The organism is [Borrelia] tanukii (genome assembly GCF_030439725.2).
In the GTDB taxonomy this organism is placed as follows: Bacteria; Spirochaetota; Spirochaetia; order Borreliales; family Borreliaceae; genus Borreliella; species Borreliella tanukii.
The window spans coordinates 403,700-461,370 of sequence record NZ_CP124034.1 but is presented as its reverse complement, the minus strand read 5'-3'; the positions used below and the strand labels follow the sequence as shown (position 1 = coordinate 461,370).

The following is a 57,671-nucleotide window of genomic DNA, read 5'->3' as shown; positions in this document are numbered from 1 at the left end:
TATTGTCCTTAGGTCCAGCATAAATAAAAAACTCATCACTAATATTTTTTTTATTTCCAACATTATTGACAATAAACGACTTGAGGATTTCTTTTTCCTTCTTAAACTCAACTTCCATATTTTCTTTAAAAACTAACACTCCAAAATATTTAGTACTAGAACCAATCCATCTAGGATTGTTAATCATTAGACCATCTTTACCATACTTAAGCTTATTATCATAATAAATTATTTGAGATAAATAATTATTATATTGAAGCTTGGCTTTATCACTCAACCTTTCAATCTCAGAACTAAAAATAATCTTATAAGAATCAATATCAAATAAGTTATCATCCTCAAGACCATTTACAGTAACTTTAAATTTCATCAGGTATTCATTTTTTTTAGAGAATGTATACCTCTTTACATATTCATAAGTTTTACCGTTATTTTTAAAATAAGCTTTAAATTCATGATTAAAATCATCTATTTTCTTATACAAAAACAAATCCTCTACTAAATAGTCGAAACTAACATCAAAAAAAGTTTCATTTTTATAATCAACATTAATCAAATCTGTAGGATCTTTTTCCAAATTTAAATGATTTTTAAGCTTTAATGAAACCAAATTCCCTCTAAATGTCGAAAAAGTAGCAACATATATCCCTGTTTCTACAACAATATCTTGAGACTTATTAATCAAATTAAAGCTATTGCTTTTACTTAAAAACATTTCATTATCATCAAAACTTTTGTTTAAATCAAACTGCACTTCCTTATCAGAAGGCTTAAAACTTAACATTTTGGGGAAAAAAATATCATTAATAAGCATAAAAAGACCTATTAAAAATAAAGACAAATAAACCGTTCTTAAAATTCTTTTACTTTGATTCAATTATGCCCCTCACACCATTAAAACTAAACTTTTCATAAGAGATTCAATACCAAAATACGTAAAATTTAACCTGTTATAAGAAATTACAAAGATAATATCTACAGCTCTACCTTCTGACAATTCCAATCTTTTCCTAAAAGCTTCTTTAAAAAGTCTTCTAACGCGATTCCTTTTAACAGCCCCTCTAAAACCTTTAGAAAAGGTAACAAGAAGTCTAGAATAGATCAAATGATTCGATTTACAAAACATTTTAAGATTAAGATTGCTAAATCTGATCAGATTGCCTTCTTTGAAAATTTTTTGAATTTCTACTTTTGATTTTAGACTAATATTTCTTTTTCTCATCAGAAACAGTTAATTTTATTCTTCCTTTTGCCCTTCGTCTTGCAAGAATAAGTCTTCCACCTTTAGTCTTCATTCTAGCTCTAAACCCAAATTTTCTATTTCTTTTAACACGACTAGGCTGATAAGTTCTTTTCAAAACGCTCCTCCATTAAAAACAATTTCCCGCTAATAAGCTGCAAATTGAACACTACCATGGTATAGCATATAAATGCGATTGTCAATAATAATTACTTTACTAAAACCTTTATATCTATTATTTTAATCCCTGTTAATTCTTTTATTGAATTTATTATCTTTGACTTATTGATTGATATGCTATACAAAATACTTGAATTACTTACCTCAATAAAAAGAACCTGTTCATTTTTAAAATCTAAAAATTTAACATCAGCTGATAAAGCCTCAAAAATTTGATTCCATTTATCAGCAATCAATAATTTTGAACTTATTTTTTTATTAACAAGCAAATTAGATTCTAAATAATCTTTAAGAACATTATCTATTTTTTTAAAAGAAGAATCATTCATAGTAATTTTTTATACCGCAATGCAAAAAACAATATTGAATAAACTTTAGAAAAACTTATTCTAATACTCAAAATCACATTAATAGTTTACTTCAACCCAAAGACATCGGCATTATCAAGTGTGTAAAATCAAAATTTTCAGGTTCACTCAATTTTAATACATTCCCTGAATTAAATTGTATTTCTATCTTTGAAGTTTCAAAAACACTAATAGCTTCAACAAAATATGAAATATTAATAGCCATAACCTCATCTTCCCCATCATACAGATAATTCGGATTTTTAATAAAAAATTCACCTTTTCTTCCAGTAATTAAATCTTCTCCAAGAAGTTTTAATTGAAATTCAGAAAAAGTTAAAACTAACTTTTTTGACTTGTCAACATATAAATTGACTCTTGTAAGTCTATCTTTTAAAATGCCTAGAGAAACCAAAGATTTATTTTTTTGTTCTTTGGGTATAATGCTTTTATAATCAGGATAATTGCCGCTAATCAAACTGCAAGCTATTTTATAATTATCAAATTCAACATAAAATTTTTTATCCGAAGACTTTACTTTAACTATACCTTCTCCTGACATAAGATGTTTTAAAAAGTTAAATATTTTTACAGGAACTATGAAATTTACATTTTCTTCAACTATGACTTCTGTTTTGCAAATAGACATCCTGTGTCCATTAGTAGAAACAAGTAGTAATTTAGAATCTTCATCTTTTGTAAAATAAACACCATTTAATACATTCTTGGATTCATCAAAATGCGCTGAAAAAGCTATTCTGTTTATTATTTTTTTAAGAGATTTTTGTTTTACTTCGATTTCAAAAGTGTAATCTTCGTTAATCATATCATAATTGTAATTTTCTATTTCTTCGTGTGAAAAGGTAGGTTCTTTTAAATGATCTACATACTCTTCTTCTTTTTCATCTTTTAATTCTCCCATAATTTCCAATTTGCTGTTATTTTCATTAAAAACTATTTTAATTTTCTTGTAAAAACTGAATGCTTTTACTGCATCATAAAAATTTGAGGCATTAATTAATACCTTAAAATCTGTTTCTGAAATAATCGGAATTGTGCTTTCAAAAAATATATTTCTGTCTGTTGATTTAATTATGAGATTAGATCTTTTCACTTCAATTAACAATGCACTCCAAATGTCATTCATATTTCTGTTCAATATTATTCCCTTTGCTTTTTCTATCTCACTTGTAATTTGATTTGTTTCGCAAATAAAAAATGTGTTATTTAGCATGATGCCTCCTTATATATTTTATTACATTTTATCTCTGTAATTTTTCATAGATTTTGCATTTTTATTTTTCATAGATATTTATAATAGTAATAGTAGTAAGCCTCTGTTTAATTGTTTAATTGTATTTAATGTCATGCAGTATAAAGAATTATCTTGTTAAATTGTAGGTTATTTTTTGTTGGATTTTTGATAAATTACTTGTTTTAATTGTTTAAAAGAATTTTTGATTTTTCAAATAGGTTTAATTTTTTTTTATTTTGTTCATAAGTTCTGTGATTAAATTGTTAATTTCTTTGTCATTATTTCTGTCTTTATCTATTTTATTTATCGAATAAAGCACTGTTGAATGGGTTTTCCCTCCAATAATTTTTCCAATTTCAACTGTTGATAGCTCTGTAAAATTCCTCAAAAGGTATGCATAAATATGCCTAGCTTTTGTTATCTCTGGTTTTTTACTATGCCCCTCAATGTCTTTATGTGCAATTTTTAGTTCTCTTAAGAGTATTTTTTTTATATTTTCGATATTGATTTTATTGCTTGGTTCGTTAGTTGTTTCTTTTTCGTAAATTATTATTTCTTTGATTATTTTTTCAACAATGTCAATGTCAATTTCTATATTGTCCAAATCTATATATGCTTTTAGTTTTGTCACAGCAGCTTCAAGGTCTCTTACATTTGTTGTAACTTTTTGGGCAACCAAATTGAGTATATTTTTAGGGACCTTTATGCCATCCTCTTCTGCTTTTTTTTCAATAATAGCTACTCTGAGTTCAAAATTGGGTTTTGATATATCAACATTTAGTCCTCTTGTGAATCTGCTTTTTAATCGATCTGTAAAATTTGTAAGTTCAGAAGGAGGTCGGTCACATGTGAATACCAATTGTTTATTGTCTTCATAAAGAGCATTAAATGTGTGAAAAAGCTCTTCTTGTATGCCTTCTTTTTTTTGTAAGTCGTGAATGTCGTCTATAAGTAACATGTCTAAGTATCTATATTTTTTTTTAAATTTTTTTGTTTCATTTGTTTTTATGCTTTCTACAAATTCATTTAAAAAATTTTCAGCAGTAACGTATAATATCTTGAGGTTGTGATGCAATTCTTCTGTTTTATTCCCTATGCTTTGAAGCAAATGTGTTTTTCCAAGTCCAACTCCGCCGTAAATTAAACACGGATTATATTTTTTCCCTGGATTTTTTGAGATTGATAAGCTGGCGTTGTATGCAAGTTTATTATTTGGTCCTATAATAAAATTTTCAAATGTATATCTTTTTTTGAGAAATGGGTTTTTAAAATTTGTAGGTCCTTCTTCTTTTTTGATATACATTTTTATACGATCTTTAATGCTTTGAATTGGTTCTTTAGAGAGTGTGTTTCCTTTGAGCTTGTCTAACTTTGGAAAAGTTTCGTTAAAGGTTGTTTTTTCGTTTTCTTGTTTGCTAGAATAGGTTTTAGGTGGTTGATCTGTAAATACAATGACTGTGTTATTGTAGCCATTTTTTATAAGAATTTCTTTAATTTTTTTTGTAAATCTTTTTTCTATTTGATTTTTGTGAAATAAATTTGGAGTAGATATTTGAATATTGTCACCTATTGATTCTAAAAAGCACAAATTTTCAAACCAAACATAAAATTCTTCTTCCGAGAGTTCTTTTTTTATTTCTGTTAAAATCAAGCTCCATATATTTTTTGATTTTTCCATTTTTTGTCCTTGTTGGTTTTAGTACTATACTTTTAACATTATATAGTATAATGTTAAATTAGGATTCTATTTAAATTGTTTGTGAATTTTTAAAAATTTTTGGTACTTTGTATGTAGTAGATATTATTTTTTTAAATGTAGAATTTATCTATGTCTAGATTTTGATTAAATGAATGGAAGGTTTATGAATTATGTTGCTAGTAACATTCAGGTCTTAAAAGGACTTGAGGCTGTTAGGAAAAGGCCTGGCATGTATATAGGCTCTGTTTCTGTTAATGGGCTGCACCATTTGGTTTATGAGGTGGTTGATAATAGTATCGATGAGGCTTTGGCTGGGTTTTGTGATAAAATAGATGTTATTATCAATTTAGATAATACTATAACTGTAATTGATAATGGGAGGGGAATTCCTACTGATATTCATGAAGAAGAGGGAATTAGTGCTCTTGAGCTTGTTTTAACTAAACTACATTCTGGTGGTAAGTTTAACAAAGGCACTTATAAAGTTTCTGGAGGGTTGCATGGTGTTGGAATTTCAGTTGTAAATGCCTTGTCTTCGTTTTTAGAGGTTTCTATTAATAGAGATGGAAAAATTTTTAGGCAAACCTTTTCAAAAGGTATTCCAACTTCTAAAGTAGAAGTTGTGGGAGAATCTTCTATTACGGGAACTAAGGTTACTTTTTTAGCAGATTCTGAAATTTTTGAAACTTTAGATTATAACTTTGATGTTCTTGAAAAAAGGCTTAAAGAGCTTGCTTTTTTAAACGATAGAATATGCATTTCAATTGAAGATAAAAGATTTGGCAGAGAAAAATCTTCGAAATTTTGTTTTGAAGGTGGAATAAAATCTTTTGTAGATTATTTAACTAATGATAGTAAAGCTTTTCAATCAGAACCTTATTATATTGATGGTTTTATTAGTGATGTTATTGTTAATGTGGGTCTTAAGTGGACTGAAAGTTATTCTGACAATATTCTTTCTTTTGTTAATAATATTAATACAAGAGAAGGGGGAACCCATGTTATGGGCTTTAGAAGTGGCCTTACTAAGGCTATGAATGAAGCTTTTAAAAATTCAAAAATAAGTAAAAAAGATATCCCAAATCTTACAGGAGATGATTTTAAAGAGGGGCTTACAGCTGTTATTTCTGTCAAAGTTCCAGAACCTCAATTTGAAGGCCAAACAAAGAGTAAGCTTGGTAATTCAGAGATAAAAAAAATAGTTGAGATTATTGTATATGAGCATTTATTGGAAATTATTAATTTAAATCCTTTAGAGATAGACAATATTCTTGGAAAAGCAATAAAAGCTGCTCGTGCTCGTGAAGCTGCAAGAAAAGCAAGAGAATCAGAAAGAAAAAAAAATGCATTTGAAAGCTTGGCATTGCCTGGGAAATTGGCTGATTGTGCTTCTAAAAATCCCCTGGAAAGAGAGCTTTATATTGTAGAGGGTGATTCTGCCGGAGGAAGTGCTAAAATGGGTAGGAATAGATTTTTTCAGGCCATTTTGCCATTATGGGGGAAAATGCTTAATGTTGAAAAAACAAGAGAAGATAAGGTAATTACCAATGATAAGCTTATTCCTATAATTGCATCTCTTGGTGCGGGAGTTGGCAAAACTTTTGATATTACAAAACTTCGTTACCACAAGGTCATTATTATGGCAGATGCTGATGTTGATGGATCTCATATTAGAACTTTGCTTTTAGCTTTTTTCTTTAGATATATGAGAGATTTAATTGAAAATGGCTACATATATATAGCAATGCCCCCTCTTTATAAAATAAAGTATGACAATCGTATTTATTATTTTTATGACGAGAAAGAAAAAGAAAAATTCTTAGATTCTATTGAAACTAAGAATCGCAATAGTATTTTTCTTCAAAGATATAAAGGGCTTGGGGAGATGAATCCAACTCAGCTTTGGGAAACTACTATGGATCCTGCGAGAAGAAAAATGAGATTGATGAATATAGATGATGCTGTTGAGGCTGAAAAAATTTTTGTTACTCTTATGGGAGATTTAGTTGAGCCTAGAAAAGAATTTATTGAACAGAATGCACTTAATGTAATTAATCTTGATGTGTAATTGGAGTGTTGATGGCAGTTGGAGAAGATAAAGAACAAATATTAAATATTAAGATAGAAGATGAAATAAAAACTTCTTATTTGAATTATGCAATGTCAGTTATTGTTTCCAGAGCTCTTCCAGATGTAAGAGATGGTCTTAAGCCAGTTCATAGGAGAATACTTTATTCCATGTATGAAATGGGACTTAGATCTGATAAAGCTTTTAAAAAAGCTGGAAGAATAGTAGGTGATGTTCTTGGGAAATATCATCCTCATGGAGATCAATCAATTTATGATGCTCTTGTAAGGCTTGCTCAAGATTTTTCACTTAGATATCCTGTAATACGTGGACAGGGAAATTTTGGATCTATTGATGGAGATCCGCCTGCTGCTATGCGATATACTGAAGCTAAAATGGAAAGAATAACAGAATATATTGTTAAGGATATAGACAAAGAAACTGTTAATTTTAAGCCTAATTATGACGATTCTTTAACTGAGCCTGAGATTATGCCCTCATCATTTCCATTTCTTTTGGTAAATGGCTCTAGTGGAATTGCTGTTGGAATGGCTACTAATATGGCACCTCACAATTTAAGAGAAATTTGTGATGCTATTGTTTATATGTTGGATAATGAGAATGCTTCTATGTTTGATTTGCTTAAGATAGTTAAAGGTCCTGATTTTCCAACTTTTGGAGAGATTGTTTACAATGATAATTTAATTAAAGCATACAAAACTGGCAAGGGAAGTGTTGTTATTAGGGCAAAATATCATATTGAAGAAAGAACAGAAGATAGAAATGCTATAATTGTTACAGAAATACCTTATACAGTAAATAAATCTGCACTTCTTATGAAAGTTGCGTTTTTGGCAAAAGAAGAAAAGCTAGAAGGACTTTTAGATATAAGAGATGAGTCTGATCGAGAAGGCATTAGAATCGTTCTTGAAGTTAAAAGAGGGTTTGATCCCCATGTTATTATGAATTTGCTTTATGAATATACTGAATTTAAAAAGCATTTTAGTATAAATAATTTGGCCCTTGTTGATGGTATTCCCAAACAGTTGAATTTGGAAGAATTATTATTTGAATTTATTAAGCATAGAAAAAATATTATCGAAAGACGTATTGAATTTGACTTGAGGAAGGCAAAAGAGAAGGCACATGTTCTTGAGGGATTGAATATTGCTTTAAATAATATAGATGAGGTTATTAAGATTATTAAATCATCTAAATTGGCAAAAGATGCAAAGGAAAGACTTGTTGCAAATTTTGGCCTTTCAGAGATTCAGGCTAATTCAGTTCTTGATATGAAATTGCAAAAACTTACAGCTCTTGAGATTTTTAAGCTTGAAGAGGAGCTTAATGTGCTTTTAAGCTTAATAAAAGATTATGAAGATATTCTCTTGAATCCAGTAAGGATTATTAATATTATAAGAGAAGAAACTATAAATTTAGGTTTGAAATTTGGCGATGAACGTCGAACTAAAATAATTTATGATGAGGAGGTTTTAAAAACTAGTATGTCGGATTTAATTCAAAAAGAAAATATTGTTGTTATGCTTACAAAGAAAGGTTTCCTTAAAAGACTTTCACAAAATGAGTATAAATTGCAAGGCACGGGAGGAAAAGGTCTCAGTTCTTTTGATCTTAATGATGGAGATGAGATTGTTATTGCTTTGTGTGTTAATACTCATGATTATTTGTTTATGATTTCAAATGAAGGAAAGCTTTATTTAATCAATGCTTATGAAATAAAAGATTCTTCAAGAGCTTCAAAGGGGCAAAATATTAATGAGCTTATTAATTTGGGAGATCGGGAAGAAATCTTGACTATTAAGAATAGTAAAGATTTTACTGAGGATGCCTATTTATTGCTTACAACTGCAAGTGGAAAGATAGCTAGATTTGAATCTACGGATTTTAAAACAGTAAAGTCACGAGGTGTTATTGTTATTAAACTTAATGATAAAGATTTTGTTACAAGTGCAGAGATTGTTTTTAAAGATGAAAAAGTAATTTGTCTTTCTAAAAAGGGTAGTGCATTTATATTTAATTCAAGAGATGTTAGGCTTACTAATAGAGGTACCCAGGGTGTTTGTGGAATGAAATTAAAAGAAGGCGATTTGTTTGTTAAAGTTTTGGCAGTTAGAGAAAATCCTTATCTTTTGATTATTTCTGAGAATGGGTATGGAAAAAGATTAAGCATTTCTAAAATATCTGAGCTTAAAAGAGGAGCCACTGGTTATACTAGTTATAAAAAGTCTGATAAAAAAGCGGGTAGTGTTGTTGATGCTATAGCAGTTTCAGAGAATGATGAAATCTTGCTTGTAAGTAAACGTTCAAAAGCTTTAAGAACAGTAGCTGGAAAAGTATCTGAACAAGGCAAAGATGCTAGAGGAATTCAAGTATTATTTTTAGATAATGATAGCTTGATTTCTGTTTCAAAATTTATTAAATGAAGAATTGGTTTTTCTTATTTAAGAATGTTCCACGTGGAGCATTCTTTTTTTTTATTCTTAAATTGTAATTCAATATTATAACCTGGTAAAATTTTGTGTTGTAGGAGGTTCTGATAATATGGATGGAGTTTTTAAAATGATAGATATTCAACTTTTAGATATTGATAATGATCAGCCAAGGAAATCTGTTAGTCTTGTTGAATTAGAAGAGTTAAGTATTTCGATAAAAGAAAATGGAATTTTGCAACCCATAATTGTTTGTAAAACAAATGAGAGATATAAAATAATAGTAGGAGAAAGAAGGTTTAGGGCTGCTAAACTTATCCAAATGACAAATATTCCTGTTATAGAAGTTGATATTAAAGAATCTTGTAGAGATTTTATGCCTTTGGTTGAGAATATTCAAAGAGAAAATTTTACGCCTGTTGAGGAAGCCTATGCCTATAAAAATGTAATGAATAAATATTCTTTAACTCAAAAAGATTTGTCTGAAAAAATTGGTAAAAGTAGAGCCTATATCTCAAATTTGGTTAGGATCTTAGATCTTGAGCAAGAAATATTAAATGCAGTTCATAGAAAAGAAATTTCTTTTGGGCATGCGAAAGTTATTTTATCATTAAAAGATAAGCAAGATAGGTATAATCTTTATTTAATGATACTTAAAAAAAATTTTTCTGTAAGAGATGCAGAAAAATATGTTAAAAATTTTTATAAATCTATAGTAAAAAAAAGTAAATTGGAACAAGATCCTTTTTTGAGCAATATAAAAGAATTTTTATTTGATAAAATTCAAACAAAAATAGATATTAAAGGGAATCAAGATAAAGGTAAAATAGAAATAGAGTATTTTACAGCGGGTGATTTAAGAAGGATTGTTTCCTTTTTTGGCCATATTGGCTAAATTGTTTTTATAATTTAAAGATTGTAAAATAACTTTTCTTAATTTTATAAGAATTTTTGTTTTTAGGTATTTGTTACAATACGTAAATTTTTTAAGCTTGTTTTAAAATTATTTAGTTTTCATAAATAAATTTTAAGCTTTAAATGAAGGGTAAAGTTTATATTTTGTTATTTATAGTTAAATTTAAAAGTAAAAAAACAATCTAATATTTACAAAATGAACAATAAGAATATATGTAGTATTTATACTTATTAGTGTAGTTTTAAATTTAGATAGAATTATTTTTAATATATTTTATTTTTTTCTTTATTTCCAAAATAGAGCAAAAAAATAATTTTAAGTTTTCTTGGTTTAATTTATTAAATTCAATATTTTTAAATTCTTTTATATTTTTTAATATGAAATCCAATGTTTCTTTTATATCTTTTTCATATTTTTTATCTTTCTTAAGCAATGATTTGTCTGCGCCCTTTAAATCAAAACTTTTTTTATAAACAATTTTAAATTCTTTTAAAGAATTTATTTTGCCATTTAGAACTTCGGTTTTTAAAATAGAGGGGCAAGATTTTTTAGATATTTCATATGATAATGATAATGGCAATTTTTCTATAGTGAGTTGCTTGTCGGAATTTTCGATAAGCAGATTATATCTTGATATTAAAGCGTAAACCTTATCTTTTTTAAATCCCATGCTTTTGAACCATTGATAAAAAAGTCCGTTATATTGATTATTTCCTTTTAATTTATCTTGAGTTTCTTTAAGTATTTTCCCAATTTTTGTATAAGTATTATTAAAGATATTGAAAATTTCATACTGCTTTGTTTTTAAAAAATCAGCAAGATCTTTATCTAGCTTTGTGTAGTCAAAATTTTTTCTTTCAATTGAAATAATTTCTTTTTTTTCGACATTTTCTAAATTGTTTGAAGATGTTTCTAATTTTTTCCCCATTAGAAACATTAAAGTTTCTAGATTATCAGACATAGTTATTCCTTAATTTTGTTTATTATCTCTTTTGAGAGCTCTAAGAAGTCTTTTGCAGCATTACTTTCTTTGTCATATTCATATACAGGCATTTTTGCTTCTTGAGATTTTGAAATAGTTATATTTTTTCTTATTTTTGTATTTAAAAGCTTTTCTTTAAAAACTTTTTTTAACGAGCTTACATATTTTTCTTTGCTTTTGTTTCTTATATCGTATTTGTTTATGAAAACACCAGTAATTTCTAAATTTTTATTTATTTGCTTTACGGTATTTATTGTGTCTATTAGTTGATTTATACCCTCAAATGCAAAAAATTCTGTTTCGATTGGTATTAGCAAGTAATTGCTTGCAATAAGAGCATTTATAGTTAATATTGAAAGTGTGGGAGGGCAATCGATAATAATAAAATCGTACTTATCTTTTTCATACAGCGTTAATGCATTTTTTAAAAAATTTTCTCTTGAAAGTTCATTTATCAATTCCTTTTCAAGTAAAGCTAATTTAATACTAGATGGAATTATGTCTAATTTAAAATGATTTAAAGGCTTGACCTTTATTTTTTTATTAATAAGTTCGTAACTTGAGTTTTCAGCTGTATGTTCTGAGGTGTTTGTGCCGCTAGTAGAGTTTCCTTGTGAATCAATATCTATTAGAAGAATTTTTTTATCAAGCAGAGTCATTGAATAAGAAACATTAATGGCGCTTGTGGTTTTTCCTACGCCTCCTTTTTGATTGATTACAGATATTATTTTCATATAAATTTTCTCTTTTTATTTGGTTTTATTTTTATATTTTAAAACATAAATGGTAAAAACAATAATACTTAGAGTAGTTTTTAAATATTTGAGCATTTCATGTATGTTATTCTTTATGAAACTTGAAAATTTCTTGAATTAAATCGTTTTTTGCAAAAAATTCCGATATTTTTTGTTTATTTTTTGTTTTAAATTTAATTGAAGTGTTTATTTTGTTTGAAAAGTTGGAATCTGTTATTTCTATTTCAAGCTTATTTTTCATTTTTAATAGTGAATTGTATTGGTTGTAATTTAACTTTAAGTTTAAAGTTTCTAATTCCTCTTTTTCTATTATAGACGCATTATTAATAACTTTTTTGGCAGACTTGTAATATGCTTTGATTAATCCTCCTCTACCAAGCAAAGTGCCTCCAAAATATCGCAATGTGATTATTAATGTATCAGTTAAATTATTATGAATTATGGCATCTAATGTAGGTTTTCCGGCTGTTAAATTAGGCTCTCTGTCATCACTCATTCCATTTAGGAATGAATTTTTGTTGCCAATTCTAAATCCATAAACCACATGTGTAGCATTTTTAAATTTTATTTTGTATTTTTTAATAGTTTTATTTATATCTTCTTTTTTTTCAATATTAAAAATATATGAAACGAAGATAGATTTTTTTATTTCAATTTTAGAATTATTATTGTTTTTTGGCACGAATATCATATAGCATAAGTATACTATCTTTTTAGATATTGCAGTATTTATTGTTTATGTATATTATTAATATTGTTTATTTTTATTATTAGTTATTATAAAGCATGGTCAAGAAAAGGGGTTTTTAATGATATCAGGCTTGAATCCAACATTAAGGTTGTTTAAAGATCATAAAATACTTTATTCTAATATGGAAAGAGGATTGAAACCTCTTTTAGAAGTAGATAATTTTATCAATAAGTATATTCAGAATAAAGAAGGGCTTGAGATTTATGATAAAGTTGTGGGCAAGGCAGCTGCTATTATTATTTATAATATAGGGCTTCAAAATGTTCAAGCTGGGGTTGTTTCTCAACCCGCAAAGGATTTTTTAGAAAGTAGAGGAATAAAAGTAGCTTATAAAAAATTAGTGGAAAAAATAAATGATAGGGCAGAAAACTTGATTGAAAGCTTAGAAAATCCCGAAGAGGTTTATAAGTATATGATTAAAAGGGGTATTATAGTTAATAATTTGTAAATTATTGGAATAATTAAACTATGTTTTACTAGCTATGTGACTTTGAGTATACGGTGATAATTAGGGCTATATTATATATCAATATTATTAAATTTCCCCAATTTAGGTAAAAATTATTTTTATCGTAGTTAAAGATCCAAATTCCAGCATAAACACCTAAAAATCCTCCTATGGAAGATGTAAACATAATTAAATTAGGTTCAATTGTATGTTGATTAATTTTGTTTTGATTCTCTTTAATATCGGGCTGTTCGGTAAATTTGCTGTCAATGAAAATCATAGCAAAACCTGCAAGAGTAATGCATAGAAAATAAATTATAAATATTTTTCTAATTAATGCAAACATAAATTTTCCCTTTCTTTTAACTTTTTAATCACTAATACTTAATGATATAACTAAATGTAATACAAAAGCAAGTATTTTTATAGGCATATGAAATATGGTCTATAGCGTATTTTTGCGTTTGGCAAATAAAAGATTTTAGATTTTTATCATTAAGAAAGATGCTTTTAATATATTTATTTTTGGTTTTTGGAGGAATTAAAAGAAGTTATGTTGTATATTGTTGGTACGCCAATAGGCAATTTAGAAGATATTACTTATAGGGCAGTTGATGTTTTAAAATCGGTAAATGTTATCTTTGCAGAAGATACGAGAGTTACTAGCAAACTTTTGTCGCGATATAAAATTAATAAAAAAATGATTTCTTGTAATGCCGTAACAGAAAATAAGAAGATAAGTTTATTATTGGATTTTTTGTCAAAAGGAGATTCAGTTGCTTTTGTTAGTGATGCTGGCACTCCAGGTCTTAGTGATCCCGGTAGTCTGTTAGTTGCTGCTGCTTTTAGAGAAGGATACAAAGTTTGTCCAATTCCTGGAGCAAGCTCTTTTAATGCTATTGTAAGCGTTAATCCTTTTAGAGATAAGTCTGTGCTTTTTGAGGGATTTTTGCCCAACAAGGGCCTTAAAAGATTTAAAAGAATTGCCGAGTTGTATAAAAGAGGCGATGCATTTGTGTTGCTTGAATCTAGTCACAGACTTTTGAAATTGCTTGTTGAAATTTCTTCTGTTAGTTTAGATGCTAAGATTCTTGTTGGTCGAGAGATGACAAAAATTTACGAAGAATATCAAATTGGTAAGCCTTTGGAATTAAAAAATTATTTTGAATCGAGTAAGGAGAAGATTAAAGGAGAATTTACTATTTTAGTCAGCAGAAGTCGTTCATAATAAATTTTTTCTATTTAGATATCAAAACTTTATTTGTTGTTGATTTTATTCGATTGATTTATTATGTTATAATTGAATTTTAATAGGGGTTTTTATGAAAATTTATTTAGCTTCTCCATTTTTTAACGAAGAGCAAATTAAACTAAGGGATGAGGTTTTAAAATTTCTTGAAGAGTTTAATTTAGATGTATTTTCTCCAGAGCATCATGCTGTAAAAAAGATGGGGTTGCTTGAAAAGGTTGATTATAAGTTTGCAAATGGAGACATAAGAGAAAAAATAAGAGAAATAGATTTAAAAGAGTTAGTTAGCAGCGATATTGTTTTAGCTTTGGTTAATTATGTTGATGCAGGCACGGCTTATGAGAGAGGATTTGCCTTTGCTAAAAAAATACCAAGTATAGATTTTTTCAAAGATAAACAAGATTCTGATTTTTATAATTTAATGTATAGTGATTGTAATGCGTCTTTTTCTAATTACAAGGATCTTAAAGAAGGAATTTTAACCTTTAAAGAACTGTGGATTAAATTTAAAGGAGATAATGAAAATTTTAGGACTTTCTTTGATTATTTAAAAGCTAAATTAGGAAATAAATTGAAAAAAATTCTTACAACTTTACCTGTTAATGAAAAATGTGGTTGTTAATGCTTTTATCAGGGTTGATTAATAAAATTTATTTTTTTTATGTTTTGTGTTAATAAAATAATGAAAAAGTATTGACAATATGATTCTACTTTTGTTAAAGTATTAAAGGTTGAAATGATTATTGGAAGATGAGAGAAGGGAAGAGTTAAGTAAGGTTGAAAGCCAAGCAAAAGAATAAACAAAACTTGTTAATTTTTTAAATAAAAAATAAGAATAACGAAGAGTTTGATCCTGGCTTAGAACTAACGCTGGCAGTGCGTCTTAAGCATGCAAGTCAAACGGGATGTAGCAATACATCTAGTGGCGAACGGGTGAGTAACGCGTGGATGATCTACCTATGAGATGGGGATAACTACTAGAAATAGTAGCTAATACCGAATAAAGTCAATTAATTTGTTAATTGATGAAAGGAAGCCTTTAAAGCTTCGCTTGTAGATGAGTCTGCGTCTTATTAGCTAGTTGGTGGGGTAAATGCCTACCAAGGCAATGATAAGTAACCGGCCTGAGAGGGTGAACGGTCACACTGGAACTGAGATACGGTCCAGACTCCTACGGGAGGCAGCAGCTAAGAATCTTCCGCAATGGGCGAAAGCCTGACGGAGCGACACTGCGTGAATGAAGAAGGTCGAAAGATTGTAAAATTCTTTTATAAATGAGGAATAAGCTTTGTAGGAAATGACAAAGTGATGACGTTAATTTATGAATAAGCCCCGGCTAATTACGTGCCAGCAGCCGCGGTAATACGTAAGGGGCGAGCGTTGTTCGGGATTATTGGGCGTAAAGGGTGAGTAGGCGGATATATAAGTCTATGCATAAAATACCACAGCTCAACTGTGGAGCTATGTTGGAAACTATATGTCTAGAGTCTGATAGAGGAAGTTAGAATTCCTGGTGTAAGGGTGGAATCTGTTGATATCAGGAAGAATACCGGAGGCGAAGGCGAACTTCTGGGTCAAGACTGACGCTGAGTCACGAAAGCGTAGGGAGCAAACAGGATTAGATACCCTGGTAGTCTACGCTGTAAACGATGCACACTTGGTGTTAACTAAAAGTTAGTACCGAAGCTAACGTGTTAAGTGTGCCGCCTGGGGAGTATGCTCGCAAGAGTGAAACTCAAAGGAATTGACGGGGGCCCGCACAAGCGGTGGAGCATGTGGTTTAATTCGATGATACGCGAGGAACCTTACCAGGGCTTGACATATATAGGATATAGTTAGAGATAATTATTCCCCGTTTGGGGTCTATATACAGGTGCTGCATGGTTGTCGTCAGCTCGTGCTGTGAGGTGTTGGGTTAAGTCCCGCAACGAGCGCAACCCTTGTTATCTGTTACCAGCATGTAATGGTGGGGACTCAGATAAGACTGCCGGTGATAAGTCGGAGGAAGGTGAGGATGACGTCAAATCATCATGGCCCTTATGTCCTGGGCTACACACGTGCTACAATGGCCTGTACAAAGCGAAGCGAAACAGTGATGTGAAGCAAAACGCATAAAGCAGGTCTCAGTCCGGATTGAAGTCTGAAACTCGACTTCATGAAGTTGGAATCGCTAGTAATCGTATATCAGAATGATACGGTGAATACGTTCTCGGGCCTTGTACACACCGCCCGTCACACCACCCGAGTTGAGGATACCCGAAGCTATTATTCTAACCCGCAAGGGAGGAAGGTATTTAAGGTATGTTTAGTGAGGGGGGTGAAGTCGTAACAAGGTAGCCGTACTGGAAAGTGCGGCTGGATCACCTCCTTTCTAAGAGAAAGGTAAATTAAGGCTAATTCCATTAACTCTTCCCTACTCTTTTCTTTTTATAAAAGAGTTTTTGAAACCAGGTTTATATCTATAAACTTAAGGGGAGTTTTTTTATGTGGTTTTTATTGACAATGTTAAAAAACTTTATTAAGTTTAGATTTAGATTGATTGGGGGTTTAGCTCAGTTGGCTAGAGCATCGGCTTTGCAAGCCGAGGGTCAAGGGTTCGAGTCCCTTAACCTCCATCTATTAGTCATATTCTTGAGATTAAGCAGGTTATTAAAGTTAAAATAATTATTGAAAGATGAGATGGGAAAAACTTTATAAGTAAGGCTAAAAGCTAAGCAAAGCTTGTTAGGTTTTTAGATAAAATATAATTAACGATAAGGCACTCAAGTCAAACGAAATGTATCAATTTATTTAGATGCTAACCTGTTAGTATCCATCATATGGAAGTAGCTACTGTTTCTAGTAGCTAATATGAATAAGTACAATTAGATTTGTTAATTGATAAAAGAAGCTTGCGTTCTATTAGTTAGTTGGTGGAACAAATATCTTCCAAGATGATGATAAGTAGCCGGTTTAAGAAGGCGAACGGTTGTACTGGAGCTGAGATACGGTTCAGATTTCTACTAGAAGCAGCATCTAAAAATTTTCTGCAATGGGTAAAATTTTAACGGATCGACACTGCGTGAGTAAAGAAGGGCAGAAGATTGTAAAATTCTTTTATAAATTAGGAATAATCTTCGGCTAATTATATGTTAGCGGCCTTAGTAATAAGTAGGGATAAGTTCTGATCAGTGGAATGTAGGGCATGAATAGACAAATATATAAGTTTATGTAAAATATCACAGCTCAACTTTGGCGCTATGTTGGATATTATATATCTAGAGCCCGATAGAGTAAGTTAGCATTTATAGCGTAAGGTGTAATTCATTGATATCAGGAAGAATATCAGATGTGAAGGTGGAAGCTTCCGGTCAAGACTAGTACCGATGAATCATGAAAGTGTGGTGACAAAACGGTATGAGATATTTCGGTGTCTGTGTTGCAAACGATGCACACTTGGTGCTAATTAAAGGTTAATTTCGAAGTTATCGTGTTAAGTGTGTCGTCTGTGTGCTGGGTGTATGTGGATTAATTCGATTGTACACGAGGAATCTTGCCAGAGTTTTGACGTATATAGGATATAGCCGGAGAAAATTATTTCTCGTTTGATTCTGTATGAAGGTGCTAAATGGTTATCGTGAACTTTTATGGATTAAGCCTTGTAACGGTCACGACCTTTATTATTTGTTATCAACATATGATAAAGGTGAAAAATCAGATAAGATTGCTGTTGATAAGTTAGAGGAAGTTGGGGGAGAGTGTCAAATCATTGTGGCTTTTATATCCTGGGCTACAAGGGTGTTTTCGCGAAGCGAAACAGCGGTGTGAAGCAGAATGCCATAAAATAAGTTTTAGTGCGAATTGAAGTCGTTAGTAATTATGTATCAAAATGATACTGTGAGTATGTTATAGGCCTTTTATACGCCACTGCTAGTCCCATATCCGAGTTGAAGAGATGTACGGGGGCTATTATTCTAGTAGTCCGTAAGAAAAAGACACCCAAGACGTGTTTAGTGGGGCAGGTGAGGTCTTAGCAAGGCGATTTTTTACTAGAAGGTGTGACTAGACCACGCGCTCTCTAAGGGAAAGATGAATTAAGATTAATTTTATTGACTTTTTTGTATTTTTATTTTGATGAAAAAGTTTTGAAGCCAAAGTAAGTTTTTAGTTTAAACTTTAGGAAAAAATAGATCTTTAGCGAATGTTTGGTGTTATACAGCTTTATATTAAATTAAGATTTGTTAATAGTAACTTCAAATTTTTGAGGTGAAAGGTTTTTATATTATCAAATATGTATTTTAAAAATGAGAGCGCATTATAATACATTGGGACCAGGATGAGTTGAACATCCGACCTCAGGTTTATCAGACCTGCGCTCTAACCACCTGAGCTATGATCCCTTAAACATACCAATTCTTTACAAATTTTATTTAAATCTTTTGACTTTGTCAATATCTCTTATATCTTTTCAAGATGTAAGAGATATTGCATATAGTTTATATTTTTTATATATTATCAATGCTTACTATTTTATATAAGTGTTTTATAAGATTTGTTAATTTTATTTTTCCTTGTTTAAAAAATTATTGTAGTGGATGTCAATTTTTTGATATTAAAATTGCAGTATTTATTATGGACTTGTTGTGAGCAAGTCATAAAAATTTTTAAAATTATAGCATTATTTCTTTGCTTAATTTTCTCAAAAAAGTTAAATAAAGAAATAATGCTATTTTTGTTTTGTAGGCTTTTAGAATTATTTTAAGGATTTTTTAAAAAGGTAAAAATATTTTTTTTGAGGTGTAATAAGTTTTTTATAAAATACTTTTTATTTTTACCGTTTAGATATTTTAGATCCGTATTTTCATATAAACTTATTTAAGCCGACATATAGGCGGTTCTAAAATATATGATTTTGTGTAGTTTTAAATTTTTTTGATTAAAAAGCAAAAAAATTTATTAACTAGCCAAGAATTTTATTTAAATATGTATTTATTGGGTGATTGAACCATTTTGGTTTTTATTTTTATTGTGGGTAACATTTTCTTGTATTTTACATGTATGTTTTGGTAATAATTTTTTTATTACTTATCTTGTTTTAAAATTGATTTTATGGATCGATATTTTTTTATGCAAGATGCTACTACTGTTGCAAAGTTATTGCTTGGTAATTTATTGATCAGGAAGATTAATAAAAAGGAAATAGTTGTCAAAATTGTTGAAACGGAAGCTTATATGGGAATAACAGATAGTGCTTGTCATTCTTATAGTGGTAAGAGGACAAATCGCACAAGTGCTATGTATAGCATAGGAGGCTATTCTTATGTGTATATAATATATGGCATGCACTATATGTTTAACATTGTGACTGCGGATAAAAATAATCCCCAAGCCGTTTTAATTAGAAGCGTAGAACCTATTTCTCCATTGCTGGGAGAGAAAAGCATTCTTACTAATGGTCCTGGTAAACTTACAAAATTTTTAAACATTGATTTAACTTTTAATAAAGTTGATCTTATTGGGAATGATGAGCTTTTTTTACAAAGAGGTTTAAATTTAGATTTTAGTATAATTTGTTCAAAAAGAATAAATATTGATTATGCACAAGAGTGTGATATAAACAAGCCTTGGAGATTTTATATTAAAGATAATAAATTTGTTTCAAGACGTTGATTTTCGTTTAAATAAAGTTTAAAAAATCAAGAAATATATTATTAAATTCGATTTATTTTATGCTTTAACAACAATTTATTGAGAATAAATTATTTGTGATATTATATCTTACAAGAGAGATTGGTATATGAATTCTAATTATAAAAGATATAAAATGTTGGTTTTTGACCTTGATGGCACTTTGTTGAACAATAGTCATGAGATTAGTTTTTTAACTCTTAAGGTTCTTTTGACTTTGGAGAAAGATTTTAAAATAATTATTGCAACCGGTAGAAGGTTGAGTGAGGTTAGAAATATCAGGAATCAATTAAAAAAAAATAATATTAATGAGAATTATCTTGTAACGGCGAATGGAGCCGAAGTGTTTTTGCAAGAAAATTTAATTTTTAGACATGCAATGAATTATGGTTTAGTGAAAGAAATTCTCAAGATACATACAGGCAATGCTGATGTTAATCTTTATACTTTTGATACTTGGTATTCTAATTCAGATGTTAAGAGTCCTATTATGAAACATTTTATTAGGGATTTAGGTTTAAATGCTATCATTAAAGACTTGACTGAATTAGACGTTGATTCTGTTTCTAAGATTGTTTATTATTGTGACGATTTATCAACTCTTAATAAACTTAACAATGATATTAGGAGTAAAGATTTTCAAGACATAAGGGTATTTTTTTCTTCTAGGGATTTATTAGAGGTTACTAATATTAATGCTGATAAATATAATGCTATTAAAAATATTGCTTTTCTTGAAAGCGTTCCATTGTGTGATGTTATAGCTTTTGGAGACAATAATAATGATTATGAGATGCTCAAAAATCTTGGCAAAGGGGTTTTAATGAAAAATGCCAATGAATTTCTTAAAATTAATTTAACAAATAATGAAATAACAAAATTTAGTAATAATGAGGATGGTGTTGCTAGGTTTTTAATTGATTTTTTTGAGCTTGACATTAAATATGAATAATTTATATTTTAATTTTTAATGTATCTGCTTTTTTAGTAAAATCTTTTATTTAAAATATAAATTTTTTACTTATAATATGTTTTTGTAAATTTATTTATTAAAATATTGAGATAAGTATTGACATGGATTGAACAAAGATATATATTATTCTATGTTGCATAAACAAATTGGCAAAATAGAGACGGAAGATAAAAATATGGTCAAAGTAATAAGAGTCTATGGTGAATGCCTAGGAGCTTTAAGGCGAAGAAGGTCGTGGTAAGCTGCGAAAAGCTTGGGGGAGAAGCAAACATTTATTGATCCCAAGATTACCGAATGGAGTAATCCAGCTAGCAAGATGCTAGCTATCTATTATCTAAATAATAGAGGCGATACCAGGGGAAGTGAACCATCTAAGTACCCTGAGGAAAAGAAATCAAAGAGATTCCCTTAGTAGTGGCGAGCGAAAGGGGAGTAGCCCAAACTTTAAATGTGTCAAGTTGCAGAGCGTTGCATTTATAGGGTTGTAGGACGTTTAGGCTTAGTCTGTGATAAGCAAAAAAGTTACAAAATATTTATATAGAAGAATAATCTGGAAAGTTTAACCAAAGAAGGTGATAGTCCTGTAATTTAAATGTAAATATCTTTTTAAAATGTTCCTGAGTAGGACGAGGCACGAGAAACCTTGTTTGAAGCTGGGGAGACCACTCTCCAAGGCTAAATACTAAAAAGCTACCGATAGAGAAGAGTACCGTGAGGGAAAGGTGAAAAGAACCCCGGGAGGGGAGTGAAATAGAACTGAAACCGTAGACTTACAAGCAGTCAAAGCCGTGATTTATTACGGTGATGGCGTGCCTTTTGCATAATGAACCTGCGAGTTATCATGTCTAGCAAGGTTAAAGCATAGAAGTGCTGGAGCCGAAGCGAAAGCGAGTCTTAAAAGGGCGATTTAGTTAGATGTGGTAGACCCGAAGCCGAGTGATCTATTTATGGCCAGGCTGAAGCTTGGGTAAAACCAAGTGGAGGGCCGAACTCTAGTCTGTTTAAAAAGGCAGGGATGAGCTGTGAATAGGAGTGAAAGGCTAAACAAACTCGGAGATAGCTGGTTCTCCCCGAAATGGATTTAAGTTCAGCCTTATTTTAGTTTAATAGAGGTAGAGCACTAATTGAGCTAGGGCCTGTCAAAGGGTACCAAACTCAGTTAAACTCCGAATGCTATTAAATGATGAATAGGAGTGAGACTATGGGCGATAAGGTTCATAGTCGAGAGGGAAACAACCCAGACCAACAGCTAAGGTCTCAAAAATGTGTTAAGTGGAAAAGGAGGTTTAGGTACGTAAACAGCCAGGAGGTTGGCTTAGAAGCAGCCATACCTTTAAAGAGTGCGTAATAGCTCACTGGTCGAGTACTTAAGCGCCAATAATGTAACGGGGCTAAACACATTACCGAAGCTTTGGATCTTAACGAAAGTTAAGATGGTAGGGGAGCGTTCTGTAAGCCAGAGAAGTTAAGCTGGAAAGCTTGATGGAGGTATCAGAAGTGAGAATGCAGGTATGAGTAACGAAAAAATGGGTGAGATCCCCATTCGCCGAAAACCTAAGGTTTCCTGGGTAAAGGTCGTCTTCCCAGGGTTAGTCGGCCCCTAAGGCAAAGCTGAAAAGTGTAGTCGATGGGAAACGGGTTAATATTCCCGTACCTCTTATAGTTTCGATGGAGTGACGCATGAGGTTAACTACTGCTAGGCGATGGTTGTCCTAGTTTAAGCATTAAGGTGATGATCTTAATAGGAAAATCCGTTAAGAGAGCTAAGATGTGATGATGAGTGTTATTTAGGTAACATGAAACGTAGGTAGTCAAGGTGCCAAGAAACAACTTCTAAGGTTAGGCTATAAGGGACCGTACCGCAAACCGACACAGGTAGGTGGGATGAAAATTCTAAGGCGCGCGAGAGAATCCACGTTAAGGAACTCTGCAAAATACGTACGTAACTTCGGGATAAGTACGACCTAAGCAATTAGGTAGCATAAAAATGGTCCAAACGACTGTTTACCAAAAACACAGGTCTCTGCAAATCTGTAAAGAGAAGTATAGGGACTGACACCTGCCCGGTGCTGGAAGGTTAAGAGGAGATGTTAGATTAGTCGAAGCATTGAATTTAAGCCCCAGTAAACGGCGGCCGTAACTATAACGGTCCTAAGGTAGCGAAATTCCTTGTCGGGTAAGTTCCGACCCGCACGAATGGTGTAACGATTTGGACGCTGTCTCAACGTGGAGCTCGGTGAAATTGAAGTATCGGTGAAGATGCCGATTACTTGTGGTTAGACGGAAAGACCCCGTGAACCTTTACTATAGCTTGGTATTGAGATTTGATTAAATATGTGTAGGATAGGTGGGAGACTTTGAAGCTATCTCGTTAGGGATGGTGGAGTCGATCTTGAAATACCACCCTTGTTTAATTAGGTTTCTAACTTATAGAAATATGAGGAGAGTGCCAGGTGGGTAGTTTGACTGGGGCGGTCGCCTCCTAAAGAGTAACGGAGGTGCGCAAAGGTTACCTTAGAGTGGTTGGAAATCACTCTGTAAGTGTAAAGGCATAAGGTAGCTTAACTGTAAGACTGACAAGTCGAACAGATACGAAAGTAGGTCTTAGTGATCTGGCGGTGGCAAGTGGAAGCGCCGTCACTTAACGAATAAAAGGTACTCCGGGGATAACAGGCTTATCCTTCCCAAGAGTTCACATCGACGGAAGGGTTTGGCACCTCGATGTCGGCTCATCGCATCCTAGGGCTGGAGCAGGTCCTAAGGGTATGGCTGTTCGCCATTTAAAGCGGTACGCGAGCTGGGTTCAGAACGTCGTGAGACAGTTTGGTCCCTATCTGCCACAAGCGTTGGATATTTGAGAGGAGCTATCTTTAGTACGAGAGGACCGAGATGGACGAACCTCTAGTGTACCAGTTATCCTGCCAAGGGTAAGTGCTGGGTAGCTACGTTCGGATAGGATAACCGCTGAAAGCATCTAAGTGGGAAGCCTTCCTCAAGATGAGATATCCTTTAAGGGTCCTGGAAGAATACCAGGTTGATAGGTTAGAAGTGTAAGTATAGTAATATATTAAGCTGACTAATACTAATTACCCGTGTCTTTGGCCATATTTTTGTCTTCCTTATAAAAACCCTGGTGGTTAAAGAAAAGAGGAAACACCTGTTATCATTCCGAACACAGAAGTTAAGCTCTTATTCGCTGATGGTACTGCGAGTTCGCGGGAGAGTAAGTTATTGCCAGGGTTTTTATTTTGTACTTTAAATATTGAGTTCAATTTTTAAATGTTCATATTTTTGAATGCTTTATTCAAATAATGTAAAAAATAAAATAGATATTGACATGGATTGAACAAAGATATATATTATTCTATGTTGCATAAACAAATTGGCAAAATAGAGACGGAAGATAAAAATATGGTCAAAGTAATAAGAGTCTATGGTGAATGCCTAGGAGCTTTAAGGCGAAGAAGGTCGTGGTAAGCTGCGAAAAGCTTGGGGGAGAAGCAAACATTTATTGATCCCAAGATTACCGAATGGAGTAATCCAGCTAGCAAGATGCTAGCTATCTATTATCTAAATAATAGAGGCGATACCAGGGGAAGTGAACCATCTAAGTACCCTGAGGAAAAGAAATCAAAGAGATTCCCTTAGTAGTGGCGAGCGAAAGGGGAGTAGCCCAAACTTTAAATGTGTCAAGTTGCAGAGCGTTGCATTTATAGGGTTGTAGGACGTTTAGGCTTAGTCTGTGATAAGCAAAAAAGTTACAAAATATTTATATAGAAGAATAATCTGGAAAGTTTAACCAAAGAAGGTGATAGTCCTGTAATTTAAATGTAAATATCTTTTTAAAATGTTCCTGAGTAGGACGAGGCACGAGAAACCTTGTTTGAAGCTGGGGAGACCACTCTCCAAGGCTAAATACTAAAAAGCTACCGATAGAGAAGAGTACCGTGAGGGAAAGGTGAAAAGAACCCCGGGAGGGGAGTGAAATAGAACTGAAACCGTAGACTTACAAGCAGTCAAAGCCGTGATTTATTACGGTGATGGCGTGCCTTTTGCATAATGAACCTGCGAGTTATCATGTCTAGCAAGGTTAAGGCATAGAAGTGCTGGAGCCGAAGCGAAAGCGAGTCTTAAAAGGGCGATTTAGTTAGATGTGGTAGACCCGAAGCCGAGTGATCTATTTATGGCCAGGCTGAAGCTTGGGTAAAACCAAGTGGAGGGCCGAACTCTAGTCTGTTTAAAAAGGCAGGGATGAGCTGTGAATAGGAGTGAAAGGCTAAACAAACTCGGAGATAGCTGGTTCTCCCCGAAATGGATTTAAGTTCAGCCTTATTTTAGTTTAATAGAGGTAGAGCACTAATTGAGCTAGGGCCTGTCAAAGGGTACCAAACTCAGTTAAACTCCGAATGCTATTAAATGATGAATAGGAGTGAGACTATGGGCGATAAGGTTCATAGTCGAGAGGGAAACAACCCAGACCAACAGCTAAGGTCTCAAAAATGTGTTAAGTGGAAAAGGAGGTTTAGGTACGTAAACAGCCAGGAGGTTGGCTTAGAAGCAGCCATACCTTTAAAGAGTGCGTAATAGCTCACTGGTCGAGTACTTAAGCGCCAATAATGTAACGGGGCTAAACACATTACCGAAGCTTTGGATCTTAACGAAAGTTAAGATGGTAGGGGAGCGTTCTGTAAGCCAGAGAAGTTAAGCTGGAAAGCTTGATGGAGGTATCAGAAGTGAGAATGCAGGTATGAGTAACGAAAAAATGGGTGAGATCCCCATTCGCCGAAAACCTAAGGTTTCCTGGGTAAAGGTCGTCTTCCCAGGGTTAGTCGGCCCCTAAGGCAAAGCTGAAAAGTGTAGTCGATGGGAAACGGGTTAATATTCCCGTACCTCTTATAGTTTCGATGGAGTGACGCATGAGGTTAACTACTGCTAGGCGATGGTTGTCCTAGTTTAAGCATTAAGGCGATGATCTTGATAGGAAAATCCGTTAAGAGAGCTAAGATGTGATGATGAGTGTTATTTAGGTAACATGAAACGTAGGTAGTCAAGGTGCCAAGAAACAACTTCTAAGGTTAGGCTATAAGGGACCGTACCGCAAACCGACACAGGTAGGTGGGATGAAAATTCTAAGGCGCGCGAGAGAATCCACGTTAAGGAACTCTGCAAAATACGTACGTAACTTCGGGATAAGTACGACCTAAGCAATTAGGTAGCATAAAAATGGTCCAAACGACTGTTTACCAAAAACACAGGTCTCTGCAAATCTGTAAAGAGAAGTATAGGGACTGACACCTGCCCGGTGCTGGAAGGTTAAGAGGAGATGTTAGATTAGTCGAAGCATTGAATTTAAGCCCCAGTAAACGGCGGCCGTAACTATAACGGTCCTAAGGTAGCGAAATTCCTTGTCGGGTAAGTTCCGACCCGCACGAATGGTGTAACGATTTGGACGCTGTCTCAACGTGGAGCTCGGTGAAATTGAAGTATCGGTGAAGATGCCGATTACTTGTGGTTAGACGGAAAGACCCCGTGAACCTTTACTATAGCTTGGTATTGAGATTTGATTAAATATGTGTAGGATAGGTGGGAGACTTTGAGGCTATCTCGTTAGGGATGGTGGAGTCGATCTTGAAATACCACCCTTGTTTAATTAGGTTTCTAACTTATAGAAATATGAGGAGAGTGCCAGGTGGGTAGTTTGACTGGGGCGGTCGCCTCCTAAAGAGTAACGGAGGTGCGCAAAGGTTACCTTAGAGTGGTTGGAAATCACTCTGTAAGTGTAAAGGCATAAGGTAGCTTAACTGTAAGACTGACAAGTCGAACAGATACGAAAGTAGGTCTTAGTGATCTGGCGGTGGCAAGTGGAAGCGCCGTCACTTAACGAATAAAAGGTACTCCGGGGATAACAGGCTTATCCTTCCCAAGAGTTCACATCGACGGAAGGGTTTGGCACCTCGATGTCGGCTCATCGCATCCTAGGGCTGGAGCAGGTCCTAAGGGTATGGCTGTTCGCCATTTAAAGCGGTACGCGAGCTGGGTTCAGAACGTCGTGAGACAGTTTGGTCCCTATCTGCCACAAGCGTTGGATATTTGAGAGGAGCTATCTTTAGTACGAGAGGACCGAGATGGACGAACCTCTAGTGTACCAGTTATCCTGCCAAGGGTAAGTGCTGGGTAGCTACGTTCGGATAGGATAACCGCTGAAAGCATCTAAGTGGGAAGCCTTCCTCAAGATGAGATATCCTTTAAGGGTCCTGGAAGAATACCAGGTTGATAGGTTAGAAGTGTAAGTATAGTAATATATTAAGCTGACTAATACTAATTACCCGTGTCTTTGGCCATATTTTTGTCTTCCTTATAAAAACCCTGGTGGTTAAAGAAAAGAGGAAACACCTGTTATCATTCCGAACACAGAAGTTAAGCTCTTATTCGCTGATGGTACTGCGAGTTCGCGGGAGAGTAAGTTATTGCCAGGGTTTTTATTTTGTACTTTAAACTTTGATTTTATTGTGTATACTTATTTTTACACATTAGTAGAACTATTGTATTTTAATAAGGAAATTTTAAAATAACATGAAAAAAGCAAACTTTTTAAGTACTAATTTTTTAATTTTACTTTTGGTTTGCTTTGTCAACGCCAATTTATTCCCTAAGGATATTTTCAAGTTTAAGCTTGTAGGTCAATATTTCCCCTTTTACCATAAGAATAATAAAGGAGAATATGAAGGGCTTATTTTTTCTATTTTAGACAAATGGGCAAAAGATAATAATGTTGATATTATAGTTGAGCCTGTTGATAATTTAAATGAAAGTAAAATTGAAGACGAAGCAATATATTTAGGATTGACTTATAATTCAAAATTAAATGATTTATTTTATTTTAAAGGTGAACTTGCCAGGAGTATTGCAATTTTGTTTTATAAAAGCTCTAATAAAAAATATAAAAGTACTCATTCAACATTTTTATCCAATTTTAATATAGGAGTTATTAAAAACACAATATATGAAGATATTTTAAGACTAAGAGGTGCTAACAACATTTTTTTGGTTAATAATGTTCAAGAATTATTATTGGCTTTAAAAAATGATAAAGTTGATTATATATATGGTGACTGTAAGACTTTATATTATGTTTCAAAGTTTATTTTAGGTGAAGATCTTGGGATTTTTAATGGAGATGTGTTTTATAGCATAAAAAATAGAGTGGCTATTAGTAGAAATGCTCCTGAGATAATAAAGAATTTAAATTTAGATTTATTTTCGTATTTGATGAAAATGCCTGATGAATATGTTGTGTCTTTTTTGGACAGTACTGTTAAGGGAAGTTTTATTGATGTTGGGCTATATAACGATTATCCCCCTTTGAGTTTTATTAATTCAAAGGGAAAGTTGTCTGGCATTTTAGTAGATTTATGGAATCTTATTTCAAGAAAGCATATCTTTAAACCTATTTTTAAGGGGTTTCCTAAAGAGGATATTAAGAAATCATTAGATGGAAAGTCAGTAGGCATTTTTGGAGGAATTATTAGTAATGATAGTGTCTTTGAAAATGTTAATTATGTAGTAAGTAAGCCAATATATCCGCTTAATTTTAAATTTTATTCTAAAGGTTTAAGCAATACCGCTGGTCCAATAAATTCTCAGTTTATTGATTTTGATTTTAATAATATTCGATTAAATAAGGATCAAGACATTGTTAATAACTTTATAGATATTGTTAATAATTCATATGGATTTATAGAAAATTCAATAACAACAAAATATTTATTAAAATTAAATGGATATAACGGAATATTAAAATCTTACGATTCGATTTTTAATAAAAATAGGTTTTTAGTATTGGCTATTGATAATAGGGTTTACAAGATTATTAAATACATTCTTAATTCTATATTTGATGATATTTCATTTGAATCTTTACTTCAAATAGATAAAAATTGGCTGGATAAAGAAGAGATTAATAGTTCTCGAATAAATAGTTATAAAATCATGAATAAGGTTAAATTCAATGTAGAAGAAAAAATTTGGTTATCAAAAAATAATAAATTAAATCTTGCTGTTAAAAATTGGTATCCAATAGATTATGTTGAAGCAAATAGTTATAAAGGAATAAATCAATTTTTGCTTGATAAGATTAGAATGTTTTCAGGTTTGGAATTTAATATAATTGAAGCATATAGCAGTTTGGAGCTCAAAAAATTAATCAAATCTGGAAAAATCGATATGCTAAATACTAATGCGATCGATTCAAATTTGGATAATGTTTTTAATATAAAATTAAATTCTCAAATTCCACTTTATATTTTTTCAAATAAAAAAAGGGTGCTTCCATCTAGATCTTTAGAGAAGTTTGCTGTACTTGATTTTTTATATAGTGAAAATTTGGCTTCCAAGATTAAATCAAAGCTTTTTCTGGTGAGTAGCTTTAAAGAAGCCCTACTTCTTCTTTATAAGGGAAAGATAGATGGGATTATTAGCGATGAGTATACAGCTGCTGCTGTTTTTGAAGAATTAAATGTTGTTGATGTTGAAAAACTTCCTACTTTTAGAGATTTGGCTTTTGATTTGAGTCTTGCTATTTACAATCAAGATTATATCTTGAAAGAAATTATTCAAAAAGTTGTTATGCGTTCAAATGTTGATAGTCAAAGGTATTTAAATGATTGGAAATTTGATATTTATTATAAATCCAAAGGCAGTAGGTTTAAAAATTTCGAATTTTTGGTGTTAACGGTCATTATATTTTATTTTACTTTTTTAGGATTTGTAATAATTTTTCTGTTCAAATTATCATTTGAACAGAAAAGAAAATACTCTTTTGTAATGAATGAAAAAAAGGTTGCAGAAGCTGCTAATACTGCTAAAACCATTTTTATAGCTAACATCAGTCATGATATTCGTACTCCTATTAATGGAATAATGGCGGCTACGGAGCTTTTGGATACAACTATTCTTACGGATGTTCAAAAAGACTATGTTAGGATGATAAATTATTCATCTGACTCTTTGCTTTCTTTAATTGATGATATATTGTATTTGTCTCAAATAGATGTCAATGAATTACATGTTGAGAGTCAAGAGATTGATTTAGAGAATGAAATGGAAATGGTTTTAAAAACCTTTCAATCTCAATGTGCAAAGAAAAATATTGATTTATTCTCTTATTCTAAATCTGATTTGAAGAATTATATAAAAGGTGACATTGTAAAAATTAAACAAGTTTTAATTAATTTAATAGGAAATGCTTTTAAGTTTACAGATGATGGTGTTATTGTTTTAAACTATGAAGAAGTATGTAGAACAAGAGCTGATGATAATAGAGTGTTGGTTACAATTGAATTTAAGGTAATAGATACAGGCAAAGGCATTAAAAGAGAAAATCTTTCTAAGATATTTGAAATATTTAAACAAGAGGATGATTCTTCTTCAAGGGTCCATGAGGGTGCGGGATTAGGATTGTCAATATCTAGAGAGCTTATAAGGTTAATGGGCGGTCTTGGCATTTCTGTTGATAGTGAGGTGGGAGAGGGTACAACTTTTTCATTTATGCTGCCTTTTTTCTTGGGAGGAGAGCTTAAAAGTAAAGGTTTATCAGTCAATAGATGCCAATCAATAAATAGTAATAATAAAGTGCTGAACGTTCTCTTGAGTCAAAAATCTATTAAAATTTTTGAACAATGTTCAACTTTGTTAGGCCAATCTTCTAATTTGCACTATGTAGCGTCTTTTGAAGATGCTTACAAATTATTTAAGAAATACTCTTTTTATAATTTTGTTTGTGTAAATGTAAATAACGACAATATTCAAGAGAGTATTCGATTTGCTAATAATATTGAAAGACTAAGCCCTGATGTACAAATTATTTTTTTATTTTATTATTTAGAGAATAAAGCTTTAAAAAATTTAAAATATATGTATGTTAAAAAGCCGTTAATGGGACTTAATATATCCTCTATTCTTTCTAAAAAAGAGCTTAAAACAGAAATGGATTTTGAAGATTTAGTTCCAGTAGATAGTGCTTTTAAGATAAAAGAACCTATTAATGTGTTAATAGCTGAAGATAATCAAGTAAATCAAAAAGTGTTGAAAGACATTCTTGTCGTAATAGGTATTAACGAAAATTTTATTGATATTGTAGATGACGGAGTAAAGGCTTTAAAATCTTTAAAAGAAAAAAAATATGCTATCTCTTTTATTGATATACGAATGCCAAGATATGATGGATTTTCAGTGGCTAAAGAAATTAGAAAATTTGAAAAGGCAAAGAATTTAAAGCCGTGCATTTTGGTTGCTGTAACAGCGCATGCTTTGCAAGATTATAAAGACAAGTGTTTTGCAAGTGGTATGAATGATTACATTTCAAAACCAATACACATAAGTTCAATTAAAATTATATTAAGAAAATATTTACAGTTTGAAGCTAATGATATTTGGGAAAATGAAGATTTGAATCAACTTGTTAAGTTTCCCAACTTAGATGTTAATAGGGCTTTAAAAGAATTAAATCTTTCGTATGTATCATATTCTGAATTATGTAGAGGACTTGTTGATTTTATTTCTATTAATATTATTGATTTAGAAAAAGCTTTTGATGAGGAAAATTTGTCTTTAATTAGGAGCATATCGCATTCAATATCTGGAGCTCTTTCTAATATGCGTAGCGAATTGTATAAAGATTTTAAAAAGATTGAAACAAGTAAAGATTCAATTTATGAGTTAAAAAAAATGTATTCTTTTGTAAAAGATAATTTATTGCGACTAATGAACGACATAAAGGAGAATGTTTTGTTTGAGCCTGAGATTGTTAGTGATAATAAGCTATACTTTAAAAACAATGATCAATTTTTAAACCTTCTCAATAAACTTTTAATTGGTATTAAAACCAGAAAGCCAAGAGAATACAACGAAATTCTTGAGAGTATTGACAAGTATGTTTTAGACGATAATATTCAGGTATTATTTAGTGAACTTCGCAGAAATTTAAGATTATATAGATTCGCTGAAAGCTCTAAGATTCTTAAAGAGATTATTGAAACGTTTGGCGATAATAAGAGTATTAGTAGTGGAAATGATAATTAAAGATAAATCTTTTGAAGTAGAGAATCAAAAGCTTTTAATTGTGGATGATTCTCCCACCAATTTAGATTTATTGGTAAATATATTGCAAGATTCTTATGAGGTTGAGGTTGCAACAAATGGACTTGATGCTTTAAAGCAAGTTGAAAAAGATAGTCCTGATCTTATACTTCTTGACATAGGGCTTCCAGATATTAATGGATATGAGGTGTGCAGAAAGCTAAAAAGCGATCCTGATACTAAAGAGATTCCTGTAATTTTCATTAGTTCAAGAAGTTCTACAGATGCTCAACTTGAGGGATTTAACGTTGGTGGAGTAGATTATATTTTAAAGCCCTTTAATAGCCGAATAATTGACGCTAGAGTTAAGACGCATCTTGAATTAAAACGGTTAAGAGATTATTTTAAAAGCTTATCTAGAATTGATGGGCTTACTCAGATTCCAAACAGAAGATTTTTTATGGATAAATTTTCTAAGTCGTGGATGAAGGCTTTAGAAAGTAAAGAAGTAGTAATTGTTGGAATGTTGGATATTGATAATTTTAAAAATTACAATGATAATTATGGCCACACCAATGGTGATGAGTGCCTTAAATTGATTGCTAAAGCTTTATATAAGGTTTCTTTAAAATATAAAATAGATGTTGCTCGATATGGAGGAGAAGAATTTATTTTTTTTTCTGTTAACAAGAGCCTAAGTGAAATGATTTGCATTATTAAAACAATGATTAATGATATAAAGTGTTTAAGAATAGTTCATGAGCATAGTAGTATTTCTAGTATTGTAACTGTTTCAATAGGGCTTGCTCAAGAAATTCCTATTGATAACAATTTTACCAATATCATAAAACTTGCTGATAGCAAGCTTTATGAGGCCAAAGTTTCTGGAAGGAATCAGTTTAGATATTAAAATTTTATATTTATTAGATTTTAGTATTTATAAGTTATAGATATTCCAATAGAATCGTAGTAAAAATAAGAATTGCTAGTTGCTATTCTTTTTGAAATATCAGCCAGTCCAGCGGTGTTATTTGTGTATGTAGGGTTTGTAGATAATTTTAGTTGAAGGCCAATTGTTAAAGGCTTGACAATTTCAAAATTAGTAATAATAGAAATATTGTGGTAAAAAATATCACTTCCCCAACCTTTGTTTTTCCATGAGCTTGTGTTTCTTTCTTTGCCGATTTGTGTTTTTCCTTCATAAAGTAGACCTATGGTGTTAAGAGGTATTGGCATTTTATAAGCTAAAAGAGCATAGGGCTTTATTAGCATGCCATTTATATTTTTACCATCGTCTGCTTTATATTTCCAAAGTTGATCTTTGTTTGCATGAGGATTAATTAAGTATGTAAAATCATTGCCAATAACTGTAATAATGTGTGTCCATTCTCCTTGAAAAATAGCGTTTAAATCAAATTGGAGTCGTCCCCCTATTATTATTTCTGAATAAAATTCAATAGTATTTGAATATTTTCCATTTTTAATGTGCACGCCAATTCCCTTAAATCCAAAAGCTTCCCAACCTATACCAATTTCATTTGATGCATATAAATTTAGAAAAGCAATAGGAGTAAAGCCTAGCATGCTTTTAAATGAGATACTAACGGGAGATAGTCCGATATTTAAGTCGACGTCTATTCCATTGTTTTTAAAAAATATAGAATTGGGATTGTTTAAAGCTTTAAAATTTTTATAGTATCCTACGTATGATATTAATTTTATTCCCCCCCAATAATTGGCTGGAATTTTCAAACTTGGTTCAATATTTTGGAAGTTGGGATATTTAAAGCTTTGTGAAAATTTGCTTCCATTTGTTCCCAGTTCGTGGGGAGGATAATAAGCAGATTGAAAAGTAAAGTAAAAATATTTATCATCGAATTTTAAGTCTTGTTGATCTTGGGCAAGAATTATTTTTACTTGCAAAAAAAGCAAGCAAAAGCAAATTTTTTTTAACATTTTTATTTTGAATACCTTTCCCATTTAATTTTTTTTTAACATTATTTTAATTATTTTTTTTCTGATTTCATCAATTTTAACAGATGCATCAACATTATTAAGTCTAGAGCATTTTGAGTAAAATTCTATTAATGGTTTTGTTTGTAATTTATATTCTTTAAGTCTTATTTTTAGGCATTCTTCTTTATCATCTTCTCGTTGGTAAAGGTCTCCTCCGCAAACGTCGCAAATGCCATTAATTTTTGTGGCTAGGGTATATATATTGAAAATATTATTACAAGATTTGCAAATTCTTCTTCCTGAGAGTCTTTTTATTACCAATTCTTCATCAATTAAAAAGTTTATTATTTTTACGTTTGGCAAAAATTTGTCAAGAGCTTCAGCTTGACAAATGTTGCGCGGAAATCCATCTAAAATAAAATTTTTGTTCTTTTCAATAGCTCTGATTTTATCTTCTACAATTTTGATTGTAATTAGGTCTGGGACCAGTTCTCCCTTTTCAACAATTTTTTTTATTTCTTTTCCAAGAGTTGTAGAATTTAAAATATTTTCTCTAAATAAATCTCCTGTTGAAATGTGATGGTATTTAAATTCTTTAGAAATAATTTTTGAAATAGTCCCCTTTCCAGAACCTGGAGGACCTAAAAATACAAGTCCCATATATGTACTCCTGTGTAGATATTTATCATTTTAAGGGTTTATTTGAAAACATTTAATAAAAATTTAAGTCCTACAATTGTTCCAATTGTAGATCCAAGGTTTACAAAAAGTGCTATTAGTAAAATTCTTGTAACTTTGTTTTTGAAATATCCTTTTGTTGTTGACAATTCTTCTTGTAGATTCTCAAAATCTTTGACCTTTGGTTTGTTTATGTAAGCTTCAACAAGTCCTGCTACCATGCCTGTTCCTATGAATGGTATTAAGGAGAATATTGGAGACCCCATAATAGCTGTTAAAATTGTTAAAGGATGAGATTTCAATAAGATGGATGCAATGCCTGAAAAGAGAGAGTTAGATATTATCCAAAGTTTTAAATTTTTGTAAGCAAAATCAAATCCTTTAAAGTAAAAAGAGCTTGCTATTAGTAAAATGATTGAAATTGCAATTAAGTAAGATAGCATTTTGCTAAATGAAAAATGTTTTTTAGGTATTCTGTCGAGTTCTTCAACGTTTATTATTTTTTTATTTTGACTTATTTCTTTTAAGGTTTTCATTATTCCGTTTACATGTCCTGCGCCTACAATGGCAAGAATAATGCCTTTTCCTTCAAGTATTTTGTTTGCAATAAATTCGTCTCTTTCCTCTATTAAAGCTTTTTTTACTTTAGGTATTTCTTTGGAAAGTTCTTCCATTATTTTTGAAAGAGCGTCTTGTTCTTTGAGTTTTTCAATTTCATCTGTTGTAATTTTTGTATCTGTTAGGGAAAAAAGGCTTGAGATTATTTTTGCTTTTTCAAATATTGGAATAGATATCCACGCTCTTTTTAGAGTTGTTTCAATTTTTCTGTCAGCAAGAATTAGTGGAATATTGTGTTCTTTAGCTTTTAAAATAGCTGTTTTCATTTCTTCACCAGGTTTTATTCCCTGTTCTTTTGCTAATTTTTTTTGAAAATTACTAAGAATTATATTTATTATGAGAAAGAAGGCTTTTCCTTGTTTTAAAGCTTTATCTATATCTAAGTTCCTCCATTTTTCATTTTCATCAGTGTTTAAGATTGAATGATATCGAGCTTCATCGAGTTCAACGGCAATATAGTCTGGCTTTAAGATTTCTATTAAATTCGCAGTATCTTCTGAGCTTTTTTTTGACACGTGCGCAGTTCCAAGTATATATATTGTTTTATTGTGTATATTAAATTTACTTACATGAGAAAAGCAGTCTTCTATTTTGGTGTTGTCTTTTTTGTTGTCCAAAAAATATTCCTTGTTAAAAAAATTAGCTATTAATTAGTATAGCCTTTAATAATTCTACCATATGGTTTAGAGGAACTATATAGTCTATGTTGTTTTCTTTTATTGCTATTTTTGGCATTCCAAAAACCATGGAACTTTCTTTATCTTGTGCAATAGTTAGCCCCCCAGCTTTTTTTATATCGCCAATTTCTCTTGATCCGTCATTTCCCATTCCAGTCATTATTAGGGCAATTGCTTTGTCTTTTGCAATTTCTGCAATAGATTGAAATAATACCCCAATAGATGGTTTGTGACCATTTATATGTTTGTCATCAAATATTTGTATTTGATAGTTACCATCAATTTTTTTTATTCTTGTATGATATCCGCCCGAGCTTATGTATGCATGTCCTTGCTTTAATATTTCTTTATTGGCAGTTTCTTTTACTTTTATTTTGCAAAGATTATTAAGATTTTTTGCAAATTCTTCTGTAAATCCTTTGGGCATATGTTGAACAATTATTATTGGTGGAAAGCTTTCAGGTATTTCTGGTAATATTGATTTCAAGGCTACGGGCCCCCCTGCTGATACTCCAATTGCTATTATGTCGAATTTTCTCAGTTTAAGTTTTTTGATTTCTTTTTCATTTAATATTTTTTCTTCTATATGTCCTTCAAGTTGAGTTAATGAAAAAATGTCATTTTTGTGATTTAAAAAAATTTTAGCTTTCTTATAGCTTTTTGTTTCCATATCCTTATTGCAGATAATTTTGTTTTTTATAGATATCGATCCATAGGTCAAAAGAGAATTAATAATTTGTTCTTTTTTGTTTTCATGTGATTTTTTATTTTTAGATACTAATATAAGATCATCAGCACCTTTTAAAGCAGCAATATTTATTAGGTTTTGATTTGAAGATGTTACAATAATTGGTATTGTTTTATTTATATTGTTTTTTTTCTCCAAAAAGAAAATATCTTTAATGTTGTTTTCTTCTAGATTCATTAATATTACTTCGGGGTTATGTTTTTTAAGTTTATTTGTTGCGAATTTGCCATTGGAAGCAGTTGCAATGACTTGGAGTTTAGGAGATGAATTAATAAGGTCTGATATAAGTTTTCTCTTTACAGCAAAGTATTCTATGATAAGTACAGAAATTTTTGTTTCCACCGTTACTTTTTTCCTATTTAATTCTTGTTAAATTATAACTTATATTTATTTTTTAATTTAAATTTTTCTTTTTGACAGCCGGTATCTTTTTTTTCATAGATTATTGCCCAGGGTGTTTTTAAAAATTTGAAAGGAAGATTAAGTCCAAAAAGGGATTCTGAGTGTCCTATAAATAAATAGCTGTTTTTAGACATGTTATTGTAGAATTTTTTAAGTACTTTAATTTTTGATTTTTCATCAAAGTATATTAATACATTTCTACAAAAAATAACATCAATTTGTGAAAAATTACTTTCAAAGTTTAGGTTATGATAATCAAATCTTATGTGATTTTTAATTTCATTTTTAATTTTATATCCGTTTGAGTGAGAATATATATAGTGTCGGTATTCTTTAGGAATATTTTCACATTTATTTGATGAGTAATATCCTTCTTTTGCTATCATCAAAGATTTTAAACTTAAATCAGAAGCGATAATGACAAAATCTATTTCTTTTGGAAGTTTTGATTTGAGTACAAATGCTAATGAATAAGGTTCTTCTCCTGTTGAGCATCCCGCAGACCAGATAATAATCCTGGTTTTTTTTTCCATGTTTTTAATACTAATTAAATTAGGAATTACAAATTTTTCAAAGGTTTGGAAATGCATTGAATTTCTAAAAAATCTTGTTAAATTAGTCGTGACTAAATCTAGGAAATATTCTTTTTTGAATTTTTCACTAATTATTAAATTATAAAGTTGTGATGGATTTTCAAGATTAAGTTCTCGTACCGCGTCATTAATTCTGCTTTGAAGAATAAATTTATTTTTTTCATCAAAACGCATTCCACTGTTGTTGTATATAAAGTCGCAAAATTTTAAAAATAAGTTATCTTCAATTTTTAGCATTTTTGTAAACCCGCTTTATTATTTTCTTTATAAATATAAATAAGTATTGCCTATTTATAATAAATCTCTAGGTTAGAATATTTTTTTTTGGAAAAAAATTGTAAATTAATATAAATAATTTTATTATAAGATATGGGTTTGCAAAAAGGTTTTTGTTTATTTTAATTTATTTGCAGTGATAAATGGAAGATTTGATAAGTGTTAAAAAAATGTTTTCAAATGGTGGCTTAATATCTACTTAAAAAGATTGAATAATGTTTAATGTGTTTAAAAGAACAATTTTTAGAGAAGATATTAAGTATGAAATTATTAGAAAATTTTTTCATATTTTTAGCTTAATAATTTTGGGTTTTTATGGAATAAATTTTTGGATAGGGCTTGTTTCTAACATACTTTTTATGGTTTTATACCTAAGTTCTGAAGTTTTTAGAATTACAAAAAAAAAACTACTTTTCTTTAAGAATATTTCAGACATAATATTAAAATCAAGAAAAATATTACCCAATAAAGTATCTTTTTCGCCTGTGTTTTTGTTTTTAGGCATATTGACATCATATTGCTTGGTTATGGAGCCTTTTAATTATATTGGAATATTCTCAGTATGTCTTGGTGATGGATTTGCAAGTCTTGCTGGAAAGTTAATTCCTTCTTTTAAGCTTGTAAATGATAAAACGATTTCTGGTAGCTTTGTTGTATTTTGTGTTACTTTTTTTTCATATTATTATTTTTTTCCCTATTTAACAACAGCTTTAATTCTTGGGATTTTAGCAGTATTGGTAGAGCTTTTTGATGCTGCAAATTATGATAATTTGTTTTTACCACTTGTTGTTTCAACTTCGTCCTATTTTTTAACTTTTTTTTATAGCCAATAAAAGAAAATTTTTCCTGATTTTTTTAAGTAGATTGGTATTCCAATTGAAATTGGAATAAAGGCGTAAGGTATTTTTAGCAAATTTAAGTAAATCCCACTTAATATTAAAAGCATTGAAACAAAAAGGAAAAAATAGTCAAAATTTTTTTTTCTTAAGAATGCTACTACAAAGTTTATTAAAATAAGCAACAAAAAAGCGTCTATGTAAAATTTTGTACTTTCGATTTTAAGAATGCCGTAGTTTTGGCTATTTTCGTACGAATTAATAGGCATTGAATAGCTATATATGCAGGCAAAGGTCAAAATAATGTACATTGTATAATGTATTGATTTTATTTTGAAATCGCATATATATAAGCTTAAAAAAAATAAATTTAATAATGAAAAAGTATTTATAAAAAGGATAAATTTTGTAAATAAGTAGTAACTTGAATTTAGGTTATTTTTTAAAAAAAAATCTTCAGAAATTAAAATAGGTTCTAATGTATATGAACTAATAAAGCAATAGAAAAGTATAAATTGTATATTATTGGTTCTTTTGTAGTTAATATATGACCACAGTGAGCCTATGATTCCAGCAATAAAGATGGCGAATTTATTAACCAATATTATAAAATTATTATTGTAAATTTCTAGAACATAATTTTGATAATTTTCATTATATTTTATTTTATAAGAGAAAATTAATATAACCAGTGTTGCTAAAATAAAAATTATAAAGAGAAAGAGATTAATAGAAACGTTTAACTTTGTAAATATTGATTTCATTTAAACTTCCAAGAATGCGTGTTTTGCATTTTTTTAATATTTTTTTTAATTTTTGAATCAAGTTTTTCAAAAAAATCTATTTTTGTTTTTTTTTCAATTGAATCGACGTTAACAACGTAATTTTTCAAATCCAAGTCTTTTGCTTTTTCATTTGGGATAATAAAAGAGATTATGTCATAAAAATTGTTATTATTAATTGCTAGTATTATTTTATAAAAATTTTTAGGTATTAAAATTTTTCTTTTACCAATAAATCCTTTATTTTCTGTCAAAATTCCAGCACTAATGATATATATATATCCTTTTGATATTGCCCATTCTCTTACTAATTTTTCAAGTTTTAGCCAAATTCCAGAATTAAATTCGCTTTTTTGAGGCGATATATTTGATAAAAAATATGTATCTTTCATTGCATTTTCAGAAAAAGACATGTCTGCAGAACTTACTATGTGGCCTCTGTCATAACCGCTTTTAAAGTAATCTTCAAGTTTTGGAAAAATGCCTTTAATGTTGGTGTCTTCAAAGAATTTAGGACTCCTTTTAATTTTTTTTGATTTTAACAAAGTTAATGCTAGTTCTACCATTTCTCTTTTAAGCGGATAAGCAGCCCATTCGGATTGTCTTGCACTTTCAGCATATCCCAAGGTATAGTGTTTTTTACTTATGATTTGGGTAGTAAGATATCCTTTTGGTATTAATTGGGATTCTTTTATTGTAATAGATTTTGTAATGTTAATGTATTTATTTTCTATTATTTCTAAATAGTCGTAAATTTTGTGTTTAATTTGTTTTAGGGCTTTGGGATTTAAGGAAAAAAATAAAAATCCCATTAGACATAAAATATAGCAGTAAAGAAAAAACCTTGACTTTTTTTTCATGTTTCTATCTCATTTTCTTCCTTAAGATTATATCTAATAGTGAAATTAAAAGAAATGTTAAATGTATCTAAAAATAAAAAATCAATTTTAAAATCTAATCCCATTAAAGGTATTGCCTTTTTAGTAGAAATTTCAATAAACATGTAAGGCTCTAGCACATAAGGCAATTTTTCGTAAAATCTAATGTCTCCTATAAAGTTTGTAGATAAGTAAAAACGACCACCTATGCCAATAGTAGAAGAAAAATATTTTGTTTTTTTAATTAAGTTTGCAATGTGCCAGTTTATTCCTCCTCCAATATAAGATTTAAAGTATTGCATTTTTTTAGGGATATTAAGGTTTTCTTTTGTTAATATCATAGCAACGATTAAAAAATCAAAAGTATTATTAGAGAATGTGTAGTAAGGTCGAAAAATAAGATGTTTTATATTTGAATTTAGAAAAAATCCAATTCCAACTCCAATTCCTGTTGAATATGTGAATCCTCTTTCTGGGCTAAAAAAATTGGAGCTTTGTTTGGATTGGTTATTTTCTTCATTAGTGCTGCCTTCTTCATTTGCGAGTGCATTTAAAGCAGAAATAATAAGCAATGTTAAGGAAATACAAATGTTTGGATTTTTTTTCATAAACAGATTATTTTAGATAATATAAAAATTGCTTTGTCTTTTCAATATTACGATATGTATTCAAAGGAAATTATCCTGTTTAGTGTAAAAATATTTTTTATATTAGGTGACTTTAGCATGCTATTTTATTGTATATTATACAATATGTTTAATTGCTAGGAGATTACATTTATGTTTTTTAATTTTTTAAAAAAAGATCTTGTATTTATTTTGCCAGAAGTAAATTCAAAAAAAGATGTAATTGATTTTTTAGTTGAAAAGGTCAATGATAAGGGATATATAGATAATAAAAGTGAGTTTCTTCAAGGAATTCTTGATAGAGAAAAAATAGGTGACACTTCTTGGGAAAATGGAGTTGCAATTCCCCATTTTATAGGAGATGTTGTTAAAACCAGTTTTATTTCATTACTTTATATTAAAGGTGATGGGGTTAAGTGGTCTGAAGACAATCCCCCTGTTAATTTAATATTTTTAATTTGTATGTCAAAAAAGCAACAAGGCAATGAACATCTTAAGGCGATTTCGTTTATAGCTAAACTGTTTGAAGATGATGCTTTTCAAAATGCTTTAAGTGGGATTGTTACTACCGATGACATTTATTATTATATGGAGAATGTTCAAAGAAAAGCTAAAGAAGAGGTTTTTGGTGCTATAAAATCAGAGAAAATAGTAGCTGTTACTGCTTGTCCTGTTGGAGTTGCTCATACATATATTGCAGCAAAGAAAATTGAAAATGAAGCTAAAAAGCAGGGTTACAACATTAGAGTTGAAACTCAAGGATCTATTGGTATTGAAAATGCCTTAACAGAAGAAGAAATTAGGGATGCAGCCGTTGTAATACTTGCTGTTGATAAGGATATTAATGAAAAGAGATTTGAAGGTAAGAGAGTTTGTAAAGTTTCAACTGCAAAAGCGATAAACAATACGGAAAATATTATTAAGGAAGCTTTTAATGCTCCAGTATTTTTTTGCAAAAATTCTGGTGATAATGGCAATTCTAAAGGATCGATTGCAACAGGCAAGGGGAGTTTTTATAAATATTTAATGAGTGGGGTATCTCCAATGATTCCTGTTGTTGCAAGTGGAGGAATTTTAATTGCTCTTAGCATTGCTTTTGTTGGGGTTGGGCCCGATGGTCCTAATTTTTCTGAGCATCCATTTTATAAGCAGATTGCAGATATTGGTTCTGTGGCTTTTGGAATGATGTTGCCCGTGCTTGCTGGTTTTATTTCAATGGCAATTGCTGATAAGCCTGGTCTTGCGCCTGGTCTTGTTGGTGGAGTAATATCTGGGAATGTGAAAGCAGGTTTCTTGGGTGCAATATTTGCAGGGTTTCTTGCAGGTTATGTTGCAAGGTTTTTAGCAAAAAGATCTGTTCCTGAGTGGTTAAGGCCCGTGATGCCTATATTTGTGATTCCGTTAATAAGCACTATTATTGTTGGGTTTTTTATGTTGTATGTTGGTGTTTATGTTGGGGAATTTATGGTACTGCTTGAAAGCGGGCTTAAATCTTTACAGAGTAATTCAGAAACGTTTGGTGTGTTGGGTAAAATTTTCTTAGGTTTAATACTAGGCTCAATGATTACTATTGATATGGGTGGGCCTTTTAATAAAGTAGCATTTCTTTTTGGTGTGGGACTAATTCCTCAAGTACCAGAGATAATGGGAATGGTGGCAGCAGCAATTCCTGTTCCTCCTATGGCTATGGGACTTGCAACTTTTTTAGCGCCTAAATTATTTGAAAATGAAGAGAAAGAATCCGGCAAAATAGCCTTTTTAATTTCATTTATTGGTATTAGTGAGGGGGCTATTCCTTTTGCTGCTAGTGATCCTGGAAGAGTAATTCCTTCGATAGTGGTAGGAGGAGCTGTGTCAAGCATTATTGCTGCTTTTTTAGGGGTCGCTAATCATGCTCCACACGGAGGGCCAATAGTGCTTCCTGTTGTTGATAATAGATTTGAGTTTATTATTGCAATTGCTGTTGGAGTTGCAGTTGCAACAGCTTTGGTAATTTTTTTGAAATCTTTAAAATTAAAGGAATCTGAATGAATGAAGATAATATTTTTTTAATGAAAAATAATATTAAAGAATATGATTGGGGAGGGATTAGTTTTATTCCCAATCTTTTGGGTGATAAGATTGATGGAAGACCTAAGGCTGAAATGTGGCTTGGAGCACATAAGACATTTTCTAGTAAGATTTTATATAGGAATGAATATGTGTTTTTAAGCGATTTTTTGGAAGACCATAAAGAGCTTTTAGGTTGTAATGACGAATTTCCTTTTTTATTTAAGGTATTGTCCGCAAATAAACCTTTATCTATTCAAATTCATCCTTCTAAAGATATTGCCTTAAAGGGGTATGAATTAGAGAATAATAAAGGGATAGATATTGATGACCCTAAAAGGATATATAAAGACAAAAACCCTAAAATTGAACTTATTTATGCCTTGAGTGATTTTTATGCCCTTAAAGGCTTTTTGCCTTTGGATGAGATTAAAAAAATTTGTGAAATTCTTAAATTAAATTTCGACTTTCAATCACATAGAGACTTTGTAAAAACTATTTTTGATTTACAAACGCATGAACTTGAAAATATTATTGAAAAAATTTTAAAAAATTTAAATCTTATTGATAGTTTTAGGGGTTATTGGTTTAATGAAATTTACAATATTTATGGCGTAGATGTGGGTCTTTTGGTATTTTTGGGTATGAATATTTTAAAGCTAAAACCAGGAGAAGTTGTTTATACAAATAGTCAGGAAGTTCATGCATATCTTAAGGGGGATTGCATTGAACTTATGACCAATTCTGACAATGTTATTAGAGCTGGACTTACTACCAAGTATATTGACAAAGAAGAAATGTTAAGAGTTGGGCAATTTGAGGAAGGAAAATTATCATTTTTAAATCCCGATTTTCAAAATAGTTTTAGTGTATTTAGACTTCCAAATACTAATTTGAAATTAATTCAAAAAAAAATGAATGAGAGTATTTGTGTCAATAGGAATAGTGCAATGGTCTTGTTGGTTTTGGATGGATCTGTGAGTATAAATAAGTCCTTAGATCTTAACAAAGGCGAGAGCATTTTTATAGGCAAAAAAGCTGAAAACTTGTTTATTAATGGGGATGGTCAAGCTTTTATTGCTGGGTTTGATTAAAATTAAGCTTACTTTATGTGAGCTTAATTTTAAATTGCCAATTTAATTATTTGGTTAATTAAATGCAAATTTTATGAATCCAAATCCAAAAAAATTGAATTTAATTCCTTCAAATAAAATGTTTGGCTTTGTTAGCAATATTGTTGGCCCTAGTGCGGGGTAAATTTTGAATCCTATGGATAAATTTTTTGCAAAGTTATATTCCATTACAAAAGGAATTCTTATAACAGCACCTATTCTATCATAATCAGTCTCTTCTTCTTCATCTGGAGGTATAAGGGATGTTTTTGACCAATCTGCGCCTACTCCAATGCCTCCGCCGATTCTCATGTATTGTCCAATTTGTTTTTTAAAAATAATATCTATTCCGCCGTTTAGATAATTTTCAAAATTGTTAGATTTAAGGCCAATAAAGCCTCCATATCCAAAATCAATATTTACGTAAGGAATTGTAATGATGATGTTTGCAATAGGATTGCCTATCCCAATACCCATTGAAAATAAGTCATAATTTTTTTTTTCTTTTATGCCCTTAAGCTTTGCAATACAGGTGGTTGAATCTTCTTCCTTGCTGCATCTGACCATATAATTGTCAGATGCAAAAGAGAGGTGTATTACACCTAATACTAATATTAAAATATGAATTTTTTTAAAATTTTTTATCATTTACTCTCCATTATATATATATTTTTATAAAGCCCGTGCCCAAGAAATTAAATCTAGCGCCTTCAAATGACATTGGACTGCCAAACAGTATAGTTGTTCCAATAGTAGCAACAGCTTTAAACCCAATCACAATATTTTTAAGAAAGCTGTATTCTATTACCAAAGGCAGTCTTACCACAATTCCCACTCTATTTTGAAGAGAAGCTGCTTGTTGGATTCCATTTTCTTCTTCTTCTTCTTCAGGTTTTTCATTCGATTTCTCAGGGCTTCCTTTTGACCAATCTGCACCTATCCCGATGCCGCCTGAAATCATAGTGTTTTTGTGTATTTCATCTTTAAATAAAAGATCTATTCCTCCCACAACATACGGCATGAAATTGTTGGGTTTAAGCCCTATAAATCCCCCGTAACCAAGGTCTATGTCTACATATGGAACAGATATTGTAATATTTGTAAGTGGATATCCAACCCCAAAGCCTATGCCAAATAAACGTCGCACAGATTCTTCTTTTGCAAGAAGCCTCTCAAAATCAAAGTCATCTTCAGTCATAGCTTTGCTTTTTGATTGGGCAGTTAATAAACCTGTTGTTAATATAAGTATTATTGTTGCTAATAGCATTCTCATTGAAATTCTCCTTTTTTATATCCAATTTTAGATATTGTCTTTACAACATTTTTAATAAATCGTAAAAAATTAAAAATATTGATATTTATTTGCTTATTTTGATAGCAAGACTTTATTATTAAATTTTTTATCATTTTATTTATCAAAGTTTTGTTTATCAAAAAATTTTTAATCACAAATACAGGTATTATTATACTACTTGACTGTATATTGATGTTAATCTTGTTTGCATAAGATTTTTGGAGATATATTTTTGCTTTGATTTTTTGGCCTTTAAAAAAAGATTTAAATTGATAAATTTGCAACAAGTAAGTTTTATTGTAATTTTGTGTTTTAAAACACTTGCAAAAAAATATTATTTGCCTTAAGGCCTTTGAAGCTAATGTTAGGCTATTGATCTTTTTGCTCAAAAATTTATCCCAAAAATTTGAATATTAAGTTTTTAATCTATAAACAAATAATATACCAAAGTTTTGAATTTAAAATGCTGTTTGATATTATTTTAAGTAAGACTAAATTAATTATAAATAAGTTTAGTATATAATTTGTTGTTATTAAACTTACGCAAAGCTTATGATTAAACTGTATATTATTTTTTTTTATTTTTTTTCTTTTTTATTGGGATTTTCAGAAAATATTTTTTTTAAAAATTTAGGATTCTCTAATAATGATCAGTATTTTATGTTTGGCGAATATGGGTTTGAAAATGGGTATTATTATTCTGCTGCATATTTTGTTGATGTTATTAAAAATAATTTTGCAAACACCGGATTGCATTCTAGGATTTTTAAGGAGCACATTGAGTATTCAGACAGTTATGATAAAAGTCTTTATGAACTTTTAAAGATAATTAATTTTAAAGTTAAAGAATTTAAAATTAATCATATAAGAAGAGGGCGAGAAATTTATTTTTATGTTAAGAGTGAAATTCCAGAAACAGATTTTTTAAATTTTATTGATTTTAAAACAGGAAACGAATATCAAGTTTTTATTAATAAGGATATTAATTCTCAAGAACTTTCTTCTTCTTTTAATATTTTTCTATCTGTTAGATATTGTAATTCAACCCTAGAAAAACATCTTACTGTTGGAAGAGGGAATTACTATAGAAAGAATGTTGTTGATTACAAAATAAGGGAGATTGCTTTGTTCCCAAATGAAGATGGAATTGTTTTTATTTTAGAAAAAATTATGTTAAATTCTTATGGGAATAAGTATAAGCGGTTTATGGTTGAAGTTAAAAAATATTGAATATAATTATTTAGTTTTTTAAAAAATGTAATGCTTTATTAAGGATAATGTATGAGTGATTTTATAGCATCTAAAGAAGATGATTATTCTAAGTGGTATTTAGATATAGTTCAGAAAGCAAAACTTGCTGATTACAGCCCTGTAAAAGGGTGTATGGTGATTATGCCTTATGGGTATTCTATTTGGAGCAAAATTCAGAGTATACTTGATAAAAAATTTAAAGAGACAGGTCATGAGAATGCATATTTTCCTATGCTTATTCCTTATGGTTTTTTAGAAAAAGAAAAGGATCATATTGATGGATTTTCACCTGAGTTTGCTATTATTAAGGATGCTGGTGGAGAGAGTTTGGTGGAGCCTTTGGTTTTAAGGCCTACTTCTGAGACAATTATTTGGAATATGTATAGCAAGTGGATTAAGTCTTACAGAGATCTTCCTCTTAAAATTAATCAATGGGCAAATGTTATTCGCTGGGAAAAGAGAACAAGGCCTTTTTTGCGAACTACCGAATTTCTATGGCAAGAAGGGCATACTGCACATGCTACTGAAGAGGAGGCATTAGAAGAAACTTTACTTATTTTAGATGTATATAAAAGATTTATGGAAGACTATTTAGCTATTCCAGTTTTTTGTGGTAAAAAGTCTGAAAAGGAAAAATTTGCGGGTGCTGTTTCTACTTACTCAATTGAGGCATTGATGCAAGATAAAAAAGCGCTTCAAGCCGCTACATCCCATTATTTAGGTTTAAATTTTTCAAAGGCATTTGATGTAAAATTTCAAGACAAAGATGGCAAGATGAGACATGTATTTGCTAGTAGTTGGGGTGTTTCTACCAGGTTGATTGGTGCTTTGATTATGGTTCATTCTGACGAGAAAGGTTTAATTTTGCCGCCTCGCATTGCTCCAATAGAAATTATTGTTATTCCTATTTTTAAAAAAGAAGATGAGATTAATAAAAAAATTTTGGACTATTCTGATTGTGTTGTGCAAATTTTAAAAAAAGCAGAATTTAGGGTTGAAATTGATAAGGACATTAAAAGTTCTCCGGGATTTAGGTTTTCATCTGCTGAGTTTAAAGGAATTCCAATACGCCTGGAAGTAGGAATAAATGATATTCTTTTAAATTCTGTTACTATTGCAAGAAGAGATAAAGAGAAAAAATTTAAGTATCAAATATCACTTGATTCTCTTGTTAGCAAGGTTAAGGCAGAACTTGATTCTATGCAAAAGGATTTATTTAAAAAGGCATTGAATTTTAGAACCTTAAATACTAAGGAGATTTTTAGAAGCGGGAAGGATAGTTATGAGTTATTTAAAGCTTATATGAATGATTATTCTGGATTTGTGCTTTCTTGTTGGTGTGGTGGTTTGAATTGCGAAAATATTATTAAAAATGAAACTAAAGCTACAATAAGATGTATTCCTGATGATTTTAAAGCCAAAGATTTAACAGGCATGACTTGTATTTATTGTTCTTCTAGGGCTAAATATTTTGTTTTGTTTGCCAAATCTTATTAATTTGTTTAGCTTTAATTAATTTTTTATTGGTCTTTTAATTCTTTAAAGTTTATTATATGGATAATTGCGATGTTGAAAGCAAAGTCAATTAGTAAGGCCAAAGAGGTTAATATTGGCAGCATTGGTGTTATGTTAGAAACATTTAGTTCTATTCCTTTTGTATAGGTAGAGCAAAGCATTGTAATTATATAAATTAAGCTATTTGGCATATGAGGAAATGCAAGGACAAAAAAAAATGAAAAAGTACTCATATAGCTTATTTCGTAAATAGAAATAGGCAAGCTAGAATATGATTTTAAAATTATAAAAAATGATATTACTGAAACAAAAATAGTCCCAAATTTAGAAACAAAATTTATTAAGGGTATGTTTGTAATTATGGATTTTTTTATATTTATTCTTTCATTTTTAATATCTTCTATTAATATCACGTAAGGAGAATAAGGATCTTTTGTTAGTCCTGAGAATATTATGTTTTGAAATGATACAAGGATTCCTTTATATATCATTCTGAAATTTTTTGTTAATTTATAGCTAATTGTTGGCAATATTACGAATAAAATTATAATTGTCCATGCCAAAAAGAATGTTATGCTGTTTGCGTAATTTTGATAATCCTTGAAGTTTTTTAAACTTGTAATGTAATCTGCTGTTATAAAGATTATTCCTATATTTAATATATTTACAATAAATCCATTTGCATGATAAAAAAGATTGGATGCGCTTAGCATTAGTTCTCTAGTTATTCTACCCTTTTGTTTTGCATAATAAAAGCTTGTGCCGATTATTATTGAAATCATATAGATGCTTAGTAGATTTGGATTACTAGATGTAAATATTTTGAAAATATTTTTTGGAAAAAATGTTTCTAATAAAACTTCTTTTTCAAAAAAATATGTATTTTGTATTGTTTTTTCTAGTATTGGAATTCTTTGTGGAAGATATATTGTCGCAGCTATTATTGCCACAACAACCCCAGATAGATTAATTAAAAGTCCATAATAAATTGTTTTTCCAAAGAGCTTTTTAAAGTTTTTATTTTCAATAATATTTTCAATTCCTAATGGAATTGAAAATATTAAAAAGGGAATAAGAGACAAGTATGACAATCTTATAAAAGCATGGGATAAAGAGCTATAAATTCCAAGAGGTAAAAATAATCCCAAAAAGATTCCAATGGGCAGAGTGAAAAAAAAATTGACTTTTACATTCATATGACTTCTCCTTTCAGAGATTTAAGGTACACTGTGTATAATAAATAGTACTAAATTTTTTTGTAAATATAAACTTTAGAGTTACAATTGTACTTGTATTGTTGTGTTGCTTGTGGGTGTTTTTGGGGGTTTTTTGTATAAATATCCTGATTCTGTAGATACAGATTTAGATTCGAGATTGCCAAATATTTTAACTTTAGAGGAGCATGATAAGCAATTTTTTACTAAAGATTTTTATAAAAATCTTATTTCAAGCAGTAAAGAAATTGGCCTCAAGCTTCATAAAGTTTTAGTAGAGTATTTAAATCCGCAGTCAGAAGAGATTGATAAGGTATTAAAATATAATCAAGTGATTAATATTTATTGGTCTTTTCTCAGATCAATTGCAAAAAACATTTCAAAATTGACTATGGAGCAAAAAATTTTATTTAGATTCGCTGCTCTTATTCCAAATGCACTTGGGTCTGAAATTCAACTATTGATTTCAAAAACTATTTGGGACAATCATTATAATGAATCTTTTATTTATTTTGATGAATGGCTTTATGGGGTTAATAGTTTTAAGCTTAGTAGATTAGCAACAGATTTGCCAATGGATAATCTTAAAGAAGAAGATATGGAAAAAATTTTACTTAATAAGAGAGAAAAACTTTTGGCAAATATTGATTTTGCAAAGAGCAGTCTTAAAAGAACTGATAAGATTAGGGAAGAAGCTCTTTGTAAGTTAAGAAGTATGTTTGGATTTTTATTTTCAAATGATAGTCAAAATGATTTACCTTATATGTCTGAATACGGAGTGCGAAGTCCTTATGCGCATTCGATTTTAAAGCCTTTGAATTTCGCTGGTGATTATGTTGATGATCTTATTAAATCAAATCGAGATATCGATGTTTTTATCAATAAAATTGAAGATGCTAACAGAGAGCTTTTAGAAATTCAAAATAAAATGAATAATATTGGAATGTCTGTTGAATCAACTATTGCACATGATGAAGTTGAGGTTATAAGAAGTGCTAATAAACTTGCAATAGGGCCAAGAGGTAATCATTTCCCTATTCTTTTGAGAAATAATGTAGTTGCTAACCCCCAATTTTTTGGAAGTAGAGAAAGAATTATGCAGCTTGTTTGGGAAATTGAAGATATTCAACCTAAACTTTTTCAAAAAGCGTATAGAGGAGATTTGCTTAGAGTGGTTCCTTATTTTATATTAATACCTTCTTATGGCGATAGAGGAATTTGTTGGGAATCAATTGATGTTAAGAATAGAGCAAACGGTAGGGGTAAAATATTAATACCTATGTATGCTAAAAACCTAAAAAGAGCAGTTATTTTGGGCATTGGCGATTTTGTTTGGGAGCTTGCAAAAGAACAAGCTTCTTTTAGGTGGATGGAAACAGGAATTACAGGTCAATATTACGATTATTATATTAAATTTATTAAAAAAGGAAATGTTAAGAATTTTTTTCTTGAAGATTATTTTCTTTGGATAGAAAAGGAAAGTAAAGGAATTCAAAAACTTGAGAAATTGGTACGCGGCATAATGTGGAGAAATTTACCCTTTTCTAGAAATTTAAAAGAAGCACTTGCTAAAAAATCTTTTATATACAAAGATCTTATTGATAAAGATAAAAATATTCAAGCATCTGATGGGTATTAAAATTTGTTTTTTATTTTGCTAAAATCCCGATTATTTCTTTGTTTTTCAGCGTTTTAAGTTCTTTTTTGTAATTGTCGTCAATGTAAATTTTTTTCTTTTTCAGAGATTCAATTAATTTTATATTTTCTGTTTCTATTGCGGCTTGCATTGGTGTTTTTCTATTTTCAAGGGTTAAGCTTAAATCAGCTCCGCTTTCTTTTAAAAATTCAAATACTTTTTCGTTATTAGTATATATTGCCCAAAATATTGGAGAATGTCCAGTGTCATCTATTTGATTAAGGCTTATTCCATAATCTACCAATATTTTTATGATTTCAAATTCATTGTTTATTATTGAAATTGAAATTGGAGATATTTTATGTTTAAAGTTTATTTCTGCCCCAAGATTTAGTGCAATTAAAACACCTTTTTTATTGTTGAAAAAAACAGATATTATAAAAAGGTCATTTTTAATTTTTTCTAAATTTTGTAAGGTTTTTTTGTCGTTTATATTTATTGAATTTATAACTTTATTTAAAGTGTCTTTGCTGCTTTGATATTCTTTGCTATTGAAAACATACAAATTTTTTTGCAATTCTTTTATTATTGAAGTACTTTTATCGGTGCTTGTTGAATTTAAATTAATTATTATTTGTAATAACAGTAAAAGTATAATGACTTTTTTTTTCATGTTTTGTGAGTTTTGTATTCCTTTAATAAAGTATTTAATTTTAGATGATTGCTTTTTTAATAAGTATTAAATTAACACCTATTATAGGTTATTATAAGATTGTTTTTCAATGTTTTTATGGCTATAATTGTCAATTGTGAAATGATTTTTGCCTATTTTTTAATGTTAGGTATTTTTATACTAAATATAAATTTAGGCTTTAGTTTTGATGTTTTTTTTCATTAGTATTATATAAAGTGTGGCCATGTTAAGCTAGTATTTATAAAAATTATCAAAATTTTTATAAATTGAGGTGTGCATTTTATTGTGTATGTTTATATTGTAAAATACTCTTATGAACTTGTTGACTGGAATTGCTAAATTCATTTTGATTTTATTTTTATTTACTTCTTGCAAACAAAAACAAAGTGAGATTCAAAATCTTACGTATCTTTTAAAATCTTCTAATAAGAATGGATTAGATAAATTTCTTATTATTGATAGGGTTGTTAATATATATATTGCAAACAAGAATTATGAAAATGCTTTAGAAATTGTAAATAGTGGAATTATTAATGATGAGTCTAGAGAATATTATTCTTTGTATCTTTATTTAATGGGCAATATTTATGATTCTATGGGAGAAGATTTTGTAGCTTTTAGTATTTACAAGCATGTTGTTGACAATTTTGATGATTATGTTTATGAAAACTGTTCGGTGAAAACAAGAGTGGCTAAAAAGATTGTTAATTTAAATATTGATTCAATCGATAAGATCAATTATTACAAATTTATATTAAATACAGGGGCTGATGATTTAAATAATGAGGAAAAGGGTAATTATTTTTATAATCTTGCATTAAGTTTGGAGGATATTCAAGATTATGATGAATCTTATTTTTACTATAAAAAATTTCTTTCAATTCCAAGGTCACATCTAAAAATAGATTCTAGAGACTATTTTAATGTTGTTACAAAAATTAATTACTTTAATAATCCAGAGTTTGTTGTTTATAGAAATTTGGGGGATTTAATCCAGGATGTTAAAAATTTTGTTCTTTCTGGGGATACTTCTAAATTGCTTAATATAAGAGATAAAAATAATTTTTTTATTCAAAGCTGGGATCAAAAGGGTGGGAAAAGTAATTCCATTAATACTAATAGCTTTTTGACCACGATGATTAGGCTTGGAGGAAGAAGAAAAAACGGAATACAATTTGCAAAGCATCTTGAGGCGGATTCTAGTGATGATATATCTTATCTTGAATCAAGCGGCTGGGATCATATTCGGGAATGGTATTTTGTTTTTAAAAGAATTGTTTATCCTAAAGATCCAGAAATTAATAATGGTTGGACTTGGATAGGTGTATATTTAGGTAAAAAATAATGGGAAGGAGATAATGCATTTTCTTAAGTTTCTTTTTAGTTATTTATTTCTACTTTATTCTAATGTTTCTATAATAAAAGACGAGGCTACCGAGACAAGTGTGCATAGAATAATTGATTGGGATAGGAAGGTTATTTGCTTTGACATTGTTAAGGAAATTAATGAAAATGAATTTAGACCAGTAGGTTTAAATACAGCGTCTAAATTAATAGCAACCATTAATGATTTTAAAGATAAGTTAATAAGAGAGTCTCTTTTTAAGATAATTATGGACTCTGAAAATACTTTTAAGAATTATTTTGACCTAAACCCTAGCTTAATACTTAAGTTTTCAGGCCCCAATAGTATTTTAAAAAGATCTTATATAAAATATTCAGAAGATTTAAGAAGTCTGACTGTTAGATATGAACTAAGTCTTTTCCCCGATTTTATAAATTTATTTTTTTCGCATGAAAAGCCCTATAAAGCTTTTTATCCATTAGTAAATTCTGATGTTGATAAAACTGATTATACAGGAATTGTGATTTATGTAGGCGAAGTCTATAATGATAATTTTGGTTCTAAAAAATTAGAAGACTCTTTTTTTATCAAAATTTATGATGAAAACATTAGGCCATATTTTGATAAGAGAATGGTTTCTTCCCAGGCTTTGAAAAAATGGGGAATGCTTGAGTATAGTAATGATGTTCTTTATAACAATAAAAATAGAGTTGGATATCGTCCTTTAAAATTAGTTGCCAAAAGTATTTATGGTAAAAACAATACAGATATTATACTTGATGAGTATTCTATTAATAAGTTGTTTTCAAATAGCAACAACATTAAACTTTTACAAGACGGAAAACTTGTTGTAATAAAGTAATAAAATTAAACTTAGTACTTGTTTTTTTCTAAACAATCAATTAAGATAATAAAGAGTTTTATAAGGAATTAATGCCCTTATAGCTCAGTTGGTAGAGCACCACCATGGTAAGGTGGGGGTCGTCGGTTCAAGTCCGATTGAGGGCTTTTATTGGTAGTTAGGAGTTTTATTGTATGGGTAAAAAGAAGGGAAAAGGAGCTGTTGAGCTTATATCTTTGATTTGTGAAGAAACAGGAATTAGGAATTATACCACTACTAAGAATAGACGTAATAAGCAAGAGAAGTTAGAATTGATGAAATATTGTCCAAAATTACGGAAACACACTCTTCATAAAGAAGGAAAAATAAAATAATAAATGATAAATAATAATAGGTCAGTAGTTCCAACGGTAGAACGACAGTCTCCAAAACTGTATGCTGGGGGTTCGAATCCCTCCTGACCTGTTGTTGAAATTAAAGTGAGGCTTTAAGTGTTTAGATTTATCAAAGATAGTATCTTGGAGCTTAAGAAGGTAACGTGGCCTAAGTATAATGAAGTGGTTGAAAACGGAAAACAAGTTTTTTGGTTGGTATTATTTGTTTCAATTTTCTTAGGAATAGTCGATTACCTTATGTTTCTTGTTGTAACTTATGTATTTTAGTTTTAATGTAAGAAGGATAAATTATGTCTAGGGCTTGGTATGTAGTTCAAACTTATTCTCAATATGAAAAAAAGATAGAACAAGACATAAGACTTTTAATAAGCGAAGGTGTTTTTGGCAGTGTGGTGTTAGATGTTAAGGCTCCTATTGAAAAAGTAGAAGAGATAAGAAATGGCAAAAAAAGAATAAGGGAGAGAAAAATTTGGCCAGGTTATATTCTTATTGAGTTGGATCTTCCAGAAGTAGGTTGGAAAGATATTGTTGCTAATATTATTAAAGTTCAAGGTGTTATTAGTTTTGTTGGTGTTAACAAGGGGCAAAGGCCTATTCCTATTAATGATGAAGAAGTAAAAAGTGTTTTCATGCTTACTGGTGAAATTAAGGCAAATAAGTCTATTTTTATGCTTTATGACTTTGAAGAAGGAGAAAGAGTTAGAATCAAGGGCGGACCTTTTGATTCTTTTGAGGGGCTTATTAGTTCTATTGATTACGAAAGAAAAAAATTAAAAGTTGCAGTTCAAATTTTTGGAAGGTCAACACCTGTTGAAGTTGATTTTCAACATATAGAAAAGATTTAAAATTTGATACTAATGGGAGCTTTAAAGGCGTTATTACCATAAGGAGTTAATATGGCAAAAAAAAAAGCAATTTCTTGGATTAAATTGCAGGTTCCGGCTGCTCAAGCGGCTCCGGGAGCTAAAATAGGTCAAGCGCTTGGACCTCACGGAGTTAGTGGTCCCCAGTTTGTAAAAGAATTTAATGAGAGAACCGCAAAGATGGATCCCGGTATTGTGGTTCCTGTTATCATTACTGTTTATAGTGACAAAAGTTTTTCTTTTATCGTAAAGACACCACCAGCTTCGATTTTAATTAAAAAAGCCATTGGGATAGAATCAGGATCTAAGAAATCCAATACAGATAAAGTTGGAACTATATCAAAAGAAAAGCTGATGGAGATAGCAAGAATTAAAATGCCTGATTTAAATGCAAAATCAGAATCAGCAGCGTTTAAAATTATTTCAGGAAGTGCGCGTTCAATGGGTGTTGAGGTGGAAAAATAATGTCAAAAAAGGGTAAAAAATATATTGCAGCTTTTTCCAAAGTAGATAGAAGTAAATTTTATAACATTGAAGATGCAATTTCACTGTTGAAAGAAATTAAATTTGTTAAATTTGATGAAACTATAGACATATCTATTAACCTTAATTTAAAAAAGAATCATACTGTTAGAGACACTATAGTTTTGCCAAATCAGTTTATGAAGCCAAAAAGAATACTTGTTTTTGCAAAAGGTGATCGAGCAGATGAAGCTAGAGCTTTTGGTGCAACTTATGTTGGAGATGATGATCTTATAAATAAGATTAAAAGTGGTTGGGATGAATTTGATGTTGTTGTTGCAACTCCTGATATGATGAAGGACGTTGGAAGACTTGGCCCTATTTTAGGGAAAAGAGGTTTAATGCCTAATCCAAAGACTCAAACAGTCACAAATAATCTTAAGGATGCGATCAATAGCCTTAAAAAGGGTCGAACAGAATTTAGAGCAAATAAAAATGGCGTAATAAGCTTTTCTTTTGGTAAATCTTCTATGGACAATGAAAAGATAAAAGAAAATTATGAGGAATTTATCAAGGAAGTTATTAAAAAAAGACCTAGTGACCTAAAAGGAGCTTTTATAGATAGTATTTATATTTCATCTACTATGGGGCCTTCTATAAAAGTTAATTTTGTTTGGAGGTAGCAGTATGAGCAGAAAGATAAATTCTAAAAAGTTGGAAATGTTTGATTTATTGAAAAAGTTTATAGATAGTAAGCAAAATCTTTTTTTCTTAGATTATAGAGGCTTAAGTGTGTCGCAGTTGACAGATCTTCGCAATAAAATAGAAGGCGAACATGGAGCCTTAAAAGTTGTTAAAAATAATATAATGAAAATGGTTTTAAAAGAAAAGAATATTGATGTTGTTGATTCTTGTTTGGTTGGCCCTACAGTTGTTGTTACTGCATTAGAAGAAGCTAATGTAATAGCAAAAATTTTTTATGATTTTGTAAAAAGCAGTACTTTAAAAGTAAAGGGCGGTTTTGTTTTAGGAGAGTTTTATGATGAGGCTAAAGTTCAAGCTTATAGCAAACTTCCTACCAAAAAAGAGTCTATTTCTTTATTTGCTAGCGTGTTAAAGGCGCCAGTTTCTAAGCTTGCAAGAACATTGAAAGCTTTGGCTGATGTTAAAAATTAACATGGCAGTGTTAGTCTTAATTTTTGAGTGCATGCTATCACTGTGGAATAAAATATATAAGGAGTTAATATGGCACTAAATAAAGAAGATATTTTAACCTGGCTTGAGGGCGCAAAAACTGCGGAAGTTGTTGACCTTGTAACAGCTATTGAAGAAAAGTTTGGAGTAACTGCCGCTGTTGCTGTTGGTGTAGGGGGCGCTGCTTCAGCAGGCTCAACTGATTCTGAAGAACAAACCGAATTCGATGTAATTCTTATGTCTTTTGGCGATAGCAAAATAAATGTTATAAAAGAGGTTAGAGCTATTACAGGACTTGGTCTTGGAGAAGCTAAGGCTTTAGTTGAAGCTGCTCCTAAAGCTATTAAAGAAGGTCTTTCTAAGTCAGATGCTGAAGAATTGAAAAAGAAACTTGAGGCAGTTGGCGCAAAAGTTGAAGTTAAATAAAAAATTAAAAATATATCAAAGTTGTTATTCCGCATGTCTTTATGATATGCGGCTTGTTATGTCTTAAAAAAGGAGTCTTTTAATGATAAAAAGAGTTCATCTGGGACAAGGAAGAGCTGAGGAGATTTTAGACTTACCTAACCTGATAGAAATACAATTAAATTCTTATGAAAAATTTTTACAACTTGATAAATTAAAAAATAAAAAACCTTTACTTAATGAAGGCCTCGAGTCTGTTTTTAGAAATATATTTC

The 57,671-nt window shown here is 30.3% G+C and carries 48 protein-coding genes, 4 tRNA genes, 6 rRNA genes and 1 pseudogene (2 of these 59 running past the window's edge); 35 read left to right on the top strand and 24 right to left on the bottom strand.

Translation table 11 applies throughout. The features are described from left to right. The 6 genes from yidC to dnaA all read right to left on the bottom strand — a co-directional run. A protein-coding gene (gene yidC / locus QIA27_RS02715) for a membrane protein insertase YidC (RefSeq protein ID WP_301403558.1) crosses the window boundary here: on the bottom strand, positions 1-877 show its 5' portion. It extends 758 nt beyond the left edge of the window; the window shows 877 of its 1,635 coding nt (coding positions 1-877); it begins with the start codon at positions 875-877; its stop codon lies off the left edge, out of view. A gap of 9 nt (positions 878-886) precedes the next feature. Then, on the bottom strand, positions 887-1,222 hold the full coding sequence (gene rnpA / locus QIA27_RS02710; RefSeq protein WP_301386386.1) for a ribonuclease P protein component: 336 nt from the start codon (positions 1,220-1,222) through the stop codon (positions 887-889). Next, complete coding sequence (gene rpmH, locus QIA27_RS02705) at positions 1,203-1,358, bottom strand: 50S ribosomal protein L34 (protein ID WP_004791483.1); 156 nt, start codon at positions 1,356-1,358, stop codon at positions 1,203-1,205. Before rpmH ends, rnpA begins: the two co-directional genes overlap by 20 nt. A 91-nt stretch (positions 1,359-1,449) precedes the next feature. After that, positions 1,450-1,749 (bottom strand): DciA family protein, encoded by a 300-nt coding sequence (locus QIA27_RS02700; RefSeq protein ID WP_301353737.1) that lies wholly within the window; start codon positions 1,747-1,749, stop codon positions 1,450-1,452. A gap of 91 nt (positions 1,750-1,840) precedes the next feature. After that, a complete protein-coding gene (gene dnaN / locus QIA27_RS02695; RefSeq protein ID WP_301353736.1) occupies positions 1,841-3,001 on the bottom strand; it encodes a DNA polymerase III subunit beta in 1,161 nt (386 codons plus the stop codon). Between the two features lie 241 nt (positions 3,002-3,242). Continuing rightward, complete coding sequence (gene dnaA, locus QIA27_RS02690; protein WP_301403557.1) at positions 3,243-4,700, bottom strand: chromosomal replication initiator protein DnaA; 1,458 nt, start codon at positions 4,698-4,700, stop codon at positions 3,243-3,245. A gap of 184 nt (positions 4,701-4,884) precedes the next feature. Here dnaA and gyrB point away from each other — a divergent pair, with 184 nt between their 5' ends. The 3 genes from gyrB (at position 4,885) to QIA27_RS02675 (ending at position 10,134) form a co-directional block, all read left to right on the top strand. Continuing rightward, entirely contained in the window at positions 4,885-6,789 is a 1,905-nt protein-coding gene (gene gyrB / locus QIA27_RS02685; protein WP_301386383.1) for a DNA topoisomerase (ATP-hydrolyzing) subunit B, read from the top strand. Between the two features lie 11 nt (positions 6,790-6,800). Then, entirely contained in the window at positions 6,801-9,233 is a 2,433-nt protein-coding gene (gyrA, locus tag QIA27_RS02680; RefSeq protein WP_301386382.1) for a DNA topoisomerase (ATP-hydrolyzing) subunit A, read from the top strand. 118 nt (positions 9,234-9,351) lie between these two features. Beyond that, entirely contained in the window at positions 9,352-10,134 is a 783-nt protein-coding gene (locus QIA27_RS02675; protein ID WP_301403556.1) for a ParB/RepB/Spo0J family partition protein, read from the top strand. Between the two features lie 268 nt (positions 10,135-10,402). Here the strand turns inward: QIA27_RS02675 and QIA27_RS02670 are convergent, their stop codons facing one another. The 3 genes from QIA27_RS02670 to QIA27_RS02660 form a co-directional block, all read right to left on the bottom strand. Further along, complete coding sequence (locus QIA27_RS02670; RefSeq protein WP_301353730.1) at positions 10,403-11,116, bottom strand: hypothetical protein; 714 nt, start codon at positions 11,114-11,116, stop codon at positions 10,403-10,405. A 2-nt stretch (positions 11,117-11,118) separates the two neighbouring features. Further along, positions 11,119-11,871 carry a ParA family protein gene (locus QIA27_RS02665; protein ID WP_301386380.1) on the bottom strand — a complete coding sequence of 251 codons (753 nt, stop codon included), beginning with the start codon at positions 11,869-11,871 and terminating at the stop codon, positions 11,119-11,121. Between the two features lie 106 nt (positions 11,872-11,977). Then, positions 11,978-12,583, bottom strand: a complete 606-nt coding sequence (locus QIA27_RS02660; RefSeq protein WP_301353728.1) for a YigZ family protein — start codon at positions 12,581-12,583, stop codon at positions 11,978-11,980. Positions 12,584-12,701: 118 nt separating this feature from the next. Here QIA27_RS02660 and QIA27_RS02655 point away from each other — a divergent pair, with 118 nt between their 5' ends. Further along, positions 12,702-13,091, top strand: a complete 390-nt coding sequence (locus QIA27_RS02655) for a DUF1893 domain-containing protein (protein ID WP_004789512.1) — start codon at positions 12,702-12,704, stop codon at positions 13,089-13,091. A gap of 28 nt (positions 13,092-13,119) precedes the next feature. On the opposite strand, the gene QIA27_RS02650 is transcribed toward QIA27_RS02655, so the two are convergent. After that, a complete protein-coding gene (locus QIA27_RS02650) occupies positions 13,120-13,437 on the bottom strand; it encodes a hypothetical protein (RefSeq protein WP_301353727.1) in 318 nt (105 codons plus the stop codon). A gap of 186 nt (positions 13,438-13,623) precedes the next feature. Between QIA27_RS02650 and rsmI the strand changes: the two genes are divergently transcribed. The 5 genes from rsmI (at position 13,624) to QIA27_RS02625 (ending at position 18,397) form a co-directional block, all read left to right on the top strand. Then, positions 13,624-14,319 carry a 16S rRNA (cytidine(1402)-2'-O)-methyltransferase gene (rsmI, locus tag QIA27_RS02645; protein ID WP_301353726.1) on the top strand — a complete coding sequence of 232 codons (696 nt, stop codon included), beginning with the start codon at positions 13,624-13,626 and terminating at the stop codon, positions 14,317-14,319. A 94-nt stretch (positions 14,320-14,413) separates the two neighbouring features. Beyond that, positions 14,414-14,962 carry a nucleoside 2-deoxyribosyltransferase gene (locus QIA27_RS02640; protein ID WP_183219178.1) on the top strand — a complete coding sequence of 183 codons (549 nt, stop codon included), beginning with the start codon at positions 14,414-14,416 and terminating at the stop codon, positions 14,960-14,962. A gap of 213 nt (positions 14,963-15,175) precedes the next feature. Further along, positions 15,176-16,711: ribosomal RNA gene (locus QIA27_RS02635) — 16S ribosomal RNA — on the top strand. 170 nt (positions 16,712-16,881) lie between these two features. Continuing rightward, positions 16,882-16,955, top strand: a tRNA-Ala gene (locus QIA27_RS02630). 153 nt (positions 16,956-17,108) lie between these two features. After that, a 16S ribosomal RNA gene (locus QIA27_RS02625) occupies positions 17,109-18,397 on the top strand. A gap of 248 nt (positions 18,398-18,645) precedes the next feature. Here QIA27_RS02625 and QIA27_RS02620 read toward each other — a convergent pair. Beyond that, a tRNA-Ile gene (locus QIA27_RS02620) sits at positions 18,646-18,719 on the bottom strand. Between the two features lie 709 nt (positions 18,720-19,428). On the opposite strand from QIA27_RS02620, the gene QIA27_RS02615 reads away from it, so the two are divergent. The 8 genes from QIA27_RS02615 (at position 19,429) to rrp1 (ending at position 32,966) form a co-directional block, all read left to right on the top strand. Further along, on the top strand, positions 19,429-19,989 hold the full coding sequence (locus QIA27_RS02615) for a DNA-3-methyladenine glycosylase (RefSeq protein ID WP_301386378.1): 561 nt from the start codon (positions 19,429-19,431) through the stop codon (positions 19,987-19,989). A 127-nt stretch (positions 19,990-20,116) separates the two neighbouring features. Beyond that, positions 20,117-20,959, top strand: coding sequence for a Cof-type HAD-IIB family hydrolase (locus QIA27_RS02610; RefSeq protein WP_301386377.1), 843 nt, complete (start codon positions 20,117-20,119; stop codon positions 20,957-20,959). A gap of 198 nt (positions 20,960-21,157) precedes the next feature. Further along, positions 21,158-24,086: ribosomal RNA gene (locus QIA27_RS02605) — 23S ribosomal RNA — on the top strand. Between the two features lie 23 nt (positions 24,087-24,109). Continuing rightward, positions 24,110-24,220 (top strand): 5S ribosomal RNA (gene rrf, locus QIA27_RS02600). Positions 24,221-24,393: 173 nt separating this feature from the next. Next, a 23S ribosomal RNA gene (locus QIA27_RS02595) occupies positions 24,394-27,322 on the top strand. A gap of 23 nt (positions 27,323-27,345) precedes the next feature. After that, a 5S ribosomal RNA gene (rrf, locus tag QIA27_RS02590) occupies positions 27,346-27,456 on the top strand. 97 nt (positions 27,457-27,553) lie between these two features. Then, on the top strand, positions 27,554-32,059 hold the full coding sequence (locus tag QIA27_RS02585; RefSeq protein WP_301403555.1) for an ATP-binding protein: 4,506 nt from the start codon (positions 27,554-27,556) through the stop codon (positions 32,057-32,059). Then, a complete protein-coding gene (rrp1, locus tag QIA27_RS02580; protein WP_301403554.1) occupies positions 32,043-32,966 on the top strand; it encodes a cyclic-di-GMP-producing response regulator Rrp1 in 924 nt (307 codons plus the stop codon). The genes QIA27_RS02585 and rrp1 overlap by 17 nt, the downstream gene beginning before the upstream one ends. A 20-nt stretch (positions 32,967-32,986) precedes the next feature. On the opposite strand, the gene QIA27_RS02575 is transcribed toward rrp1, so the two are convergent. Genes QIA27_RS02575 through QIA27_RS02555 form a run of 5 tightly spaced genes read right to left on the bottom strand, consistent with a single transcriptional unit; the run spans position 32,987 to position 37,965 of the window. Further along, the gene (locus QIA27_RS02575) at positions 32,987-34,036 is read right to left on the bottom strand and encodes a hypothetical protein (protein WP_301403553.1); all 1,050 of its coding nucleotides are present in this window, start codon (positions 34,034-34,036) and stop codon (positions 32,987-32,989) included. After that, positions 34,037-34,672 carry an adenylate kinase gene (locus QIA27_RS02570; protein WP_301353720.1) on the bottom strand — a complete coding sequence of 212 codons (636 nt, stop codon included), beginning with the start codon at positions 34,670-34,672 and terminating at the stop codon, positions 34,037-34,039. It lies immediately after the preceding gene. A gap of 38 nt (positions 34,673-34,710) precedes the next feature. Further along, positions 34,711-35,925 (bottom strand): TraB family protein, encoded by a 1,215-nt coding sequence (locus tag QIA27_RS02565; protein ID WP_301403552.1) that lies wholly within the window; start codon positions 35,923-35,925, stop codon positions 34,711-34,713. Between the two features lie 22 nt (positions 35,926-35,947). Beyond that, positions 35,948-37,075, bottom strand: coding sequence for a chemotaxis protein CheB (locus tag QIA27_RS02560; RefSeq protein ID WP_301403551.1), 1,128 nt, complete (start codon positions 37,073-37,075; stop codon positions 35,948-35,950). 32 nt (positions 37,076-37,107) lie between these two features. Further along, positions 37,108-37,965, bottom strand: coding sequence for a protein-glutamate O-methyltransferase (locus QIA27_RS02555; protein ID WP_301353716.1), 858 nt, complete (start codon positions 37,963-37,965; stop codon positions 37,108-37,110). Between the two features lie 254 nt (positions 37,966-38,219). Here QIA27_RS02555 and QIA27_RS02550 point away from each other — a divergent pair, with 254 nt between their 5' ends. Continuing rightward, positions 38,220-38,837, top strand: coding sequence for a diacylglycerol/polyprenol kinase family protein (locus tag QIA27_RS02550; protein ID WP_301403550.1), 618 nt, complete (start codon positions 38,220-38,222; stop codon positions 38,835-38,837). Here the strand turns inward: QIA27_RS02550 and QIA27_RS02545 are convergent. The 3 genes from QIA27_RS02545 to QIA27_RS02535 are packed head-to-tail and all read right to left on the bottom strand — an operon-like array spanning position 38,825 to position 41,108. Continuing rightward, the gene (locus tag QIA27_RS02545; RefSeq protein WP_301353713.1) at positions 38,825-39,604 is read right to left on the bottom strand and encodes a hypothetical protein; all 780 of its coding nucleotides are present in this window, start codon (positions 39,602-39,604) and stop codon (positions 38,825-38,827) included. The genes QIA27_RS02550 and QIA27_RS02545 overlap by 13 nt on opposite strands. Further along, positions 39,601-40,482, bottom strand: a complete 882-nt coding sequence (locus QIA27_RS02540; RefSeq protein ID WP_301386369.1) for a DNA/RNA non-specific endonuclease — start codon at positions 40,480-40,482, stop codon at positions 39,601-39,603. The genes QIA27_RS02545 and QIA27_RS02540 overlap by 4 nt, the downstream gene beginning before the upstream one ends. Beyond that, positions 40,479-41,108, bottom strand: coding sequence for a hypothetical protein (locus tag QIA27_RS02535; RefSeq protein ID WP_301386368.1), 630 nt, complete (start codon positions 41,106-41,108; stop codon positions 40,479-40,481). Before QIA27_RS02535 ends, QIA27_RS02540 begins: the two co-directional genes overlap by 4 nt. A gap of 171 nt (positions 41,109-41,279) precedes the next feature. On the opposite strand from QIA27_RS02535, the gene QIA27_RS02530 reads away from it, so the two are divergent. Together QIA27_RS02530 and manA are read left to right on the top strand one after the other, a co-directional pair. Next, positions 41,280-43,157, top strand: coding sequence for a fructose-specific PTS transporter subunit EIIC (locus tag QIA27_RS02530; RefSeq protein WP_301386367.1), 1,878 nt, complete (start codon positions 41,280-41,282; stop codon positions 43,155-43,157). Continuing rightward, positions 43,154-44,269, top strand: coding sequence for a mannose-6-phosphate isomerase, class I (gene manA, locus QIA27_RS02525; RefSeq protein ID WP_301386366.1), 1,116 nt, complete (start codon positions 43,154-43,156; stop codon positions 44,267-44,269). The genes QIA27_RS02530 and manA overlap by 4 nt, the downstream gene beginning before the upstream one ends. Before the next feature lie 54 nt (positions 44,270-44,323). On the opposite strand, the gene QIA27_RS02520 is transcribed toward manA, so the two are convergent. From QIA27_RS02520 to QIA27_RS02510, 3 genes and pseudogenes are all read right to left on the bottom strand, one after another. Continuing rightward, positions 44,324-44,935, bottom strand: coding sequence for a DUF3996 domain-containing protein (locus QIA27_RS02520; RefSeq protein WP_301386365.1), 612 nt, complete (start codon positions 44,933-44,935; stop codon positions 44,324-44,326). A 10-nt stretch (positions 44,936-44,945) separates the two neighbouring features. Continuing rightward, positions 44,946-45,560 (bottom strand): DUF3996 domain-containing protein, encoded by a 615-nt coding sequence (locus tag QIA27_RS02515; RefSeq protein ID WP_301353706.1) that lies wholly within the window; start codon positions 45,558-45,560, stop codon positions 44,946-44,948. After that, positions 45,557-45,970, bottom strand: a pseudogene (locus QIA27_RS02510) (hypothetical protein). The gene QIA27_RS02515 and the pseudogene QIA27_RS02510 overlap by 4 nt, the downstream one beginning before the upstream one ends. Positions 45,971-46,133: 163 nt before the next feature. Here QIA27_RS02510 and QIA27_RS02505 point away from each other — a divergent pair. Both QIA27_RS02505 and proS read left to right on the top strand, forming a co-directional pair. Beyond that, the gene (locus QIA27_RS02505) at positions 46,134-46,811 is read left to right on the top strand and encodes a DUF2259 domain-containing protein (RefSeq protein ID WP_301386364.1); all 678 of its coding nucleotides are present in this window, start codon (positions 46,134-46,136) and stop codon (positions 46,809-46,811) included. Between the two features lie 51 nt (positions 46,812-46,862). Then, a complete protein-coding gene (gene proS / locus QIA27_RS02500; protein ID WP_301386363.1) occupies positions 46,863-48,329 on the top strand; it encodes a proline--tRNA ligase in 1,467 nt (488 codons plus the stop codon). A gap of 23 nt (positions 48,330-48,352) precedes the next feature. On the opposite strand, the gene QIA27_RS02495 is transcribed toward proS, so the two are convergent. Further along, positions 48,353-49,543, bottom strand: coding sequence for a dicarboxylate/amino acid:cation symporter (locus tag QIA27_RS02495; protein ID WP_301403549.1), 1,191 nt, complete (start codon positions 49,541-49,543; stop codon positions 48,353-48,355). A gap of 106 nt (positions 49,544-49,649) precedes the next feature. Between QIA27_RS02495 and QIA27_RS02490 the strand changes: the two genes are divergently transcribed. Beyond that, positions 49,650-51,200 (top strand): hypothetical protein, encoded by a 1,551-nt coding sequence (locus tag QIA27_RS02490; protein WP_301403711.1) that lies wholly within the window; start codon positions 49,650-49,652, stop codon positions 51,198-51,200. Between the two features lie 10 nt (positions 51,201-51,210). On the opposite strand, the gene QIA27_RS02485 is transcribed toward QIA27_RS02490, so the two are convergent. Beyond that, positions 51,211-51,870: an ankyrin repeat domain-containing protein gene (locus QIA27_RS02485; RefSeq protein WP_301403548.1), complete on the bottom strand. Its 660-nt coding sequence runs from the start codon at positions 51,868-51,870 to the stop codon at positions 51,211-51,213. Between the two features lie 334 nt (positions 51,871-52,204). Here QIA27_RS02485 and QIA27_RS02480 point away from each other — a divergent pair, with 334 nt between their 5' ends. From QIA27_RS02480 to rpoB, 12 genes are all read left to right on the top strand, one after another. Beyond that, the gene (locus QIA27_RS02480) at positions 52,205-53,236 is read left to right on the top strand and encodes a hypothetical protein (protein WP_301386360.1); all 1,032 of its coding nucleotides are present in this window, start codon (positions 52,205-52,207) and stop codon (positions 53,234-53,236) included. Positions 53,237-53,249: 13 nt separating this feature from the next. Further along, positions 53,250-54,098 (top strand): hypothetical protein, encoded by an 849-nt coding sequence (locus tag QIA27_RS02475; RefSeq protein ID WP_301353696.1) that lies wholly within the window; start codon positions 53,250-53,252, stop codon positions 54,096-54,098. A 73-nt stretch (positions 54,099-54,171) separates the two neighbouring features. Beyond that, a tRNA-Thr gene (locus QIA27_RS02470) sits at positions 54,172-54,244 on the top strand. Between the two features lie 27 nt (positions 54,245-54,271). Next, positions 54,272-54,451 carry a 50S ribosomal protein L33 gene (rpmG, locus tag QIA27_RS02465; RefSeq protein ID WP_002556991.1) on the top strand — a complete coding sequence of 60 codons (180 nt, stop codon included), beginning with the start codon at positions 54,272-54,274 and terminating at the stop codon, positions 54,449-54,451. 18 nt (positions 54,452-54,469) lie between these two features. Then, positions 54,470-54,542, top strand: a tRNA-Trp gene (locus QIA27_RS02460). 26 nt (positions 54,543-54,568) lie between these two features. After that, positions 54,569-54,739, top strand: coding sequence for a preprotein translocase subunit SecE (secE, locus tag QIA27_RS02455; RefSeq protein ID WP_011600998.1), 171 nt, complete (start codon positions 54,569-54,571; stop codon positions 54,737-54,739). Between the two features lie 23 nt (positions 54,740-54,762). Next, positions 54,763-55,317, top strand: a complete 555-nt coding sequence (gene nusG, locus QIA27_RS02450; RefSeq protein WP_301353695.1) for a transcription termination/antitermination protein NusG — start codon at positions 54,763-54,765, stop codon at positions 55,315-55,317. Between the two features lie 51 nt (positions 55,318-55,368). After that, on the top strand, positions 55,369-55,800 hold the full coding sequence (gene rplK / locus QIA27_RS02445; protein ID WP_301353694.1) for a 50S ribosomal protein L11: 432 nt from the start codon (positions 55,369-55,371) through the stop codon (positions 55,798-55,800). Then, a complete protein-coding gene (rplA, locus tag QIA27_RS02440; protein WP_301353693.1) occupies positions 55,800-56,480 on the top strand; it encodes a 50S ribosomal protein L1 in 681 nt (226 codons plus the stop codon). The genes rplK and rplA overlap by 1 nt, the downstream gene beginning before the upstream one ends. Positions 56,481-56,484: 4 nt before the next feature. After that, positions 56,485-56,973 carry a 50S ribosomal protein L10 gene (gene rplJ, locus QIA27_RS02435; RefSeq protein ID WP_301353691.1) on the top strand — a complete coding sequence of 163 codons (489 nt, stop codon included), beginning with the start codon at positions 56,485-56,487 and terminating at the stop codon, positions 56,971-56,973. A gap of 69 nt (positions 56,974-57,042) precedes the next feature. Then, positions 57,043-57,417, top strand: a complete 375-nt coding sequence (gene rplL / locus QIA27_RS02430) for a 50S ribosomal protein L7/L12 (RefSeq protein ID WP_301353690.1) — start codon at positions 57,043-57,045, stop codon at positions 57,415-57,417. Between the two features lie 82 nt (positions 57,418-57,499). Then, positions 57,500-57,671 carry the start of a DNA-directed RNA polymerase subunit beta gene (gene rpoB, locus QIA27_RS02425; protein WP_301386356.1) on the top strand. It continues 3,296 nt past the right edge of the window, so 172 of the gene's 3,468 nt are visible here — the first part of the coding sequence; its start codon is at positions 57,500-57,502; the stop codon falls past the right edge of the window.

Excerpts from the sequence above, each read along its gene's own strand:
- rnpA (WP_301386386.1), bottom strand. The coding sequence starts at position 1,222 with ATGAGAAAAAGAAATATTAGTCTAAAATCAAAAGTAGAAATTCAAAAA.
- QIA27_RS02700 (WP_301353737.1), bottom strand. The coding sequence starts at position 1,749 with ATGAATGATTCTTCTTTTAAAAAAATAGATAATGTTCTTAAAGATTAT.
- dnaN (WP_301353736.1), bottom strand. The coding sequence starts at position 3,001 with ATGCTAAATAACACATTTTTTATTTGCGAAACAAATCAAATTACAAGT.
- dnaA (WP_301403557.1), bottom strand. The coding sequence starts at position 4,700 with ATGGAAAAATCAAAAAATATATGGAGCTTGATTTTAACAGAAATAAAA.
- gyrB (WP_301386383.1), top strand. The coding sequence starts at position 4,885 with ATGAATTATGTTGCTAGTAACATTCAGGTCTTAAAAGGACTTGAGGCT.
- gyrA (WP_301386382.1), top strand. The coding sequence starts at position 6,801 with ATGGCAGTTGGAGAAGATAAAGAACAAATATTAAATATTAAGATAGAA.
- QIA27_RS02675 (WP_301403556.1), top strand. The coding sequence starts at position 9,352 with ATGGATGGAGTTTTTAAAATGATAGATATTCAACTTTTAGATATTGAT.
- QIA27_RS02670 (WP_301353730.1), bottom strand. The coding sequence starts at position 11,116 with ATGTCTGATAATCTAGAAACTTTAATGTTTCTAATGGGGAAAAAATTA.
- QIA27_RS02665 (WP_301386380.1), bottom strand. The coding sequence starts at position 11,871 with ATGAAAATAATATCTGTAATCAATCAAAAAGGAGGCGTAGGAAAAACC.
- QIA27_RS02660 (WP_301353728.1), bottom strand. The coding sequence starts at position 12,583 with ATGATATTCGTGCCAAAAAACAATAATAATTCTAAAATTGAAATAAAA.
- QIA27_RS02655 (WP_004789512.1), top strand. The coding sequence starts at position 12,702 with ATGATATCAGGCTTGAATCCAACATTAAGGTTGTTTAAAGATCATAAA.
- QIA27_RS02650 (WP_301353727.1), bottom strand. The coding sequence starts at position 13,437 with ATGTTTGCATTAATTAGAAAAATATTTATAATTTATTTTCTATGCATT.
- QIA27_RS02640 (WP_183219178.1), top strand. The coding sequence starts at position 14,414 with ATGAAAATTTATTTAGCTTCTCCATTTTTTAACGAAGAGCAAATTAAA.
- QIA27_RS02615 (WP_301386378.1), top strand. The coding sequence starts at position 19,429 with ATGGATCGATATTTTTTTATGCAAGATGCTACTACTGTTGCAAAGTTA.
- QIA27_RS02610 (WP_301386377.1), top strand. The coding sequence starts at position 20,117 with ATGAATTCTAATTATAAAAGATATAAAATGTTGGTTTTTGACCTTGAT.
- QIA27_RS02585 (WP_301403555.1), top strand. The coding sequence starts at position 27,554 with ATGAAAAAAGCAAACTTTTTAAGTACTAATTTTTTAATTTTACTTTTG.
- QIA27_RS02575 (WP_301403553.1), bottom strand. The coding sequence starts at position 34,036 with ATGGGAAAGGTATTCAAAATAAAAATGTTAAAAAAAATTTGCTTTTGC.
- QIA27_RS02570 (WP_301353720.1), bottom strand. The coding sequence starts at position 34,672 with ATGGGACTTGTATTTTTAGGTCCTCCAGGTTCTGGAAAGGGGACTATT.
- QIA27_RS02555 (WP_301353716.1), bottom strand. The coding sequence starts at position 37,965 with ATGCTAAAAATTGAAGATAACTTATTTTTAAAATTTTGCGACTTTATA.
- QIA27_RS02550 (WP_301403550.1), top strand. The coding sequence starts at position 38,220 with ATGTTTAATGTGTTTAAAAGAACAATTTTTAGAGAAGATATTAAGTAT.
- QIA27_RS02545 (WP_301353713.1), bottom strand. The coding sequence starts at position 39,604 with ATGAAATCAATATTTACAAAGTTAAACGTTTCTATTAATCTCTTTCTC.
- QIA27_RS02540 (WP_301386369.1), bottom strand. The coding sequence starts at position 40,482 with ATGAAAAAAAAGTCAAGGTTTTTTCTTTACTGCTATATTTTATGTCTA.
- QIA27_RS02535 (WP_301386368.1), bottom strand. The coding sequence starts at position 41,108 with ATGAAAAAAAATCCAAACATTTGTATTTCCTTAACATTGCTTATTATT.
- QIA27_RS02530 (WP_301386367.1), top strand. The coding sequence starts at position 41,280 with ATGTTTTTTAATTTTTTAAAAAAAGATCTTGTATTTATTTTGCCAGAA.
- manA (WP_301386366.1), top strand. The coding sequence starts at position 43,154 with ATGAATGAAGATAATATTTTTTTAATGAAAAATAATATTAAAGAATAT.
- QIA27_RS02520 (WP_301386365.1), bottom strand. The coding sequence starts at position 44,935 with ATGATAAAAAATTTTAAAAAAATTCATATTTTAATATTAGTATTAGGT.
- QIA27_RS02515 (WP_301353706.1), bottom strand. The coding sequence starts at position 45,560 with ATGAGAATGCTATTAGCAACAATAATACTTATATTAACAACAGGTTTA.
- QIA27_RS02505 (WP_301386364.1), top strand. The coding sequence starts at position 46,134 with ATGATTAAACTGTATATTATTTTTTTTTATTTTTTTTCTTTTTTATTG.
- proS (WP_301386363.1), top strand. The coding sequence starts at position 46,863 with ATGAGTGATTTTATAGCATCTAAAGAAGATGATTATTCTAAGTGGTAT.
- QIA27_RS02495 (WP_301403549.1), bottom strand. The coding sequence starts at position 49,543 with ATGAATGTAAAAGTCAATTTTTTTTTCACTCTGCCCATTGGAATCTTT.
- QIA27_RS02485 (WP_301403548.1), bottom strand. The coding sequence starts at position 51,870 with ATGAAAAAAAAAGTCATTATACTTTTACTGTTATTACAAATAATAATT.
- QIA27_RS02480 (WP_301386360.1), top strand. The coding sequence starts at position 52,205 with ATGAACTTGTTGACTGGAATTGCTAAATTCATTTTGATTTTATTTTTA.
- QIA27_RS02475 (WP_301353696.1), top strand. The coding sequence starts at position 53,250 with ATGCATTTTCTTAAGTTTCTTTTTAGTTATTTATTTCTACTTTATTCT.
- rpmG (WP_002556991.1), top strand. The coding sequence starts at position 54,272 with ATGGGTAAAAAGAAGGGAAAAGGAGCTGTTGAGCTTATATCTTTGATT.
- nusG (WP_301353695.1), top strand. The coding sequence starts at position 54,763 with ATGTCTAGGGCTTGGTATGTAGTTCAAACTTATTCTCAATATGAAAAA.
- rplK (WP_301353694.1), top strand. The coding sequence starts at position 55,369 with ATGGCAAAAAAAAAAGCAATTTCTTGGATTAAATTGCAGGTTCCGGCT.
- rplA (WP_301353693.1), top strand. The coding sequence starts at position 55,800 with ATGTCAAAAAAGGGTAAAAAATATATTGCAGCTTTTTCCAAAGTAGAT.
- rplJ (WP_301353691.1), top strand. The coding sequence starts at position 56,485 with ATGAGCAGAAAGATAAATTCTAAAAAGTTGGAAATGTTTGATTTATTG.
- rplL (WP_301353690.1), top strand. The coding sequence starts at position 57,043 with ATGGCACTAAATAAAGAAGATATTTTAACCTGGCTTGAGGGCGCAAAA.